Origin of the sequence: Bacillus cereus group sp. MYBKT111-2 (assembly GCF_051915205.1) — a bacterium.
Lineage (GTDB): Bacteria > Bacillota > Bacilli > Bacillales > Bacillaceae_G > Bacillus_A > Bacillus_A paranthracis.
On record NZ_JBQAEG010000009.1, the window covers coordinates 1 to 57671 of the forward strand.

The following is a 57671-nucleotide window of genomic DNA, read 5'->3' on the forward strand; positions in this document are numbered from 1 at the left end:
CCGTTCAAATAACGTAGAACGATTTGTATTTTTTCATCAGCTGTAAATTTAGCCATAGAAAAACTGCACCTCCAATTGTTAGACTGTGTCTAACAATTGGGGTGCAGTTCAATTTAGGACGCTCTTCCATATAAACACTAATAAATGTTAATTATTCTTTATAAAAAACTTATCTCTACTTAGCCATTATCAAACTATAAAAACAATCGAATGGAACCTCCAAAAATCTTTAATGAATAATTTTATCCATCAAAATCCTTTACTAATTGTTTTTATCCTTGTTTATCAGATGGATTCGATTTTGTATATATTCTGCAAAGGCCATTCTACATACATCTGCTTCTGATAATCCTAATTGTTTTCCTATATCGTTCAGTTTCTCTTTCATTTCTTGTTCTACCCGTATGTTAATAGTTACCTTTGACACATTCGACACCTCTAAATTCTATATATATAGAGGGCCAATATGACCCTCAAAAATTTTTAATCATGCTCATAAGCAAACATTCCAAGTGAAACCCCTTTTTCTTTATGTTCCACTTGAAGTAGTTCAATACCTACTGTATTGTAATAACGATTACTCATGACACATTCAAAATGAGAACGAATGTCTTCATTGTTATGAGCTGTTAGACAAAACAGTTGTATTTTGCTATTTCTAGCTAATTCCATTATTGGTTTTACTACGTGTTCTGATGAAGCTTTACCAAAAGGATTATCAGCAATAATGACTTTCCAGGAATCGTCTCTAGCGTTAACTTTTTTACGCAAATATGTTACAAGTATCATAAACATGGACATATAGGAACTGAATTCTTCTCCACCGGACCATTTAGAAACTTCATCCCAAGGTTTCCAGTTTTCTGGACTGGTCGTCATAAGTGATTTCTTTCGTGGTTTATATATACTAACCAAACACTTCTTGATAGGTGCAATTTTATCTAATAATACCACTGTATCAAGTTTTTGTACTAGGTATTCATTCAATTCATTTTCTAGTTTGTTATCTCGCTTCATTCGTTGTAAAGTTTCCAGAATGGTTTGGACATGGTAATGTAAATTACTATGAGTGGTTTCATTATCAAAACGGTCCCATCTCATTTTAATCAATTGCAATTCATAACCAAATACTTTCACTTTAGAGAATTTCGGGATTTCAGTTACGTTCTTATAAATAGCCTCTACTCGCTGAAAACATAAATCTACCAGTTTTACCTTATCCTTTTCACATTCTGTTATCTTTCGCTTTAAATCTTCTTCAAAAGCATTAATAGTGTCAAAGATGCGATTAAACGATTCTAAAATAAACTCTAACTCAAATATTTGATCACTTGTTTTCAATTTTGACAAACCATTCGCAAATTGTTCAGTTTTAGGGTTATTAGATTCTTGAATCTTCTTTAAATAAGTTTCAAATGATAGGTATACACCATTTTTGCTCTCTTCTAACTTTTGTAACTTTGTTAAGTGCTCATTAGTATGAGTTTGTGCATATTTTTGATATGTTTTTGACTTTGAAATAATTTCTTCTTCCGGTATTAAACCGAATCTTTCATTATATAGAGGAAGATTTTCAATTTGCAAATGTACCATTGCTTTTTCAGCATCTGTTATAGAATTTCTTAACAATTCCTTCTTAGTTACAAGTTCTTTATTAGCTTCGCTCCATTGTTCTTTTGACTGCTTGAAACGGTTAAGTTCTTCTTCATGCTCCCATTCATAAAGGAATACTTCTCTTCCGTACTTCTCATCAATCTCCTTCTTAGCTAATTCTAATTGTTCGGTTTTCCCTTTTAGATTTTCTTCTACTTTTCCTTTTTCAACCTCTATATCCTTTGCGGAAATAGAAAGTGTTTTGACTGTCTCTTTTTGTTTTGTAATTAACTCTTCTAGATTAATTTCTTCAGAGTAGAACACTTTAACTTCTTCGAGAGTAAATCCGATATTATTGATTCGATTTTCAGATTTAGCAAGTTCGTTATTTTTATCTGAAAGATTTCTTTCAAGAAAATTTTTCGCTTGATCTTTTTCAGCGTACTTTTTTTGAGCTGCAGTAAAACGGGCTACGTACTCATTCTTTTCTTCACTGGTGTAACTATCAGACGGTTCAAGCTTCTCGTCCAATTGGTGGTGTTTTCTTTCTTTATCTAATCCATCCATAACAGATTGAATATTTCGTTTCTTATCTTTCTGTCTATCTAATGCTTCACGTTGCTCTATTACTTCCTCTTCACACAGATTAACTTTTGTCCCGTATTGGTCATGTTGGTCTTTTAAATATTTTACTTTTCCAACTAACTCTTCGGGATTTGGGTAAAGGTCTATAAAGCTTTGAAGAAGCTTTATATAAGAATTTCTTTTTTCTATTTTTACTTTTTCATCTGAGATAAATTCACTAATTAATTTGTTATCAATCTCTAACATCTTAATATGTTCATTGGCATTATTTATTTGTTGGTGAATCTCTTTTATATCTTCCGATAATTTCTGGATAGCTTGCATGTTGGATTCCGAGAATGTACTCGAATAACTAGTATGGAATGCTTCTAATGCAGTTAATATTTCATTGTAATTATTGAAGGTTGTTTGTGCAAAAGTTAATTGTTCTTTATATTGAGCAAGCTCCATTTTTAAGCTATCAATAATTTCTTGGATTTTAGCTCTAGATGCGAACCACTGAACATCTAATTGATGATAGAGATATAACTCATCATATAGAGGGAAAAGTTCATCTATTTTTGCATCTACTGATTTTGTTTGAATTTGAAGTTTACTCTTTATATAAAACAGTAATGGTACGTTTAACAGTTCTTTATTCAAGCTATTCAAGGATTTTTTGACTTCCGTTAAATTTGGTTCTTCAACCAATAACGTATAAGGAAGCAATGGATAGGAATTAAGGTACTGATTTTTCATTTCTTCACTAGAAAGTTCCGATAACCATTCACTACCTAACATAGTAATAACACCTTTTTGTTCTAGATGTTGTTGAACCTTTAATAAAGTTTCGTCAGGAACAAAGTAATCGTATGATTCCCAAAGATTAAGTTTCTGAGTTAAATCATGAATATACTGTTTAAGTTCATCTATTTTTCGTTCCGTTTCCACTTTTTGATACTGATAATACCGAAGTAACTCCTGCATATCTTCAAATATGTTTATCGTATTTTTCCCATCGTCTGAAAGAAGTGAAAGTAAGTTATGTTTCTCCTTTTCAAATGTGGTATGTTCGTCCTTTAACGAAGTAATTTCATTATTTTTGTTTTGCATAACAATTCTTTGACTTGTTACAAACTCGCGCTTTTCATCTATTTCCTGTTCGTTTAATTGATTTTTCTCTTCTTTTTGGGTAATAGTCACTGAAGATTGTTTTTGTTGTTCACTTAGTGATTTGAACTTGATAGATGGGTAATATCCAGCTTCTTCACCTAATTCATCTATCAGTTTTTGTTTACCTTTTTGGTAGTTACTTAAATCATTTTTTGCATCCTTATACTCGCCATATAAATCTAGTTTCTCCTTCTCTAATCGTTTTCGTTCTGCACCTTTACGATTAATTTCTTCTACTGTAAATTTGATGTTGGTGTTAATATCCTCCAAAGCAAATTGTTGTTCTTCTATGAGAAAATTTAACGCCTCTGTTAAGAGAGTTTTAGATTCATTTCTTCTCTTTTCTAATTCTGGTTCACTTGCTGTTAAAGAAAATATATCTTCATTTAGCTGCAGTACTTTTTTATGAATATCTAGATAATCTCCATATTCTTTTTTTGCTTCTAGTTGTTTTAGTAATGCCTTTGCTTGTTTTAGTTGTTCTGTTTTCATTTTAAGTTCATTTTCAACAGCAGCTAGCTCTATTTCTTTTGCTTCGATTTGTCCATTTAAAATATGAGCCTTATAGCTATCAATCTTCCAATCCGCTTCATGCATCAATGCTTGATTTTTTTCAATATCTCCAATTAAGATATGGGTCTTTTCTTTCTTATCCGCAATTTGAAGTTCAATACTTTTCTTTAACTTAACTACATGCTTTTGCGCTTCCGCAAAGGATTTCTTTTTTACTTGAAAGTCTTCTACCGCTTTTACCATGTCTTCAGCACAATTTTTTATCCTTTGGAAATCATCCAAGTCTCTTTTCATATCCGGAATACTTAATAGATTTTTACTGTATTCTTTAAAGTACGTTTGAATTTCCTTTTTCTTTTCTTCGCTGTCAAATATAGTGTTTTCAACTTCTGGGATAAGAAGTTTCACTAATAAGTCATACGTGCTGGATGCAGTTTTGAAGTAATTATCTACTCCACCTTCGTCTCCATTAATCTTTTGTATCATCTTCCATTCATCTTCAATAAGGTGGAATCGTTTTAATTCCTTTTTATAATCACGATTGACATCAAATATACGAATATCATTTTGTCTTAAAAACTTGCGGTATTCATTTAGTCTTGTTACTTTCCCATCTACTGTGGTAGGAAGGGTATTGATATTTAATGTGTCCCCTCTGTTATAGGTAAACAGATATGTGAAATAATTTAATTCTTCTGTTTTTGTTTCCCCATTCATATAGGTAAACCCTAAACATAAGTATTCATACGGAAGATTTTCTCCATCTAATTTCCATTCTGTCATAATATGACCGGTTGTACCTTTATACACCACTTCTTTTAATAATCGTTTGCTTAAATTTGAGTTAGGACGAACGGTTTGAGTAATTAATTGAATAAAACTGGTTTTTCCTCCACCGTTTTCTAAGATGAATAAGGCATCTTTGGCATTTGGTTCCCACAAGCTGTTTGAAATGATTTTCTTCCCTTCATCTAATTGGATATTGGTCATTCTCACTTTCATTAATCTTGGCATATTATCGTTCCTCCTCCTCTCCCACAGTTCCTTCTTTTGTTACTAGCAATAGATCATGAATTTTGCTCTTGTTCTCGACATTGTGATAATAATGACTAATAATATTTTTCATTTTATTAGTAACAGAAATATTAGTCTGTTCTCTTATTCTGATAAGCTTTTCCTTTTCTAAAAATTTCAACGTTTTTTCAATATACACCCGATGATTATCTTTTGTTCGAATATGGCTTGTAGCACCTTCTTTAAAATCGGCCATTCTGCCCCAGGCTTCTACAATCCCAGCCACGTCCACATCATATTCATCACTTAATTCTTCTAACTTCTCTTCGCCCAGTCGTTCATATTGCTCGATGTATCCATTCATTTTATCCAATAGTTCTTCCATCGGGAGATACATCCGGTCAGCAGACTCCGTATCATATGGTTGTTCTAACTCTGCTATTAAGATGAACAAAATAAAGTAGAATAGATGAATTTCTTTATTGTCCTTAAAGCCTAATTCGTTCTTTAAATCCTCATTTGTATAAGACACCGTTTCATTCTCGATCTCCGGCACCATTTGAATAACGCCATCTTGTTCATCCAGAAAAATCATGACTTTTCCCGTAGGTTCAATTACTTTCCGAATAAAATCTTGAACTCCCCTTTCCTCATACCATTGAAAATATTCATCTTCTTTGCTTGTAATAAATCCTTTTTTACTAAGGGCCACATACAAGGCAAACCCTTTACTTACGATTTCTTCTGTCCACTCCATAAAAGTCACCCCTTGTAATTAACATATCCTTGTATTTCATAGTTCCGATATAGTGAGACCTACCTGTTTCTAATAAACTAAAGGATTCTATCTCTTGTAATGTTACAAATTCACTTGATAGTCTTATTAACATTCTATTAATCTTTTTATCATCCGGGAGGTTCTTCCACACATCTGAAGTTACTTTTTCAAAACGATTGTATTCGGACTGATGTAGTTCTGCAATTAACCCCAACAGTGGATCTGGATTGTAGAGAATATCCTCATAAAGACGTTCATCTTGAGTTTCAATCATTTGGAGAATATCACTTAATAGATACTTGTCCTTCTCAACCAAGTGTTTTAATAAAGCAGTTATATATCGATATTCTTTGTTTTCGATTTCTTCCTTTTTCCTAGCTTCTTCTTCCTCTTGCAACCTCATTTTTTCTTCATCTACTTCAACAATTGCTTCTTCTTTTAGTTGTTTTTTCTTGTATCTCTTTTGAGGAACTAATGCAAGTAGCGGATTAAACGTTTTATGGTGCCTCAAAGGTAGAAATGGTTTAGAAATAGCATTTAATACTTCTTCTGTAGCAGGGGTTTCTATTAGTTCCCTTAGTATTTCTTGTTCAAAATCTAAATGAACTGAAAACGCGTGAATAATGGAAGATTCAAGTGATTCGCTCATAATATTTTGTGTTTTTTGTTTTTCAGTAAATAGGGATTCATGCAAACTAATTGCTTGAAGTAATTTCCCTTCAATTTCTTGGATTATATGGATTCCTTCTTGTTCTTTCTCTGTTAGACTACCTTCATAGAATTCATCAATTTTTTCTTCTACCAATTTTTTTAAATCATCAAATTGTTCGTGTTCTGATTTTAAAGTTTCATCAATTCTTTTTATCATAACTTCAAGTTCAGAACGTTGAGAAACACCAAGAGCATCTTTGATAATAGTATTTTGTAATTTTTTTATTTTCTTTTTTTCATCTTCTATCAAAGTATGCATTTCGTGAACTCTCCTTAAAGCATCGGTGAAAAGCCCCTTTTCAAATTGTCGTTTGAAGAATAATTGAGAAATAGTGATTTGAAGTTCTCCAAATACTTCTTTCGTTTTGAATAGCAGCTCCAATCCCGTTGAAGATAACGTGAAATCGTCTACACGATCTTCTGTATCACTAAAAACGTTCGTTCCTTCTCCATATTCAATTAGATGAAAATAATAAGTTTTTTCTTCTCTTTTATCGAAATTCATAATACGTAAATGTGTGAGCTCTTCCCCTGTTTCGAAGATTTTTAGAAACCAACCAATCTTCGAGCTCGTCTGCTTCTGCTTTGCTAAAATCCTTGTTCCAATATCGCCGGACCACTTCTAAAATGACATATTGTAATTCTTCTTTTGTCGTGTTTTTATTAAATGCTAGTTTGTTTTCGAGCATATAAAGAAGTATATAGAGAGCAACCGTAGGGATAGGTAATTCTTTAAACTTCACTGGTTGTTCTAATCGTAGGATGGGTGAAAACATCGCTACATGCTTTATCCGCTCATTAAAACCTTCTAGCATAGAGTCAATGTTCGTGTTCAAAAAGAACCCTACCTCCTTTCCCCTAATTTACGAAGAATTGCTAAATTCAATCCTTCCTGCGGAATATACGTTTGAATATTCTGATTGATTTTAGTATATTTTTTGAGTTCATCAATATAATCATCTTCAAAAAAATCTGAAAATACTTTTAATGAATTGTCAATAATAGTTTGTTTCAATTTTCTTTCGATGGTTCTCGCCGAAGGTTCATGACCATAACGATTTAAAAGTTCTATATAAAAAGGCGTAAATGGTTTTACTCTGCTATCTATTTTGATTAATTCAGAACAAATATGAATCCCTCTTGCATCTAAATCCCCAAAATAATAGACTTCGTAATCTTCTAGCTTGTATTCTTCTAAGAAATAAAAGCTTCTTTGTATTTTATCCCCTTCCCCGTATATCACCATATCAAAGGTAATTCCGCTCCATGTATCAACGCCATCCATCATTAACTCTTTTACCGAATCAAAGGTATCTCTATTTTCAATAATTAAAATGTTTTTTGGCTTTTTTGAGGGATCTGATTGGTACTCTACAAAAGGTTCATAAGTTCTTCGACAGTTTAAATCCGATAGAGTGAGCCCTAAATTAGCTAAAAACTTTATTCCTTTTTTATCTAAAAGAAACTTTTCGTTTCTAAATAGTTCAAAGGAACGTTCATTTGCTTTTAACATATTCTTTTTGGTGTCACTGTTGTGTGTAAGAAAAGCATGAAGTCGATCTATATAAAACTTCCATTTTTCAAATTCTGCTTCATCATAAAAAGCAGTCATATTGAACAATGGATAATCGGTCATTAACTTTTTAATGTGAGTGGGATTCGTTATTCTTTCTTGTTTTACTAATCTATATACATTAAATACTGGTGGAATCTGATGATTATGCCCTCTTGCTTTTACCGGTCGAATCCTCTCTTCTTCTACCATGTTCTTCAACGTAGTAGAAAATCTAAAATATCCACCATCGTCATCATATTCTTGTTTGAGTAATGTTTTAAGATGATGTTCAATATCTATCGTTTTCACAAAGGTCTTTCTAGATTTATTAATATAATCTATGATAAACGTTTCCCATTTTCTCATTCAAACACCTCCATCAGCTTTTCACATTTATATTACCATTGCATACAATAGTAATCAATATTATCAATTTAAAATTCTGAATATTTATCAAAAAAACATTTACTATTGCAATAAAACACGTAAACTAGACATCTATTCATTTACTATCAAGCTTATTTAGCTTCAAAATTAATAGTACCCAGTTGGTATAGTCACAGCATCTTGGTACAAACCTTTCTTTAAACTCATAGAAAACTAGTTAAAAGCTGGTCGGGATTCTAATCAATAAACTTCACTCTTATAAATTATAACATTTAAATAAAATAATATATAGTACCTTATAAAACCTTGATATAACTTCCACTTGATATTCCCGAAGTATAAAATATATTTGATATAGTTGAACCATTTGTTGTTTCAATTCCGTTGTAAAGGTTCTTCTTCCGCTTTTATTTTTCGTCATAGTAGATTCTGATCAATTATATTAGTTGTCGTTTACCTGACCTTAATTTTTTATATAAAAAACCTCACCACAATTTGATGAGGTTTTCCACACAGAATATTAATGGTTATGCATTAATATTCTCAATCATAAATTACTTATACTATGCAGTCCTGAAAATTACATTTTAAACTTTTACTGTATTCCGGAACATCTAAGACTACATTTAGATCTTCGGCACCTAAATATTTCAGATTCAAATAAACTGAATATAATTCTGCATCCGATTCTGTATCAGTAAAAATTACATGTAAATCAAAAATTGAATTATCTCGTTTAATTTTTACAATAGCGTCCATGGCTTTTGCAATATCAACACTTGTTTCAGACGCAAAAAGATATTCATCATCACAAGTTATTACAAATACACCCGGTAAGTTAGAGTGCTCATCAATAAACTTAAAAATATCTCCATTTAAAACGAACAACTCAAATTTTGAAGAGGAGTGAACATGCTTTTGTAAAGGTAATAAACTGACTCTTAAATTATCGGGATCGATTTTTGCATAATCATCGACCAAATCATTGGCATAATCCAAAAAGCTTTCGATATCAAAGTTTTCTTCCTTTGAATCCGCTTCCCTAAGTTTCCAAGTAAACGTCTCTGAGGGCAATCTAATTCCACATTGTAAAAGAATATCATCATACTTCGCAGTTACAGTATGAATTAGATTAGCGAAATACAAAACTTTCACAGTATGTAACTCATTTATACCTAAAGAACGACATAGTTTATTACAATAATTTGAATAAAAATCCGGATTATCTTTAAAATTCTCATACCAGTAATTACTCATTTGTATACCTCTGTTCTTCATATTTTTTAAAAATATTTTAATATAAAGATATTTAATTGTAAATGAATTATTTATTATTCTTTCTCACTCGTAAAAGCATATAAGGATTGAGCAGAGAGTTGAATCTGTACTACCCCGTAAGTCATTTCCTGCTTCGTAAAAACAAAGGCAAAGATAAAAAGACCTCCCGAAGGAAGTCCATTTTTAATTATATAGTTTTATTGGCGGTTCAAGTATTTGTTCCACCTATTTTTCCTTGATAGCTCTTAAAATTGAACCAGTTACGATTAGCATTGTACCTGCAATAAAGAATGATGCGCTGAGAACAAAGAACCCTGTTAGTATGTTGGAATTGATAATGTAGTTATATGCGTCTCCGCCAACATAAACATGCTTACTTAATTCGCTACTGTATTCATTATTATAATATCCTTCGACTCTATCAATTCCCAAGTAAAGTAATACTGCTGAATGAATATAAAAGATGATTCCCCAAATTGTCCACTTTTTCATTCTGTTCCTCCGCATTTTTAATTTTATTTATACATCCATATAGTTTAATGTTTTGTGGCAACTATATCAATCGACTTCTATGCATTCTCCTTCTCTTTCTTTATTTTTCTTATTCCCCGATAAATTGGTGAGAACTGTTCTCTCAACAAGGTCTAAAAGCTTCCCTGTTCTGAATTTCAATATGATGGTCTTTTTTCCATTTGATCATTTATTTCTCATACACTCCCATTCCTCTTTATCTTTCCCTTCCAGCCCCTAACTCCATCCCGTTCACAATCACGCTTTCTTTCTAACATGTTATAGTATGAGTTTTTTGTCTCTGGAACTGAGTTAGTATGTACAGTAGCATTCATATAAATCATTAACAATACCACCTATACCTACGCTCTCCACAAGTCCTCCTCTAATTGTTGAAATCCCCCCTCTACATCAAAAAAAGAAATGAGTTTCCTCATTCCTCTTACCATTTTACAGGCAGCTAAGTACATCATTTTGTGGTCACAAAATTTACAATAACCATTGCTTTTTAATAGAATTTCATTTATACAAACTTGCAAGATTTCCCCCGTAGCTCTGCAGAGAGCGCGCCACCTTGAACAGATCGAGATCATCATTTAAATTCCACATCCACTTTATTTATAAATAAAAAGAAGAGTATATACCCCATATTCTCTTCTTCCCATAACTAACAATGCACTTTATCCAACTATATGCAACATTCTGTATTAAGTCTCCACCTATTTAATTTAACTCATTGGGTCTCCCTCTACTCCTTGCAAGAATATACCTAAAAAAATAGTAATAAAAATTTTTCATAACTATTTTGGAGGTTCAACGTATTTTTCAAGTATGGTAATCTATTTATATCAGTTGATGGGTTCACGGATATTTCAAACACATATATATCTGGAGGTTATATGAGCTATTTATTGCTTGATAGTATTAAAAATTTATCGAAGCTGTCTGGGGATGAATTAGTTAGTCGAATGCTTCATATTGATGCAAATCATTCGAGACAAGAACAACTATCATGGAAAAATTCTTTATATCAAATGATTCAACAAGTACATTTTGCAGCAATGGATCATCTTTGGTTAGTTGCTGAATATAGTCTTATAGCTGAAAGAAGGATAGATTTACTACTCTTTGGGAAATCCCTAAACGACAAAGAACCTATTGCACTAATTGTTGAACTCAAGCAGTGGGAAAAATTGAAAAAAAATGATGAATCACAAAAAACATATGTAAATGTTGATTTAAGAAATAAGAATGAATATCGAGTTCATCCAGTATTTCAGACAGTTAACTATTGCAATGAATTAAAACTTCATCATGAAAAAGTATCAAGTGGAGAAATTAAAATAAAGGCAATCCAGTATTTGCATAATTTTACGCAGGATAAAACAGTCTTTTTTATTGATGAATACAAAGATTATTACAAGTTCAAGAACTTTTTATTCGTTAAAGGAGAGGAAAAGCAACTACAACGATTTTTAAAAGCAGTGTTTGATCCTTTTGAATCTGGAAAAGAAACTGCTGACTCATTTGTGAATAGTAAATATATAATGAATGAAATCAGTTTTAATGGATTAAAGAATGTATTGGCTGGTAAAGATAATGCAACTATGATTGAAGATCAGCATGAGGTATCTGCACAGATTAGTACAATTTTACGTGAATATAAAAAAAATCCTAGCAATCATGCAATTGTGATTCAAGGAGATGCAGGTACTGGAAAAACTATCATTGGTATTCACTTACTGTACTTGGCACAAAAATTAGGGTTTCAAAGAGATGAACTTGTTTTAACGTTTGCAAAAAGTAAGATGTTAAGAGAAGTTTTGAAGAATGAAGCAGAACTTGATTTTGCCTTTCCATATTTAGACTATATTACAGCGAAAAATTATTCGCTAATTGTAGTTGACGAAGCACACCGAATGTCTAATGTCAAAAATACAATTCGTCGATTGTTTCTCAATGATTCACGACCTAAAATCGTAGTATTTCTACAGGATGATTACCAACGTGTGTTACCTGAAGAGGAAGGTACTAAAGATCGAATTCTTTCTGAGCTTCAAGAAGCAAAAATATTATCCTATTCATATAAACTCACAGTTCAAAAGCGCTCGGGCAATCAAGGAGATTTTGTAGACAGAATCCATAATCTTTTGTATGGGAGAAATAAAATAAAATCCAAGTTCCATTCTGCTTCTTTTTTTGTAGATGGTGATAAATCGTTAAACACCATAGATAGCACCTTACTTTCTTACAAACAAAAGGGAGAAACTGTAAAATGGTTTGCCCCGTATGACTGGGAATGGAAATCGAAAAATAATATTAGTATTCAAGCTGATATTGTAATCGAAGAACAGTCTTTTCAAAAACAATGGAATCCAATGAAAAATCAATATAATTGGTATAAGAGTGTTTATGATCAAGCATTTAATCAAGTTGGTTCAGTGTATACGGCTCAAGGTCTAGATTATGATTATACCGGATTTATCTGGTATGATGATTTATATTGGGACAACAGTACAAAAAATTGGAAATTTAATTTGGATGTCATGAGAGATGCGACCTTTGTAAATCAAGCTCGCTCATACCTAAAGAAAAATAATGCGAATTATAAGCAGGCATATCAGGATATCCTTACTATTGTATTAAATCAATATTATGTACTTTTAACACGTGCTCGCAAAGGAATATATGTCTGGTTTAAAGATTCTGAGACTCAAAAACGTTTTCTAGAAATAATGAAGATAAATAATTTAAATTAATGAAGGTGACAAAATGAAGAATTCTATGGAATTAATTAATAAATTTCGGGACGATCGTGATTGGCGGCAATTTCACAATGAAAAGGATTTAGCTATCTCGATATCTTTAGAAGCAAATGAGCTTTTGGAATTGTTTCAATGGAAAAGTTCTGAAGAAACAAAGAAGAATCCGGAGCGCTTAAAAGAAGAATTGGCAGACGTACTAATTTATTCATATATGATGGCAGATAATCTCGGATTTGATGTAGATCAAATTATTAAAGAAAAACTTAAAAAAAATGAGATGAAGTATCCGGTTGAAAAGAGTAAGGGACATAAAGAAAAATATAATCAATTATAAACAAAAGAAAAGTACACGAGCAGAAACTGAACCGTGTACTTTTTCTTTTATGCATTTATTGTGTCAAGAAAATGCTTTTTCAAATTACTATCTTCAATATAAATCCGAATGCCATCAATTCCTCTAGTCATAAGAGTATAGTAAATGTTTTTGATAAAGGTATTGAATTCTGATTCTGTAAATTCACTTTGAATAGGCTTACCATTTTTATCGAAATAGTTCTCTTTTGGAGCAACGACTTTTCCATTTTTAAAAGTCAAATCTTTCCCTATAATAAGACCTACACAATTGATATCCACTCCTTGAACAGCATGAATTGAGCCAATTTCTTCTTTACTGTTCTTTTTATTCATCCAATCTTCGTGAGTGGAATTCCATTGCCATTGATTGATTCCTTCTCTCCAATCATAGTCAGTCTTATCAGATTTACTAACCCACTCTCTTGCATAACCAGCAATAACACGATTTTGGCTATCTCTAATTAAGTTGTCCATACGATTTACATAAATGAAAAGGTCTTCAATAGAATCTACAAAACCAAAATAAGAATCAGGATCAGGATTTGTAAATAGCGATTTATCAAAAGACGCATCATCGGAAATTTGTAATAAATATCTTATTCCTTTGATATAATCATCTGCTGTATATGTTTTTTCCTTGTCATGGATATCTATTCTGAATTGAGTTTCCAACGAAATTTCTTTGAATCCTTTCTGTTTTACATACTCATCATAGATATAAGTTGGAATATCAGAAGGTCTGATAGACTGATAACGATCATAAAATAAGATTAAGGAAGAAGTAACATTTGATAGTAATTCTAGACTAGTCTTTGTTTTATCCCCATTAAAATATTGTCGTTCAGTAGGGTGTAGCTTCCCATAAAAACGAGGGAGTCTATGTGCCTCATCGACGATGATATAATCGTATTTTTCTTCAGTGCCTAGCAACATCCCCCAAGTTCCAACTTTAACATTTTTACTAATCTCATAGTCAGAAAAAATGTCATTCGCACTTTTTCTCCAATTGGCTTTGACAACTACACCAATTTTCTTCTCTCCATTGTATTTGTCAAATAGTTGTGCAACTGTGTTTGTCATCAAGACCGTTTTACCAGTTCCACTTCCACCTTCAATAAGAAAGTTTCCCCCTTCATCGATAAAGCGATTAATTATTTGTTGTTGCTCTGGTTTCAGATCCATAAACGGTGAATACTTAGCTAAAATTCGACGCTTCAAATAAGAGACGTTTTTATTATTTATACAACCTAAATCAAACAAATCCTCTTGCCAAAAAGGAGTAATGACTAACGCATCAAGTTCTTTACTATCTTGTTGATGATTTGAAAGGTTCCCTCTAGTTTTATTATCAATTTCTATTTTTCTTTTATTTTTCGTATTGTCTGTTATGAAAAGTGTAATCAGTCGTTTTTCAAGATAGTCTAAATTTTTATCCACTAGCTGTCCATAGAGTATAACTAGTTTTTTAAATTTGGACATTATAAACTTTGGCTCTTGGCTACCGCAATGCTGTTTATGACGATTTTTCAAATGCTTTGTTTGTCCGATATAGCAATTTTTATCGCCAATGTATACATAGATGATGTCGCGATTCAGCAGTAGTGTTTCTTCCAACTTAGATAGTATGGTTGTATCAAGAGTACCATCTGGATTGATATCAAATATTTTTGTATTATATTTTTTGCTCATACTTTTCCAACTTTCATTTTTTACCCATAATTATACATCATTAACCAATAATGGTTAAGATTTCGTTTTATAGTTTCTCAACTGTATACTTTAATTTGGTCTCTTATTCATTACTTAATTCCCTTTGTATCCAAGCGCTCTTCCCAATATTCAATACTTCTAAAACTTCCCTAAACAACACCGATCCCCTACTAACAACCAACTCCAAAGAAACTTCCTTAACTCGCCCATCTCTCTCCACCATAACAACCCCATTCTCATAATCAACCCAAATCTGAACATCCTGCACATAATAACTCTTAATAGAAGATGCTTCATCTAAATTACGATGATCCAACTCAACCTTAACCTGCTTCGTAAAACGACGCAGCGTCTTCCAAAGAGTTCGTTCTTCTTTTGATTTCATGAAGAGTTCTGGAAGTTCTTGGACTTCTTTTAATAGTGGCATAGTTGTTATTGTGTATGTTTGAATGCCATATCCTACTGGACGGATGAGGTGATCTAGTTTTTTCCATGGCTCTAGTTCGAAATGCACATACTCATCTTTTTGTTGCATTTGAATGTGTTTAATTTTTGCTACGTATTGAATGCCACCTTTTTCTCCGTGCCATTTTTTCGGTGCATATAATGCAATGTACTTTGCTTCTTGCCATCCTGGTTTTAGCTGTTTGATTAGTAATTGATATACACCATTCTTTCTATACGTTTCATAGTCACCTTCAGTTTTTACGCTGCCTACTAATACTTTTTCTTCTAGTGAGGAGTGCCATTCTTCTTTTGTTCCTCGTGGAAGAATACCTTCTCTTATAATTTCTTCTGGGCTCTTTTCAATAAGGTGATCTAAAAATTGTTCGACCAGTCTTGTTGCGTTTGGTAAAAACGGGAAGCCACCGATATTTACTTTTTCTATACTTTTATAAAACGGATGGTTCTCATATGCTTCCTCTTGGTTCCATGGGAATAATACGTACGCTCCGTAAGCTGTCCGCTCAAAAGGTCCCTCTTGTTCCACAACTAATGCGTCTCTGTAACGGTGCATTGTATTAATGTCTTCTTCCATTGGGCCAGGAGTACCATACTTCTTTTTATAATGAGACCTTTCAGCAAAATCAATTCGGTATTTCGCATCAAAAATGTATTGATATTGATAGTTCTTTCCCTTTTTCTCAATAGCGAGCATCGTATCTGGTTTTTGTGTAACTGTTGGTAGTCTACCGTTTCTTTTCTGGAAATAAAGCTCTATTATTTCATCAGTAACTGGATGCTTAAACGCTCTTTTTGCAGTTTTACTTTCATCAAGCGTTACGTATAACCCGTCTTGCTTAACTTGAATAACATCTTGATGGAGCGGTATGTACTTTTTCGATAGAATTTGTCCGAGTTTTAAATACGTCCAGTATTCGTATAATCTAGCCACATCCTTTACCGACATTTTAAAAATTTGTCCTCGTAATGTTAAACCTCGCGATAGCATTAAGAAAATTTGATACGCATCTCTATAGCCTGCAGCCATTTGGATAACGAGTGAAAAGACTGAGCGATCTAATTTTCCGATTCCTCTCCAAAATGGATCGTTCAATTCATTTTTCATTCGATACTTCATATTTCTTACACGTTCTAACAAATCTTCATCAGTTACACCACGTGTATATCTAGACTTTGGCTCTAGCGCCTTAAGTAAATCATCTATTTTATGTACGACTCTTTGAATCATCCATTTAACAAATCGATTTTCCAGCGTATCATAAGAAACTTCCTTATAAGCTGTAATGCCTTTAGTCGGTATATTATTTTCTCCTTGCAGCAAGTGTGGTCGCTTTCGCAAATAATTCATTCCGACAGAATCCAATTTACGAATTTTTTCTCCTCGTACTAGTTGATGTCTAGTCATAAGCGTATGATGTGGTTGTCTTTTTATATGAGAGATTGATTTCATAAATCGCTCAAAGGAATCATTTAAAATACGATAGAACTCACTCTTCGATGGATTTGTAGCGTAAATTGCAGATGCTCCTAAGTAAGTTCTCTTTAGTAAATGAAACGCTAAATTATAAATTTCATCATTTACTTCATCTAATAAGGCTTTGTAATCATCCTTATAATCCAGTTTTGCCGGGAAAACTTCAAATGTAACAGTTAATAAAGTATCTTTATCATCTTTAATTTCAAACCTTGTATTTCCTACTTCATTTGGAAACGAAAGATTCCCCATTAACACATGAAGTGATCCCATTTGAATAGAACTAACTTGTTTTCGAAATCCTGGATGTTCATGATAAAAAGAGAGCTGCTTGTTATTTTTCGGAACAACAACAAGCTGATAACTTCTATTTTCAAAAAAGATTGGTGGATGTTCATTCCATTCATCCAGCCTCTGCAACCTTGCATCAAATACAGAAACGGATTCCGTCTTCCCATCTACATGAAAATACATCATTTCATCTGCGTTCATAGCATGATATTCTTTTAAACTCTCATATTTTTCATGATAAGGATTTCCTTTAATCGTCAATGATAGCTCCTCTGTTTCAATCTTAACTAGCTCTATCTCATTATTAGATCCAGAAAGAGGTGAAACCATCATACTCGAACCTCCTTAACATATGAGACAGCTTGTTAGCAGAACGAGGATACTTAGCATATGAAGCGTCACTATTGCTACTATCATATTCTTCATTTGCACATAATACATACAACTGCTTTAATACCTCTTCTGTTCTTCCATCACTCCCTGCAAGACGCGGTAAAATCTTTTGATATATTTGATAATCCAGCGCTTCATCAAACGATAATAACTTTCCTTGCTCGTTGTATGCCATATAGAAACAAATTTCATCTCGTATACGATATCCAACTTGAGCTCCAATTGATTCAAGTGTTTTATTTATTTCTATTAAAACGCTCGATATATTTCTCACAAGATCTTCGTTTTCTTTAAAGCATTCTTTTAAATGAAGGTATTCGGTTTCTAAAGAGCGATTTGCAGCAATTTCTGCTTCCTTCTCTTCTACATCCATTAAGAAATTAAAATAATCTAAGTTAACAGTATTAAACTCAATTGTATTGGCACGATCTAATACTTTCTTACTTAACGGATGTGTCGTTTCATCCATATTGACAGTCCCAATAATGTATACATTTGATGGAATCGTAATATGCTTATTCGCAATTGACTCAGGAAGAACAGGTGACGTAACAATTTTTCCATCTTTCCATTTACGACTCTCGATTACACTTAAAAAGTCACTAAAGTAGTATTCCACTCGAGCTAAGTTCATCTCATCCAACACTACAAAGTACGGTCTATTTGGATTTGCATCTGCAGCTTCAAGCACCTTAATTAACGGTCTTTCTTGAAACTCGCCTTGAAGATTCACATAGCCAAGCAAATCAGAACTATCACTCCAATCAGGTCTAACCGGAATAAGCGTAAATTGTCCATTCTCTTCCGTAGCCCCTAAACTCTCCGCAAACCACTGAACAATTTTCGTTTTCCCTGTACCTGAAATACCTGATAAAATTACAAATGGCTTTGTTTTTAATGAAAGGAAGAAATTAATAAGATCCTTTTTCTCATAAAAGAAACCTTTACTTTGAATATAAGAGGACACATGATCGATAATTGATTGTTGATCTAAATACACTTCTTTCCTTTCATAAATCATTTCATATTTCGTTCCTTCCTCTTTATAAGCTATGAATCCCTCATAATAGCGAAGCATTTCTTCTAGGTCCTCTACTAACTCTTTTTCACTTGGCATTTTATTAACATCATACGCAATATAAGCCGCTGTTGAATTCGCATATCCTTTTGCTTTTGGGCTTGTCCCTAGGAAAATCTCATCATCTTTTTTCACCTTTTGGGACATATGTATTTGTTCACGAATCTCTTCTTTAATTTTTTGCATCTCTTCTTTAGTCGTTTCTGTCACACCTTGCGCCAGCGTTAAATATAATCGCTCCATATCTTCACTAAACAAATAAACGATATAATAACCTCTCTGCGTAGATGTCGTAATATCTTTATTCATAATCGCAAGCCATGGAACAGCAGCCCAATTCCCTTGTCCCACTGACCCTGTAACAACATACTGACTATGATCAATAAATGGTAATCTCGTTATTTCCGTTGTCATTTCATTCCTAACAAACGATCCCATTTTATGCCCCGCAAATCTTTCTGTTCTTGCCTGTAAGTACTCATTCATAACTGTTAAAAACTTTTCACGCAAATTACTGTTCATACTACCGCCCTTTTCTCCATCGTCTTTTGCATATTGTTCAACAGGAATCCATTCATCATTAATTAGTCCTACTTGTTCAAGCCAATCTAATAAGTTCCCCGTACGCCTCTTCGCTACCGATTCAACCATCAAATTATCTCCTAATGAATTTCGGACAATTGTCATTCCAAAATCAACTAGAGCTTCTTTCTTTTCACCCTTTGAATATTTCTCTAACAATCCAAGAACAAATAAAGCATGTCGGAAATATTCCTGCTTTAAAACTAACTGTGCAATGTAAGCATTCTTATCTTCCGACTGAACATATTCATTTAATAAAAGCTGATTCATTTCATGAGATTCATTCAAAAATCCCAGTAACCTTAAATCCTGACGCGCGCGGGACTTCCTACTATATAAATTTTCATCCATTTGTTCACTTAACGTACTTGGATTATATGTACCATTTATGATCTCTTCTAAAAAGAGTATGACTTTATCATATTTTTCACTTGGTAGGTTATCGGTTTGGAATTCTTTAAATGCAATAGCTCCTGATTTCATTACATTCACAAATGGCAGCTGTGAAAAGAAAGCTACCAAGAAATTATTCATTTCACTTGCTTGTCCAAAACCCTCCCTCTTTACTGTGCGTATATCAATAAACTTTTGCCAAGCGTTCTTAAGGAGCTCAGAACTCACTTTAAAATAAGATGATGCTTCCTTTTCGTATTGCTCACGTAAAAATTTGATTTCAACGTCTAAGTCTCCATTATCTTTATTTCTAACCAAATAAGTTTTATCACTATTTATATCTTCAACCTGCTTTGTTAATTTAGCCAATTCAATTATGAGTTGCTCTAACATTTTCATCCCCACCGTTACAATAAATTACAATTACTACTATTTTACCAAACTATGTATAAAAGAAAAATCATACAATTTAATGTATGATTTTCTACTCTACTATTTAAAATACTTCTGATAATCCTCTTCATTTTTAAATTCAATCGGCCCAACATCCATTCGGAATTTTCCATTCTCGTACAATAGTGGTGAGGCCTCTGAATGGTCTTTTGAGTAGCTTTCTACATGTGAAATTTTCATCTCATTTGAATTGGTGAAATCAATATGAGCAATGCACACCCAATAAGCGTGGTCATTTATTTCTAATAATGGTGCTGTTACAACGCTTCCCATATGATTATCGACAACAGCTTTAGCCTTCATAGAATAGAAACTACCTATTCCATTTCCGACAGCACTATATGCAGCAAATAAAACATATTTTAAAGCTTCTGGTCGATAAATACGAATTGTTTCTTTTCCTGGTTCTTGCGAATCACCGTCCAATACAATATACGGCGATACTTTAGACGAACCTAGATTTTTATAATAAACCTTTCCTATCTCTCCATTCGTTGTTACGTAAAAACAATATAAGTCTAAATCTTTATTTGTTTCCCACTCTAAAGTAGCTGTTACCATTTTAGATTTTTGTATATTGATAGATTGTTTTTTCTTCAATTCAACCTTCACTGCGTTAATAGTTTTTTGTACTGGAGGCTTAGTAGGAACTATTTTCTTCTCTACAGGAGGAGCAATTTGTTTTTCATCCTCTGCGATTTCTATTCCAAAATTTGTACACAATGCAGCTAATCCACCAAAATAACCAGCTCCAATAGGATTGAACTTCCATCCTCCTCCATGTCGATATAGCTCTCCAACAATAATGGCACTTTCATCTGTAAATGGATATGTAATAGGAAAATGAATAATTTCTAAACCTGATTGTGCGTTACTTATTTTCAATTGAATATGGGAAACATCTCGTAACGCCTGTTTCTTCCCTTCCGCATTATGAATTGTAATCGAAAATACAATCTTTTGTACCTCATCTTTTATATGAGTAAAATCTATCGAAAATCTTTGTTTACTTCCATTTGTTTCATTTTGATTCAATTGAACAGATCGACAACTAGAATAAGGTTGTCCATAGAAAACGAAATCTTCTTCTTTAGTAATTTTCCCGTTAAACCCTACTAAAAAAGCTGATGCATCTACATCCATATTCATCAGGGCATTCCAAGTTAAATCTACCAGTAATCCTTTCATTTCTGGATGATTCTTTGTAACATCTATCTTTTGTCCCCTTACTAAAGTATGTATCATCATAATTCCTCCGTCTTACACCTTTAATATTTTTTATTCATTTTAATTATACTCCTCTTTAGATTTCCCTTTCTATCTTAAATATGAAAACATTATAAAAGAAAAAATCTATATAAAAACTTATTAAACCAGCTAATCTCTATTTAAAATTCTAAATAAATATACTAAGAATGATGTCAATATTTCATGAGTACAGGTGGCTAAAATTACTTATCAACTCTAGCTCCACCAACCATCCCCCCATACCAACCACTACTCTCCTCCAAAAACCCCCTCGCATCCCCACTCCCCTTATAAAAACTCTCCCAACCCCGCTCCCTCAAAATCCCCTTCCAACTATCACTCTCCACCATCTTCTTAATAATGCTATCCCAATAAGCAACCTCTTCCTCCGTCATATCTTTCGGGCCCATAATGCCTTTCCAGTGCTGGAATATGACGTCGATGCCTTGTTCTTTCCATGTTGGGATTTCTGGTAGTCGATCTAGTCGTTTTGGTGCGGATACGGCTAGTATTTTTATTTTGCCGGCTTTGTATTGTTTTTCGGCTTCGGATAGGGTCATGGTTGCGGCACCTATTTGTTTGTTCGTTAGGGCGTTTATGATTTTTTCTTTGTTTTCGTAGACGAAGAATTGTAGTTCGGCAGGGTTTATCCCGAATGCTTTACTTACTTGTACGAAGGATAGGTGATCGTCGTTTCCTAGGCCTGGGGCAACGCCGATTTTGAAGTTATTCTTGTTTTGTTTTAGTTGTTCCATTAGTTGATTTGCGTTTTCTATGTTTGATTCGTTTGATACGACAACAACTTCCCAGTCCGATGCTAATGTTGCGAGCGGTGTGAAGTCTTTATATGTTAGTTTACTGTGGCCTAGTAGGTTGTTCGTTATGAGTAAGCTTGAGTTAATCGCCAGTACGTGACCGCCTTTTTGTTTCGTATATTTCCATCCGACATCACCACTACCACCTACTTTGTTTGTGACAGTAATTGGTTTTGTGAAGATTTTTTCTTCTGTTAGTGTTTTTTGCATTGCTCGCGCTGTTAAGTCCCACCCTGCTCCTTGGACGTTTGGCGCAACGATTTCTACTTTGTTTATGTTTACTGTATTCGTTTGAGTTTTTTCCGAAGAACAACCCGCTATTACTCCTGTCATGATCCATATACATAGTAATAATCGTTTTTTCATAGTCCTCGTCCTATTCGATATTTTCGTTCTGGTCGTCCGATAATACCGTATGTGTACTCTACTGTGCATTCGTTTGTCGCTACTAAGTATTCTAAATATCTTCTTGCGGTTGTTCTGGAGGCCCCCATTTGTTCTCCCATTTCTTCTATTGTAATACCCTCTTCGAATCCTTTTATAATGCCTTTCACTTTTTGCAGTGTTAACGGATCGACACCTGTCGGTAAGTTTTTTATGTCTTGTGTTTGCGAAGTCCCGAAGAAATTATCGATAAGTGCTTGATTTACTTCATTGTTACTATGTAATAGTTGCTTCTTTCTTTTATAGTCTTCAATTGTGCGAACAAATTTTTCTAACGTGACTGGTTTTATAAGGTAGTTACTTACGCCGTTTCGAATTGCTTTTTCTAACATATGGTTTTCATTCGCCGCAGTAACCATAATGACGTCGACGTTTGGAAAGTCTGCATGGATTTTCGGTAATAAGTCTGTTCCGATTCCGTCTGGTAAATAGTTATCTAATAGAAGCAAGTCGATTTCTTCCCTTTGTAGTAGTTCCATCGTTTCTTTCGCATTCAATGCTTTTCCGATTACTTTTACGTCCTTTATTTTTAATAAAAACTCTTCCTGAATTTGCGCGACGCGGAAATCATCTTCTGCAATTGCAACCTTCAACATATGTCCATCCCCCTGTTTGTCATGTACTTTCTCTCAATGTTTTCGGAAGGTAAATTGTAAAAATAGCTCCCCCATTTTTCTCATTCTGAATCTCAATTGTTCCTTCTAGTAGATCTACCATTTCTTTCACGTTTGCTAGTCCGTAACCACGATTGTTTCCTTTCGTTGAAAATCCTTTTTGAAAAATGGTCGTTATTTTTTCTGTCGGTATCCCTATCCCACTATCTATCACTTCAAATACAATATCGTGCCCAATATCCGTCACAAAGAAGGAAACACTCTTTTCCTCTTGCCCACTCACCGCATCAAAAGCATTATCGATTATGTTTCCAAGTATCGTAATAAGGTGCGAAACTTTTATATGGTCTGGTAACGGATGAAGTGCACTATCTCCTTCAATATGAAAATCAATTTTCTTCTCAGACGCTGTTCCGATTTTTCCTAATAAAATAGCTTGTACTTTCGCATCGTGAATTTGATGGAATAAAATATGGTTTTGGCTTTGATGAATATTAGATTCTTGCTGAATAAATTCAATCGCTTCCTTGTAATGTCCTAACTGAAGTAATCCTGATAAGACAAAAAGCTTATTTGTAAATTCATGCGTTTGAGCACGTAAGTCCTCGGAATACTTTCTTACCTCAGATATCGTATTCACTAGGTTTTGCAGTTCTGTTTTATCTCTAAAACTACATACAACGCCTACCGTACTATTATTTTCGAGTATCGGTGTCATGTTTAAAATAAACACTTTATCTTGAAATGCGATTTCTTGATCAGTTTCTAGCACTCTTTCCATATGAAATTCCGGTAAAACTTTTGAAATGTGTTGCTGCATATAATCACCATTTACATGAAGCATTTCTTCTGCTGATGTGTTCATCATCGTAATAAAACCGTTTTGATCAATGGCGATAATCCCTTCTTTTATAGATAGTAGTATCGCGCTTCGCTCCCGGTATAGCGCTGCAATTTCATTCGGCTCTAAACCGAGTGTATCTTTACGAATGCTACGTGCTAAAAGAATGCCACCAACAATGCCCGCTACTAATACAGCTAAGGAAAAGAGGATAATTTCTTTCGTTCTACTCAATATGTTAGATTCAATGCCTTTTATTAAAAACTCTACTGTCACAACGCCTACTACTTGATCGTAATCTCCGTTATGAACAATAATGGGCGCTTTCGCCATTAAAACTGGACCACTTTCACCATTTCCTTCAAGCGTATAATAACCACCAAAAGTGAGTGCTTCATAGTTATATGGATTGTTACTCTTTGTACCAATCAACTCCGAATTAGAATTCGAATACATAATCCCATAGCGATCTTCTATAATGACAGTATCGGCACCAGCTTGCTCACGAACTTGTTCCGCAATGGATTGAATCGTACTTTTATGCTCGTTATTTTGAAAAGCATCTTTTATAGCAGGCATAAAAGAAAGCGACTTCGCTGTTTGCAGTGCTAGTTGCTCCACTTGGCGCTTCGTATCAACGGACTGAATGTAAACAAATATTCCAGCTAATAGGAGAACGACAAATAAAATTAACGCGATAATTAAGCTTACTATTTTCGTTTGTAATGACACTTTGCGTGATTTCTTCATACTTCATATCCTTTGATAAAATATTCAAAACTATCAATCTCCTTTTTCTATTATTATGACAAAACGAATAATGAAGCAACTATTAAAGCTCTCCATGTACATAAAGTACAAAAAGAATAAAATTGTCATAATATTGAGATTCCATTCCGCAAACAGTACAATTCAACTATAATGAACACGCTTTCATAATTATCGTTTTATTTATAAGCACGAGGAGGAATTAGTATGGCTCAAGCAAAATCAAACCGAGTCGCCGGCAATATTTTCAAAGGTTCTGTCGGCAATTTAATTGAATGGTACGACTGGTACGTGTACTCTGCTTTCGCTGTTTATTTTTCAGCAGAGTTCTTTCCTAAAGGCGATCCAACGAGTCAATTATTGAACACAGCAGCTATTTTCGCAGTTGGATTTTTAATGCGCCCTATCGGAAGTTTATTAATGGGCCGCTATGCAGATCGGCACGGACGCCGAGCAGCATTAACGCTTTCGATTACAGTTATGGCCGGCGGTTCTTTCATTATCGCCTGTACACCTAGTTACGAAAGCATCGGGATTATGGCGCCTATTATTTTAGTTCTTGCCCGTTTACTGCAAGGATTATCACTTGGCGGAGAGTACGGAACTTCTGCCACATATTTATCTGAAATGGCTAGTAGTGGTCGCCGTGGTTTTTATTCAAGCTTCCAATATGTAACGCTCGTTGCGGGGCAAATGGTTGCGTTAGGCGTTCAAATTGTTCTTCAGCAATTGCTAAGCGAACCAGATATGAAAGCTTGGGGATGGCGTATTCCATTCATTATTGGAGCGATGGGCGCAGTAGCTGTATTATGGCTTCGCCGCACGATGGATGAATCAGAGCAGTTTTCAAACATAAAATCACAAAAACGCGAAAGCGCAGGAACCGTTCGTGCTCTTATGAAACACCCGAAAGCAGTATTAACAGTAGTCGGCCTAACACTCGGAGGCACTGTTGCATTCTATACGTACACAACATATTTACAAAAATTCATGGTAAACACAGTCGGTCTTCCGAAAGAAATTGTAAGCTGGATTAACTTTGTCGCACTACTTATATTCGTCGTACTTCAACCGATTGCGGGGCTACTATCCGATAAAATTGGACGACGCCCACTATTAATGGCATTCGGTATTCTCGGAACATTGCTAACAGCACCAATCTTCTTCTTTATGGAAAAAACGACAGAACCAATCGTAGCATTCTTGCTTATGATGGTCGGCCTTATTATCGTTACTGGTTACACATCGATTAACGCAATTGTAAAAGCAGAACTCTTCCCAACTGAAATTCGCGCACTTGGCGTAGGTTTACCATATGCACTAACCGTTGCGATATTTGGTGGAACAGCAGAATTCATCGCTTTATGGCTAAAGAGTATCGGAATGGAATCACTATTCTACTTCTACGTAGCTGGATGTATCGCGATCAGCTTTATTACGTATTGGCGTATGGCAGAGTCATCGAAGACTTCGCAGATTGAGGCGGAGCTTGGTGGTGGGGATAGTTTAAAGAATGGTACTAGTTTAAAATAATAAAGTGCGATTGGTCACCTTGAAAGAGGTGGCCTTTTGTATACTTTTTCAAAGAATCTAACATCAAAAAACACTTTCCACTGGCAAATTAAAACCATCTTTTGAACTCGGGAATTATTATTTCAAATTCATCATTAACACGATTATTTTTAAAATTTTTTCCTTCTAATACACATTTTCATTATGGTTTCTAGTTCTCTTTTAACAAAAACATATGAACTAATTTTTATTGTTATTTAATAGTATTTTAGTAGGTTTTAAAATTTTTTCTATGGCTGTCATGTAGGGATTTATAGGTTTTTTGCTCTGCTTTTTGGGCGGACATTATTTCACATGGTGTACTATCTATGTTACCCTTTTATTAGGGTGGTTGTTCCAATACACTAAAAAATTGTAATAAAAGGGGTTTTATGTATGAAGAAGCTACTATCTTATTTATTAATTTTTTCTATGATACTTTTAGCTTCCTTTCCAATGAATTCTTCGTACGCTAAAGCTAATGATGATCAGTTGTCAATCGATGAGTCTATTTTAGCTACTAAAGAGTTCTTCAAAACTACTAAAGTAGTGAAAGAAAATGAAGTTACAGTAGATGATGTTACAAAAGGTCAATTACTAGAGAAAGCTAAAGAATTAATTTCATCAGGAACTGTAAAACCAGTTGGTAGTACAGAAATTGATGTAGATAAACTTTTAGTAAGAGGAATTAAGACACCATTTGGTGTAGAGTATTCTGTTTTTGATTCATCTGTTACTACAGATGATCAAGGAGTTGTGAATTCACTTAAACTCTTTAATATCGTTTTTACTGATAAGGTTGAATTAAAAAATACTTATGAATTAAAGTCTAATAGAAACAAAGATAATCTAGCTACTACTAAGATGTGGATCGATAATAAACTAGCAAGTTCTGCCGAGTTAGATTTAACTATTGTTATTAATGATTCATCCGCTGATGAAAAAGGAACAGATATGCTTACTACAGAACTTGCACCAAAAACTGATAAGGCCGTTCAATATGGATGGACAAAAAGATGGAAATGTACTCAAAGTTGTGTAGCGTCTAAAGGTGTAAATATGCTAGTAATTGCTGGATTACTTGCGGCTTGTGGAGTTTCATGTACCGCTGGTGTACCAGCAACAGCAGGAACGGCTTGCTATGCATGTGTAAACTCTGCCGGTATTGTGGGAGTAAATACAGTCCTTGGTTGTCTCGATGAATGTGATTCATAACAACTTTTATTAATTGAATATTTTGTAATTTAGGGAGGGATGAAAACATTGATGAAACTATTTTTCTTTTTAGCTGCCCTATCAGCAATAATATTCACGGTGCTTGGTAAAGCTATGTTAGGAATTGTATGTACCTCAATATTTTTTGCATCAGCATTATTTTTTAGTAAACCTAGATTTAAAAATGATGAATAATGCTATTATAAACAAATAAAAAACTCAAGTTATTATAACTTGAGTTTTTTATTTGTTTACCAATGGACTAGGAGTGAATGTAGTGAAAGGAAAGTAGAATAGAAGGTTCATTAACAAAGAAAGGCTTTAAGCAATAGTTTCAAAATAATAAGTAGTACATTTCTCTCTTATACATGAGGAATTTATTTGTAACATAAAAAAGAAGTTCAGCAAATACAAAACAATTCGTATAACTAAAAATCCCTTTCTATTACTATTACAAACAAAACTCATTAAAGCAGAAGAATCTTTAAACAGACTATATCATACTTACAGATAATCAAAAAGAATAGTCATTACTATCATCTATATACAGAAAAAAGCACTAGATTTCCTAGTGCTCTCCCCCTAAAACAAATGACAAGCCACCTCATGCCCCTTCGCAATCTCGACCATCTTCGGTACTTCCTGTGCGCATTTTTCAGTGGCGAATTTGCAGCGCGTTCTAAATTTGCAGCCGGATGGTGAGTTGAGTGGACTTGGTACTTCTCCCTCTAGAATGATCCGATCTTTCCCTGTTTTTGTTGGATCAGGTTCTGGCATGGATGAGAGTAGTGCTTGTGTATATGGATGTGCCGGTTTTGTGTATAGGTCTTCGCTATCGGCAATTTCTACTATGTTTCCTAAGTACATGACTCCGATTCGGTCTGATATGTGTCTTACCATAGATAGGTCATGCGCGATGAATAAGTATGTGACGCCTGTTTCTTCTTGTATGTCTTGCAGCATGTTTACGACTTGTGCTTGGACTGAGACATCGAGTGCTGAGATTGGTTCGTCACATAGGATAAAGTCTGGTTTTACAGATAGTGCGCGCGCGATACTAATGCGCTGGCGCTGGCCCCCGCTAAATTCGTGCGGGTAGCGATATAAGTGTTCTTCTTTTAATCCTACCTTTTTCAGAAGGTCTAAAATGATTTCTTTTTGTTCTTCTTTTTCGTAAGAACCGTGAATGTTCATCGGTTCGCTAATAATTTGGAATACATTCATTGCCGGGTTTAATGATGCGTATGGATCTTGGAAAATGATTTGCATTCTTTTTCGATATTCTTTTAGTTCACTTTCCTTTAAACTTGCGATGTCTTTTCCGTCAAATAAAACGTTACCTGAAGTGACATCATGCAAGCGAATGATACTTCTTCCTGTCGTTGATTTTCCGCAGCCCGATTCTCCTACTAATCCGAATGTTTCACCTTTTTTAATTGTGAAACTTAAGTCATCGACTGCTTTTAATTGCTCTGTTTTTCTGCCGAATAGTCCTTTTTTAATAGGAAAATACTTTTTTAAGTTCCGAACTTCAATTAAATTTTCTTCATGCATGGGAATCACCTACCGCCCTATCATTTAACCAGCACATGGAACGCCTTCCGTCTCCGATTTCAAAATACGGTGGACGTTCTTTTTCACAAATGTCCATCGCATGCGGACAACGCTCTGCGAATGGGCAACCTTGTGGCGGGTGTAATAAGTTTGGCGTTACACCTTGAATTGGTGCGAGCCTTTCTTTTACACCGTTCGATATTTTCGGTAAAGAGTTTAATAGCCCCTTCGTATATGGATGATTCGGCGATTGGAAAATATCAAGTACAGGTCCCTCTTCCATAATAAGACCGCCATACATAACGATAACGCGTGTACAGTTTTGCGCGACTATTCCTAAGTCATGTGTAATAAGAAGTAACGCCATATTCGTTTCATTTTTTAAGTTTTTCATTAAATCTAGTATTTGTGCTTGTATCGTTACATCAAGCGCTGTCGTCGGTTCATCCGCAATGAGAAGATCTGGATTACAAGACATTGCCATCGCAATCATAACCCGCTGCTTCATACCACCGCTTAGTTCGTGCGGATATTGTTTTACCCTTTCTTCTGGCGACGAAAGACCGACTTGTTTTAGCAAGTTAACCGCAATCTGCTCTGCTTCTTTCTTTTTTACTTTTTGATGCCGTATAATTACTTCCGTCATTTGCTTCCCAATTTTCACAACTGGATTTAGCGCAGACATTGGATCTTGCGAGATAAGTGAAATTTGATTTCCTCTAATAGAACGTAATTCTCTTTCAGATTTAGAAAGGATGTTTTCATTATGAAAAAGAATCTCCCCTTCTTTCACTTTCCCTGGTGACGCAACGAGAGACATCACGGACTTCGCCATTACACTCTTTCCGCTTCCAGATTCCCCAACGATACCAACTACTTCTCCTTTATTTAAACGAAATGTAACGCCGCGAACAGCTTCCACTTCTCCACTTTCTATGAAAAAAGAAGTCTTTAAATTTTTCACTTCTAGTAGTTTTTCAGACACGCTTCTCACTCCTTTCACGTAACACTTTAGTTTTCATTTCCAGCTCCTTTTGGTGCGAAAGCTTTCTTCAACGCTTCACCAATTACGTTAAAACTTAGGACTGTTAAAAGAATAAGGAATCCTGGGAAGAGTGTTAAATACCAAGCTTCACCGATATATCCTTGCGCATTGTTTAGCATACTGCCCCAAGAAGAATCTGGTTCTCTAATACCTAAACCTAAGAAGCTAAGTGATGATTCCATTAAAATTGATGTCGCAATCGTTAATGTCGCGGCGATAATAATGGTTGATAAAATGTTAGGAATGATATGTCTTACAATAATCGTGAGTGATTTTTGTCCTGACACCTTTGCATATAAAACGTACTCACGCTCTTTTACAGATAAAGTCTCTGCCCTTACGATACGAGCGGTGTCCATCCATGTTAGTAATCCGATAATAAGAACTAACGTTGTAATTCCTGGTTTTAAATAAGCATTTAATAGTAACATTAAGAAGAATGATGGAATTGACATGAGCACTTCAACAACTCGCATTAAGAAGTTGTCTAACTTTCCGCCAAAATATCCGCTAATTGTTCCAACTGCGGTACCGATTGTAACAGATACAACCATTGCAAGGAAACCAACCGCAAGTGAAACGCGTCCACCATATAACGCCCTAGTTAAGTAATCTCTTCCGTAATCATCCGTTCCGAAAGGATGACTCACACTTGGTTCTTGTAAGCGATCTGGAATCGACATTTTACTAGGATCATACGGTGATACAAATGCGAATATCGATGCAATCGTTAAAACCGCCAGTATAATAACTCCCATTAGTACAAACTTATTTTTCGTAAAACTACTTTTTATCGTTTGAAATCTCCTATTATTCATTCCAAATCACCCCCTCATTCGAATGCGCGGATCTACTACGCCATATAAAATATCAGCAATTAAGTTACCGAGAATTAACATGAAGGATGATAGTAATGTAATTGCCATAATAATTGGATAATCAAATCTAAAAATAGCATTTACCCCAAGTGAGCCAAGACCTGGCCATGAAAATACTGTTTCCGTAATAAACGCTCCGCCCACTAAACTTGGAATAGATAATCCGAAAATTGTAATGATTGGTATTAATACATTTCGAAGTACGTGGTTAAATAAAACTGTTTTCTTCGAAGCACCGTACGCATATTGAATTTGTACATAGTCTTCTTCTAATTGTTGAATTGTACTGGAACGAATATATCTCATATAAACAGAAACGTTTTGGAACGCAAGCACCATACAAGGTAAAATACCGTGCTGCACAATATCCAAGAAGGAATCTTGACCGACTGTACGCATACCCATACTTGGAAGAAGGTTCAACTTTAAAGAGAATAAATAGATTAATAGTAAAGCGAACCAAAAGACTGGCATTGAGATTCCCACATAAGAAATAAAGTTTACAATGCGATCAAAGATAGAATTCTTTTTCACACCTGTAAGTAGTCCAAGCGGGATTGCAATTACAAATGAGACGAGTAAAGACGATCCCATTAAGCCGATTGTCGCAGGTAACCTTTCTACAATAAGATCTAAAACAGGACGGTGATTTTGCAGTGAGTAACCAAAGTTCCCTGTTAAAATATTTTTCAGCCATAAAATATACTGCATATAAATTGGTTGATCGAGCCCTAAACTTTTACGAATACGCTCAACATCAATTGGGCTCATATTCGGCGTGACAAAGTTTCGAACAGGATCGCCCGGTGCTAGTTTTATTAATAAAAAAGAGATAATAGAAATAACAAATAAAAGCGGAATTGCATTTAAAAGCCTCTTCGCAATTACTTTATACACAAACTTCCCCCCTCAAGCTAAAGAAGCTGATTTTCACCAGCTTCTTTACTGTTTGTTTCTTATTTCACTTCATAAATCTTAGATACATCTTCAAACATTGTGACAGGAATTGCTTTTGCTTCTTTTAATCCATCAAACTTTTTATCTACTGCAATAACTGCTTTCGGATATGCGATTGGTAGATAAGGTAAGTCTTCTCTAGCTGTCTCTTGAATTTTATGATATAGTTCTGCGCGTTTTGTTTTATCTGTTTCAACTGCAGCTTCTTCCCATAACTTATCGAAATCAGCGTTTTTATAACGTGCATAGTTGTATTCAGCATTACTTAAGAATAAGCTCTTATATGAATCTGGCTCAGGTCCCATTATGTAACCACCGAATGTAATATCGAATTCTTTATTCTCTTTATCTAAGCTTTTGTCACTTGCTGCACTAGCATCTAATGCATTCAGTTCAACTTCTAAGCCAACTTCTTGTAATTTTTGCTGTGTATAAAGTGCTAAGCTTTCCATAATTTTATTATTCGTTACATACATAACGCGTACTTTTTCTTTATCTTTCACGCCAGCTTTCGCTAATAAATCTTTCGCTTCTTTTTTATCATACTTATAATCTTTAATGTCTTTTGCATAATACATAGCGTCTGGCGTTAAAATTGAATTTGCCGGTTCTGCAAATTGACTAGAAACGAATGCTGAGTTAATCATTTCTTTCTTATCTAATGCATGCGCAATTGCTTGGCGCACTTCTTTTTTCTTCATCAGATCTGTATTCATGTTATAAGATAAGTAGAATAATCTACCTTCTGGGAATGTCACCATTGAGAAGTTCCCAGTGCTATCTAATTTCTTAAAGTCTTGTGGCTCAATCATCTTCATGTTGATTTGACCATTTTGTAGTGAAACATTTGCTGTATTACGGTCTTTTACAACGCGATATACGATAGAATCTAATTTAGCTTTACCACCTACATAATCATCGAATCGATCTAATGCAACGTACTCATCTGATTTATACTCTTTAAACTTAAATGGACCTGATCCGACAGGTTGTAAGTTTTTCTTACTCTTCGCTAAATCTGCTTCCCCTTCAAATACATGTTTCGGAATTGGGAAGAAATCATTCATCACACCTTCAAAAGATGCACTTACTTGTGGTAAAACGAATTGAGTTGTTAACTCATCTACCTTTTTCACCTCAAGCGGTTTTCCTTTAAAAACAAAGTTTTCACGACTTGAGCTATTTTGCTTCTCATCTAAAATAGATTGGAATGTAAATGCAATATCGTCTGATGTAATCTTCTTACCATCATGCCATTTCAAATTATCTTTTAGTTTTAACGTCCATGTTAATTGATCCTCTGAAGGCGTAAAGCTCTCAGCAAGAACAAACTTTTTCTTACCGTCTTCCATATGATACAGCGGTGCATATAAAGCTTGCTGCACCGTTAACGACACACGATCATTCGCATAAAGCGGATTCATCGTCTCTGGGTTATCGCTAACACCAATCGTTAACGTTCCTCCATCTTTCGGAGTCCCTGATTTACTAGTGCCTGCTTGCTTCGAAGAATCTTTTCCTCCAGAACAAGCCGCTAATGCAATAAGTAGTATTAGGACAAATGGTAATGCAAATAATTTCCGTTTCATCTTTCGGCCCCCTCAAACTAGTTATACCCATAAGAAAACTCGGAATTAATCCCGAGTTTTCTTATAAGTTTTAAATTACCACTACCCGTATATAAAGTCAAACTTTTTCGTAAAACTAGAAAGTTTTTACATATCTATCAAAAATAAATTATAATATCATTATATAAAGGAAAAATAAAATGGAGTGATAATGCATGCAATCAAAAATATTAAAAATCAAACTAAACACAGAAAATAAAAACCCTATATATGCAGTAAAACTAGCATGTCCTGAAGGAAAAGAACTTTATATTAAATTCGATTATACATATTGCAATGAAGCCTTTATGCCCTTAGAAGTAGGCTACGATGGGCACGATAAGGGCGCAAAACTAGCATGGTATACGAGAGAAATAGAGAAAATGACCGTACAAGATTTTTTAGAAACCATTGCAAACAAAATAAATAAGAAATATGAATTCACATTGCATGCATAATAAATAAGGGGAGAATTCCTCTCCCCTTATTTATTACCCCTCAACCCAAGCAAAAAAGACCACCAAAAGGCAGCCTCTCAAAACTCAATCCTATTCCCCACTCCCTGCTCCACCGCTCTCTCATACAAATACTTCGCAACGATAATATCCACTACTGCCAAACCAACCGATTTAAAAACAGTAATCTCTTCATCGTTCTCCCTACCTGCTTTTTCCCCGCTTATAATTTGTCCAAGTTCAGCATGGATGTCGCTAGCTTTAAATAAACCTTCTCGCACTGGAACTTGAAGGTCACCCGTTTCTTCTAGTGCTGCTTCTTTTGATTCGACTACTACTTTGTTTGCATTAGCGATGGCGTGAGATGGTAGTTCTTGCATGTTCGGCCTAAATGAGCCGACGGCGTTTACGTGGACGCCTTTTTGTAGTTTTTCTGAGAAGACTGGTGTGGATGCGTTCGTAGTTGTGACGATGATGTCTGCTTCGCTTACTGCTTCATTTGCAGTGGCATGAACATAAGCAGGTTTATTAAATTTCTCTTGTATATATTGCGCAAATGCATACGCTTTTTCTTCTGTTCGATTGTATAACATAACTTTTTCAATATCTCTAACCGCAAATACTGCTTCGGCAATCCCTTTCGCTTGTTCGCCTGTCCCGATAATACATAAAGTTTTTGCGTTATGACGAGCTAAATATTTTGTCGCTACTCCTGATAAGGCTCCTGTTCGAATCATCGTTAAGTACGATCCTTCTAAAATCGCGAGCGGTTCTCCTGTTTGAAAGTCGGATAGCATCACAATCCCGTTTATCGTTTTCTTTCCAATCTTTTTGTTCTCGGGGACTACTGTTACTACCTTTAAACCAAGTGCTTCAAGTCCTTCCGCTACGGAAGGCATAATTAATGCCGTATTTTTCTCATTCGCAAATGGTAATGAAGTACGTATTGGTGTGATCGTTCTTTCTGCGGAAAACTCTTGTAAAGCAAGCGCCGCGTATTCAATGACTTCGTTCATATTTACTAAATTTCGTTGTTCGTTCGCGCTTAGGACTAACATATCTTTCCACCTCCTTCTTCTATCCTAACAAAAATCCCCGATTCAAATCATCTCTCGGGTCTACAACGAACTGATGAAATCCTATAATAAATGCATTCCCCGTTACTTTCGGAACGACAGCTTCATATGTATGTACCGCTGTTACCGACAATACTTCCCCCTCAAATTTCCCGTCAGTAATGCATTCGTGGATGAATATTTCTCCCTTTTGTAAAATACCTTTTTCAAAAAGGGTTGCGATTCTCGCGGAAGTTCCTGTCCCACAAGGAGAACGATCTACTTGCCCGTCAGCAAAAATCGTTACATTTCGTAACGTTGCGCCTTCCCCTTTCGGTTCATCTGAGAAAATAACGCCGTATATTCCTTTTAACCCTTCTTCAAGTGGGTGCTTCACTTCCATCTGACTCTCAATGTAGCGCTTAATTTTACCGCCCCACGTTTGAATAGCAGCTAAGTCTTTAAAATCAACTTTCAAACCAAATTCTTTACTATCCACAACAGCGTAAAAAGCTCCGCCAAATGCGATATCTACTTGAAACTCATAGTTATCTATTTGAATAGGAACGTCTTTTTTGTATACAAATGAAGGAACATTTTCAAATGATACGGAATCTACTTCACTCCCCCTATATGTTGCGTACGCAATGACTTCCCCAGCAGGGCTATCAATAATAAACTTTTGTTTTGTTTCAAACATACCAGTTTCAATTCCTACTGTAATAACAGCAATAATGCCGTGTCCACACATCGTACTCCATCCTTCATTGTGCATAAATAACACACCAAAATCAGCGTGAGCACTCGCAGGCGGAGTAATAATACAACCGTACATACCGTGATGTCCTCTCGGTTCATACATAAGAACTTCGCGAAGATGATCCAAATGTTCCATGCAATATGCACGTCTTTCTAGCTGCGTTTCTCCCTTTATTTCTGGCACGCCTCCTGTAATAATTCGAAGTGGTTCCCCAGCTACGTGAGCATCAATTGTCGTATACACTTTACTAACCTTCATTTCCATCTCTCCCCTATATGTTGATACTCTTTTTATTGCAAATATCATGCCAACGCATAGGGTATAAATTTGTATACATTGTTTAAAAAAGCATACACTACTGTCTATTTTTTTATACACGATCCAGAAGCTATTTTATGGAACACCTTGATACAACCGGTCTTATTATTTTCAATGGAAAGTTACTTCCACCCCCAACATATACTGTTCAAAAGCAAAAAGGAAGTGATCCAATGTACTATGGAACAAAAGGCTGGTACGTAGCTGAACTAAAAAAATTAGGCGTGCGTTATCATGAAGGACGCAAACTAGAAAGTTACCGCGGACACATCTTGCGCAATTTACTACTTGCACAACAAGAGAAATTAAAAGAACAGTAATATACTAATGTAACGATATCGACGATTCTCGGAATATATCAGCGATTTCACACAATATATCGGCGATTCGACATGGAATATCGACTTACCGACAAATTTCGCCAAATCACTCCTCCATTCCACCAACCAATCACACATCAAACCACCATAAAAAAGGTCACCCAAACGGGTGACCTTTCTTCCTTATTCACAAACAAGAATTTGTCTAGAAAATGTTCCTTTTTTTGTAGTGCAGCGATCTGTAATTTCAAATCCTGCTTCATGGATCATGTCATCCATTGTTTCCATCGTGACAACGACTACTTTTTTTGCGATGCGGCGCGCGCTTGAAAGAATGGAGAGTTGATCTTCTGGTGTTGCGTGAGTAAATAAATCATACGGCATATCGATAATTGCAACGTCGTAGTTCTCAGTAATCTCCTCGATTGGGCCTTTGGTTACTGTTCCTTCAAATCCGAAATGTGCTATGTTCTTTCTCGTTCCAAGAACTACAAGTGGATTTATATCTCTACCAACGATGTTAATCCCCATAGAAAGTGCTTCTACGACTACTGTTCCAATACCGCAGCATGGGTCAATTGCTCGTACTCCCTCTGGATTTGGCACCGCAATATTTGCAACCGATCTCGCAACGCGTGTACTAAGAGATGTCGAATAGCTATGCGGTTTTTTTATGTGGTGATACCAAACTGGTTCACTTTCTACATAGTGCCCGAAGTACCAGCGTCCTCCAAGAGGAACAATCCCGAATACACGCTCTGGATTACGAACATCCGCTTCTCCTTCAATATGCATGCCGAGGTCTCGCTCTATCAGACGTCTTTCTCCATATTCAATTTTATTCTCTCCAACAAGGTCATTAATTTTAACGAAGATAACTTTGAACGTCGCCCCCGCCAAATCAATTTGTTCTACTTGTTCCAAAATACTTTCTAAGTCGTCTCCTTCATACATAACCTCAACGCGCTCTTTCATAAAAGGACTTCTACTCGGGTCAATTTTGACATCACTTTTCAAAATATTAACGTGGGACTCCATTCCAAAGAACGAGCGCATTTCCAAGTAACATAAAGCACGCTCCTCCTCACGAAATGCATACGTATATATACATGCAGGTGTTTTCCTATGATTATTCAATCTATGATCATCCTCTATATCGTTATAATTACAATACTTTCTTATGTAAAATTAAATGATATCACATGCCTGAAATAAAGAGAAACGTTAATAAATAAAAGAGACTGCCTATTGACAATCTCTTTTAATGTATTAACGGAAAGAAGATACGTTATTACCCTTTGCTTCGTAATAATCTAAAATACCTTGATAAATCGCTTCTGCTGCACTTTGCTTCTGTGCTGGTGTAGCGAGTTTATTTGCATCATCCTTATTATCTACAAATGCTAATTCTGCTAATACAGCTGGCATTGTATTATATTTTACTACGTACCAATTATCCTTTTTCACACCACGATCTTTTGTTCCAAGAGCTGCTACAAGGCGTTTTTGAATTTTTTCTGCTAATAAGCGACTGTCTTCCGTATGTGGATTCGTTGATCTTGTCGGTGCTGCTGCATAATAGAATGTTTCTGTACCGTGTCCATTTTTTTCATCCGAACCGTTACCGTGAATACTTACGAAAATATCACCCTTATTTTCATTAGCAAATTCTACTCTTTTTCTTAAAGAATCACTAGCATCTACTCCTGGGCGTGTATCGTTCGTACGTGTTAACTTAACAGTAAATGGTGTCTTTTTCTCAAATAGTTTTTGTAATCGTAAAGATGTATCTAATACGATTTGACTTTCTTTCTCGTAATAACCAACATTACCCGAGTCAATTCCACCGTGACCTGGATCAATAATAATTGCTTTGCCTTCTAAGAAGTTCTCTTGTTTTACTGGGTTTAATTGATTTTTATCAACCCATTGGAAACCAGCGCCTACGCGGATACGAATCCAGCTTCCACTCTCTTCCATAACCGTTACTGTTTGTGCATTATATGTACCTAGCACTTTAGAACTATGTGAAGCTGTTTCATAAGTAGTAAATCCTTCATTAATCGTTTCTGTTTTTTCTGTTAGAGGTGTCCACTTCTCACCTTTACTTGTTACAATTTTTAACCAGCCGTCTGCTCTTTGTTCTTTCACTACAACCATTTGTGGCTTATGCTGAACATCAGTAATACCAGATGATAATGATGGTTGATGATATGTAATAAAGTTTCTGTTCATATACATTCTTTTTGATGTATCTGTTTTATTTTGATCAGCCATCGCAATAAACTGAGCTGCTTCTGCACGAGTTACAGTTCCTTCAGGCTCCCAGCCATTTCCCGTACCTTTAGAAATCTCTAAAGCTACTAAAATATTAGCTTGTTTCTTACCCCAATGAGGTTCCAAATCTTTAAACTGTGTTGGAAGTTCTCCAATAATTTTCTTATCTAATGAGTATGCTTGTACTAACATAGATGCCATAGATGCACGGTTAATTTGGCTTGATGGATTAAATTTACCAGTACCATCTCCACTAATTACACCTGCTTTTTCCACTGCAGCAATGTACGGAGCTGCCCAATGGTTTTGTGCATCTTTAAAAGATGGCTTTGCTTTTGGATCAATTGGTAAACCAAGAACGACTGCTAAAATTTTTGCAGCTGACCCTCTATCTACTGCTTCAGATGGAGAAAACGTTCCATCTGGCTTTCCATCAAGCGCCTTTTTTCCTACTAAATAATCAACTGATTGTTGCGCCCATGAAGGAACATCCGAAAACTTCTTCGCTGCTGCGAAACTACTTACTGGAGACGATAATAAACTTGCGGCTAAAATACCTGCCGCGACTGCACGATACTTCATAAAAAATAATACTCCTCTCGACAATCATCTTTTAATAACGCGTAATCTTAATATATAAATCTCTGCAAATTCGAACAAAAAAAATTAGTGCGCCTCTATTATTTTATAATACTCGAATTATGTAGTAAACCTAATTTCTTAATATTGTAAAATAAATTACAATTAATTTACTCTTTGTTAAATAAAGTCGATTTCTCTGCACACAAAAAATAGGCTACTAGAGGTAGCCTATTTCTTTTCTTATTCTGCAATCATCTCTGATAATACATATGCATAAACAAGTGCTTCTGTATGAGCAATCGAACTTTCATGTGTACGCTCAAATGCATGAGAAGAATCAATACCTGCTCCAATTAATGCATGTTTCACATCAAATCCAGCGCGAATTGCAGCTGATGCATCCGATCCATAGTACGGATAAATATCTACTTTATATTCAATATTGTTCGTTTTCGCAAGCTCTACTAAATGTTTACGTAGTGCATAATGATACGGACCACTAGAGTCTTTTGCACAAATAGATACTGTATACTCGTCAGATGCTTGTCCATCACCTAGCGCTCCCATATCAACCGCTAAATATTCAACCGTTTCTTCTGGAATGTTAGAGTTACCACCGTATCCAATCTCTTCATTGTTAGAAATTAAGAAATGAGTTGTATATGGTAATGTTACGTTTTCATCTTGTAATCGCTTAATTAATTTTAATAGAATCGCAACACTTACTTTGTCATCTAAATGACGTGATTTTATGTATCCACTCTCTGTAATTTGAACGCGCGGATCAAATGAAACGAAGTCTCCTACTTCAATTCCTAATTCACGTACTTCATCAGCTGAAAATACGCGCTCATCAATGCGAACCTCAATATTTTTCTCATCGCGTTTCGCCTCACCTGCATCTTTATATACATGTACAGACGTTTGATGCATTAAAATCGTTCCTGTATACGTCTTACCACTTGATGTTTCAATTTCACAATATTCCCCTTCTACAGAGTTCCAGCGAAATCCGCCAATCATAGAAAGACTCAGACGACCATCTGGCTTAATTTCTTTTACCATCGCACCTAACGTATCAACGTGTGCTGTTAATAAACGGTGCTGTGCATCATTTTTCCCTTTTACCGTTAAAATAAGAGCGCCTTTATTGTTACGCTTCGTTTCTACATTCCACTCACTTACATAGTTTTCAATAAAACGAATGATTTTCTCTGTATTTCCAGACGGACTTGGAATAGAGACAAGCTCCTTAATCAATTCCATCGTTTCTTTCGTATGATGTGCCATTGTCATTTCCTCCTCATTTTTCCTATTATTTAGTATACCGAATTTACTATAAATCCTCTACTCATATAGCTTAATTTTCTAAATTATAGTAAAATTCATTTTAGTATATAAAAGGAGTTATACAATATGAATATATCAAAAAAATATGTACACATTGCACTCATTTGGTTTCTAGCATCATTACTTTGTTTACAATTTTCTTATGCAGTTCATACTACTACTTCTATTACAACTGGCTGGGTATTAACAGCTATCTTCTTCATTATTAGCTTAATTGCAACAAAAAAGCATAGCGTTAATGAGTAACGCTATGCTTTTCCTACAAATCTATTCTTCTGAAACATCCAACAAGTAAATACCTCTTTCAAACCCACCGCGCTCTATTTCTTTTTGCTTACGAAGACGTTCTACATCTTCAATTGTCGCACCTTCTGCACGCGCTAATGAGATGATTACTTCCAGTGCATCCGCAAGAGAATCAAGCGCATGTTCACGCTCTTTCATAGAAGCAAATTCACGAATTTCTTCTGTCCCAATTTTCGCCAAAGCTTGTATGTATGCTTGTCCTGTTAATTTTTGTGCTGTATATGTTTTTCCAGACATTAAAATCTTCTCTGGAACACGATCTCTTACTAACTTGTTATATACTGACATCATCCACCCTCCTATGTTTAATAGCAGCCGAGCTCTGCCTTATAAAATAACCACTCTTTTTTCACACAAGCACTTAACATATCAATTCCTGATCCGTGTGCCCTTACTGCCGGAAAGAAATAATGCTCTGGTTCTTCTTTCTTATCGCCATATAAGGTTTGGTACTCATCAGGAATCGCCTCTTTTTTCACATCCCGTTCTTTCTCCACTTCACCTGAGAAAGCAACAATTGGATGCCCTTCAAAGAATAGTGCAGTTTGTACCGCAAGAGATGGTGTACTATGCAAAGCATAATATGTAAGTAAAATAATAAAGATAACACCAATAATTTTCTTCATATATTACTCCTAAAAAAAGTGCTAACACAATTATACTAAAATGTGTTAGCACTTTCTCCCCTTTACCTTAAATTAACCGTTAGTAAAACTATTACTACACTTTATTCTCCTTTAAATGCCGGCAAACGTTTTTCTAAAAATGCAGCAATACCTTCTTTATGATCCGCAGTTTGTCTCATCGCATATTGACCGCGTTTTTCAAGCTGCAATGTTTGTTCTAAATTGGAGCGATTTACTTCACATAAAATTTGTTTCGTTTGAATCATCGCTTTAATCGGTTTTTGTGACCATTCACTAATCTTTTGCTTCACAGCTGTTTGGAAATCCTCGCCAATTACTTCATCAATTAAGCCGATATCAAGCGCTTCGCTCGCTGATAATTTCTTTCCTTCCCAAATAATTTGCTTCGTCATATTTTCACCAACGCGCTTTTGAAGGAAGAAATGGCCGCCGCCATCTGGAATTAAAGCGATTCCAATAAAGTTCATCGCAATAATGGATGAAATATCTGCCATCACATAGTCAGCTGTTAGCGCAATACTTAATCCAAGACCAGCAGTTGGTCCATGAATCGCACTAATAACGAGCTTTGGCATCGTATATAAAGTCACAACGACCTCAGAGATAGTATTCATAATACCATCAAACTTGCTTTCATCATTACTTGAAAGCATCGATTTAATATCTCCACCCGCAGAAAAACCACGGCCGTTCCCGCATAACACAACAATGTGTGCAGAACTCTCCGCTACTTCTTTCAGTTTTTGTAATAACTCTTTTAACGTTGGCTCATCTAATGCATTTAACACCTCTGGGCGATTGACCATAACCGTTGCAACGTGCCCTTCATATTTCACAATGACAGATTCTGTTTTACTTGTTACTTCCATTATATATACCCCTCTTTTCTACACAAAGATTATACTTATATAATTATAGAAAGGATGTGAAAAACCCTTCTTTTTTCTTAATTTTCTGTCTAATAATCTCGTAATTTGTATATCACCTTGCATAAAACATACAATTTCGTTGAAAAATATAGAAATTAAAGTCGGTTTATCCCGGCTCTTCATCTATTTACCATTACAATGAAATGGTGTATTCTTAAGTCTGATATAAAAATTAAATATAGAAATTCATTCCCCTTCCTATTATATAGAGGGGTGCTGAAATAAAGGAATGAAGAAATGGAGGAACATATGGTTACTAAGTTAAAACAGACGGATAACTACTTCCCGCATTTCCTACTGCTATTCATCGTGTTTCAACCAATTTTAGATTTATTAACGTCTTTTTCAATCTATATATTACACATGAGCGCAACAGTCGGAATCGTAGTCCGTTTCGCCTTTATGCTTCTTGCATTAGGTTATCTACTTCTTCATCATAAACAACAAGACGCGAAAAAGTACATTCTCTATTTATGTTTACTCGGCATTGCACTGGCAATCGGTCTTGTAAATAATATGATGGTTAAATCTCCAGTTTCATTTGGAGAAGAAGTTAAATTTATTTTAAAGAGCATATATCCAATTGTGCTACTGTTTGGATATATTATCGTCTTTAAAGAGCTAAAAAATAAAGAATATGTGTTTCATAAAATCATTACATATTTCTTATATGCAACTTTAATTTTAAGCATCACAATGATTATCGCAATGCAAACTGGCACTGATTTCCCAAGCTATCCTCACTCAAAAATTGGCTCGAGAGGTTGGTTCTTTGCTGGAAATGATTTAAGTGCTCTCTTCGCGATTATGTTCCCAATCGTTGTCTTATATTCGATTTATAAAACAACTTCTTTCTCGAAAATATATTACTGGATTCCAACAATCCTTGCGATGTATGCAAGTATTATGGTCGGAACAAAAGTTGGATATGGTGCAATTGTGCTAACATTAGGCGTAGCACTTTTCTTCTCGTTCATTGAATATATAATAAACCGTAAAAAAGAAAAAAAAGGATTCACATATCTTGTAAACACCATCGTTGCAGCAGTTGTACTAGGAGGTTTAATTGTTCTTACACCGCATACTCCTATCGCAAAAAATATGGGAATCCACATGCAAATATACGAATACAAAAAATCAGTACAAGAAGAACAAGATAAAAAAGAAGGAAAAGTAATTAAAGAAAATCCAGAGGATGCAAAAAAACACGCAAAAGGTGAACTAACAGACTCTGAAGTGAAGAGTTTAATTTATAGTGATCGGGACAAATTCTTAAAAGTATACAAACAATACTATAAAGAAGCACCGCTCTCACAAAAACTTTTTGGAATGGGTTACGCTGGTAACTACACAGTTAAAATTAAATTAATTGAAATGGACTTCCATGACCTATTTTTCGCCTTTGGAATTATCGGTTTCCTTATTTACTTAATACCACTTCTATACTTCGGTATTAAACTATTCATCCGTATGATCACAAACTTTAAGAAAATTATAACTGTAAAATATATGCTATTATCTAGTACACTCATCCTATCACTTGGCATTGGCTTTATGTCTGGTCACGTATTAACAGCGCCATCTGTTAGCATTTTTTTCATCGTTATACTTGCCTACTTAATTGTTGATTTAGAAATAGAATAGAAAGAAGCAGCATCTATTTGGATGCTGCTTCTTTCTACTCCAGTCATCATTGCTTTTTCTCGCTTAATTAAATTTTTTGTGGACTACTAAAAAAGATCGAATCACATGAAGATTCGATCTTTGAAACAAAACTATTTCTTTCTATTGAAACGATGCATGAATCTGCTCCAGCACCTCATCAATATTATCCTTCGTAATAACAATCCCAAAATCTTTCGGCACATTACGATCTTCTTCATTTACAACTTTATGTGCAATTATCTTCCCGACTTCTGGCCTGAAATGATGTCCATCCATATAATTATCTAAGTTCTTTGTTACTGAATTTAAATACATGAAATGATGCACTTCTCCAAATACATCGACAGCATCATGGAGCCACCTTTTATAATCTTCCCAACGCCCTGATTGAATCATCGCACGGAACAATGGCTCTGAAACAGGAGTTGTAAAAATGTAAAACTTTGTATTCGGATTATGAGATTTTACAGTTCCTAATATTTCCTTCATATTTTGATACTCATAATTCCCGCCATAAATCTCTCTACTAAATTTATCTACTTGCGCGGCAATTTGTGTGTCACGCTCTTCTTTCGTATACTCACGCATCGATTTTATGTTATCGCGATTATATACATCAATAGTCTTATTGTGATGAATGGAGTTTTGAATTGTATTTCGGGAATATGTAATCCCATCCATACTCACATACGATTTAATTGGATATAGTAAGCTTTGTGCCTCATTAATATATACTTCTGGCTTTTCAAAACCGATTTCTCTATTTTTGTTCGTTCCAAGGAAATCTAAACCAATCACAATAGAAGATAATTCACTACCTTTTCTCTCTTTTGCATATTCAATGTACGCATCGTACTCACGCGGATCTGTACTACTTACCGCATAATTAAATGCGTTTAATCCAGTAAAATCATTCTCATTGATAAACGTTGTTCTACTACTTCCAAGTATAACGCCATCATAAGTAAACGGACGATATGTTATATAATTCGTTTTTTGTTGTCTCTCATTAAACCCAAACTGAACATTATTCCACTTATTTTTATGCGAGAATAACCAAAGTGAATCTGCATAGCCATTAAATATTCCAACACCTGCAAGTGGAACAAAAACACATACAAAAACGAAAATAAGCCACTGTTTGTTTTTCATATTCTCCACCTAGAAATTAAAGTATAAAAACTCACTAATACTCGTTAAATGCAATACACTATACACAAGTAATATTGCAGTAAATAACGCCGTCCATACTGTCGGACGGAATGAGTCTTTTAACTGAATTGAATTTTTTAAGAAGAAACTAATACATAATGCTCCGAAAATATACGCTACTATTTCCGTATTTAATAATGAAACATGGTATGCTTCAGTAAATGAAACACCGTACCCTTTTAAAAATTGTAGCTTCTCAATAACAAATACCGGGAATACGCTATTGGCTAGTTCGAATCCATTAAATCCAAACATTCCTTTTAACACTTTCACCGCATCATGCATCGATGTTGCTCTAAAGAATACCCACGTTATATTAATGAAGAAAAACGTCACGAGCCATCCCGCCCAGGCCGGCATGCACCCTCCTGCTTTGTTCCACAAACGATGAACGACCGAAGCTAATCCGTGCAGAAATCCCCAGAAAATAAATGTCCAACCAGCCCCATGCCAAATTCCACTTATTAAGAAGACAATCATAATATTGACGTATGTACGCGTAATACCTTTTCGATTTCCTCCAAGAGAAATATACACATATTTCGTTAAAAACTGGCTTAATGTCATATGCCAACGATGCCAAAAATCTTGTATACTCACCGCTTTATAAGGTGAGTTAAAGTTTTGAGGCAATTTAATGTTGAACATTAACGCAATTCCAATTGCCATATCGCTATATCCACTGAAATCAAAGTATAACTGAAATGTAAACGCTAATGATGAAAGCCAAGCTTCAACAAAGGTTAGCGACTGCTGTACATCAAACCCTTCCCGTACGACAGGAGATAAAACGTCTGCAATCCCTACTTTCTTGAAAATACCGATGGCAAATACAAAAATACCGAGAACGATATAATTTGATTGCCAACGCTTTTTACTACGATCCGCAAATTGCGGCATAATTTGCGCATGGTGTACAATTGGTCCTGCAATAAGTTGCGGGAAAAATGTTACAAACAGAGCGTAATCAAGAAAATGACATGCCTCCGTTTCCCCGCGATATGTATCTACTAAAAACGCAATCTTTTGGAATGTATAGAAACTAATCGCAAGCGGTAACGTTAATGATAATAATGTAAAATGAGTTCCAAATAACGAATTTACATTTTGCAAAAAGAAATCATAGTACTTGAAATAACTAAGCATTCCTATATTAAATAGTAAGCCTACTGTTAAAAGAAGTTTACTCTTATGCTTCACGAGCCTCATTCCGATAAAGTAGTTCACAATGAGCGATACTAACATAAGCGGCAAATACTTTATGTTCCAATAACTATAGAAAAATAAAGATGCTGCCACAAGCCAAGCTTTTGCTAAAGTAGTTTGTCCAAATTTATTTAATAAAAAATATAAAAGAAATGCTATCGGTAAAAATAAAAAAATAAACTCAAACGAGTTAAATAACACACCATCTCTTCCCTTCTAAACAAATCACACCTTATTCATCTTATCTTATCCAGATAGTGGGTGTCAAAAGGATTCCATACCGCTTTTCTTCTATTATATAGAATAATTATTTTAATCGAATTATTAACATGCTAAAATATTAAAGGCACTATTATAAAAAAGAATATATAATAGATATGTCGTTTTTTTACGAAATGTATTTCGAAAAAGTGAGGAGAGTCCTTTGGTATTTAGTAGTTCGATTTTCTTGTTTATCTTTTTACCTCTCGTATTATTTCTCTATTTTATAGTGCGTGCCGAGCTACGTAATTTCGTATTACTTGCATTTAGTTTAATTTTCTATGCATGGGGCGAACCACGTTTCGTTCTTTTAATGCTCTTTTCCATCGTATTAAACTACTGCTTCGGCCTACTCGTGCATCATTATGATAAACGAAAAAATATGAAAGTCACATTTTTAATTATGGCTGTAGTCGGAAATATACTATTACTTTCTTATTTTAAGTATATTTCATTTTTCACAGACATTTTAAACAACGCATTGCACTTATCTATTCATGTGGAACCTATTCCACTACCAATTGGAATTTCATTTTATACATTCCAAGCGATGTCCTATGTCATCGATATATACCGTAAAGATGGGGATGTTCAAAAAAATCCACTTAACTTAGCGCTATATATATCTATTTTCCCTCAGCTTATTGCTGGACCAATTGTTCGTTACAATATCGTCGCTGAGCAAATTAAAACGCGCATCCATTCTTTTGAACGATTCACAGAAGGTATTCAAATTTTCGTTCTCGGACTAGCAAAAAAGATATTAATCGCTAACCAAGTTGGATTCGTCGCTGATAAAATCTTTGCCTTACCACCATCTGAAATGAGTGTTGGAACGGCATGGATTGGTATTATCGCCTATACCCTGCAAATTTATTTCGATTTCTCAGGGTACTCTGATATGGCAATCGGACTTGGAAAAATGTTCGGCTTTGATTTCCCGAAAAACTTCAACTATCCGTACATCTCTAAATCTATTTCAGAGTTTTGGAGAAGATGGCATATTACACTCGGCTCTTGGTTCCGCGATTACATATATATCCCGCTCGGCGGAAACCGCGTTTCAAAACTAGCGAATTATCGTAACCTCTTCATCGTATGGGGGTTAACTGGTTTATGGCACGGGGCGAGCTGGACATTTATCGCCTGGGGCTTATATTACGGCTTTATTATTTCAATTGAAAAAGCTGGATTCGAAAAAATATTAAACAAACTATGGAAGCCACTGCAACATGCATACGTATTACTAATCGTTATGATCGGTTGGGTCTTCTTCCGAGCTGACAATTTCGCTTACTCGTTCCAATATTTAAAAGCGATGTTCGGCATAAGCGGCCAATCTTTCATCGATGACAATACGATGTTATACGTACATGAATACATTATCGTATTTCTCATTGCCTTTATCGCAGCGACACCAATTTTAAAAAGAATGAAAAACATACTAGAACTTGCGCCAAAAACGTATATGTTCACAATGCAATTTGTACGTCCTATATTATTACTAACATTATTTATGATTTCGGTTATGTACTTGATTAACTCAACATATAATCCATTTATTTATTTCAGGTTTTAACTGATGTAGGAAGGAAACGTTATTATGAAAAAATTGGGGAACCTCATCCTGTTTATCGGTTTTCTCACCATTATCTTTTCATTTGGCATATTATCGTTACTCAAAACAGACCGAGACATTTCACCAGTTGAAAATCGGCCGCTCGCTCAAAAACCAGCACTTACGAAAGAAGCTCTCCTAACTGGTAGCTTCTTTAAAGATGTCGAAACATACACAAATGATCAACTAATCGGACGAGATGAGCTTATTAAAAACTATACAATTGCTCAAATTAATATGGGCAAATCTCTCATTAACGACATTATTTTAACTGATGATAAATGGCTCCTGAAAAACCCGGCGTGGACAAAAAAATATAATGAAATTGACCAATCCATGCCTGCTATAAACGATTTGTCGCAGTTTTTAAAAGAACAAAACGTTGAGTTTTACTTTGCTTTACCACCGTCAAAAACGAATGCATTATCATTTAAATTACCTTCTCATATTCATACATATGCACAGGAAAATTTAAATTACTTTCTAAAGAAGCTTCCAGCAGACGTAAAGCCAATAAAACTGATGGAACACTTTAAACAGAACTATACAAACGAAGAAATACAGGACATGTATTTCAAAACAGATCATCATTGGAATATGGACGGTGCCTTCCTAGGCTACCAATATATAATGAACACAATTGGGCAACAATCTTCTATATATAAAGGAAAAGAAATAAAAAAAGAAGATTATATTCGTACATGTGCGCAAAACAAACATTTAGTTGGAAGCTTCAACAACCAACTATACCAACTCATAGATGCAAATGGTGAAAAATTGTGCTACTACACACCGAAAGACGGTTTCAACTTCACAAGCGTAACCGCAAAAGATGTGCAAGGTACCGTTCACCAAAACTTAGATGAAATATACGGCGTAGAAAAACAAAAAGATACAACATCATACGCAGGTTATTACACAGATGACTATTCAGAAATCGTCATCGAAAATAACAACGCACAAAATGAAGTACGCGCCTTAGTCCTAAAAGACTCATTCGCAAACGCAATCGTGCCACACTTAGCACAAAGTTTCAAACACACATCTATCCTCGACCTGCGTCACTATCACGAAAAAGATGTATATCAATACATTCAAGACAACAACATTAACATGGTATTGTTCGTGTATAGTGATTCAAATTTGAGCGGGGATATGTTTAAGTTTAAGAAATAGAAAGAAGGCTCTTGTACATGTACAAGAGCCTTCTTTCTATTAAAAAATCAGTGGGAATTCATCCCACTGATTTTTCTTTATCTATAATCGACTTATAGATTTGGGTTATTAAGAACGTTCACGTGTACAGCTTGTGAACCGATTTCGCTTGTTAGAACATCTTTCTCACCTAATACTTTGAATACTAATGTACCTTTGTCAGTGTACTTAGTAGTTAAAGTATTGTAAATGTCTGGATTGAAGTTTGGAAGTACAGAATCACTTGTTTGAGACACTGTTACATGACCAAGCTCTTGATCGAATAAATCGAAGTGAGCATTACCATTTGTATCAAGGTAAAGTTTACCTTGGTTTTCACCAGACTTCACAACGCGTACTTTATGTTGTGTTTCTTTCGTTAAGTTAATACCTTTTACGATATCATCAAGGTTACTCTTCTCAAGCTCTAATACAGTACCAATGTTGATTTTCTTCTCAACGAAGTTTTCTGTTTGAACTGGTTTGAAGTTTACAGATTTAATAGCGATTTTCTCTTGAACGATTTCAATTGTCGCTTTACCAGCAGTTGCACCATTTTTCGTTAAGTGGATATCAACTTTACCTGGTTTTAAGCCTTTAACAACAACTTTATTTCCAACAATCTTAGCTTCAGCTACAGCTGGATTTTTAGATTCAACTACATAACCTTCTAAGTTTTCAGGATCAGAGTATACGCGATCTGAAGTGTACTTAGATAATTGATATGCAACTGTGTTAGAAACATTTAGGTCAAGTTTTGTATCAGGTGACGCACCGTATTGACCTACTTTAGATACAAGTTCGAAGTTTTTAAATGCAACGTTACCTTCTGTTACGTTCACATATAATGAACCTAAAGTTTCACCGTTAGCATTTTGGAAGTGAACTGTTCCTTCACCCACGTCATTACCTGTAACACCAATTGTTTTTGTGCCGATTGAACCAGAGTCAGTCGTTACTACATCTAATCCACCTTCTGCAACTACACCTGTTTTCGGAAGAACTTCTTTAATTGCAGTTGTGTTAGCACCAAATGGATCGCCATATTGGTCAGTTGTTACGAATGTAACAGGTAATGTTTTGTTTTGAACAACTTGTAATTTATCTGGGTTAGCTTTTACTGATACTAATTTACGAGAATCAGTCGTTACTTTAAATTTAACATCTTTTGTAACGTCGCCTACTTTAATAGTAAGTGTGGCTTCACCAGCAGCTTCAGCTGTAATGTAGTTGTTTACTACAGAGATAATGCCGTGATTTGAAGATTTAATGCTAATTGAGTTTGGATCAACTACTTTATCTTCTCCAGCAATTGTAGCAACTACGTTATGGATTTGTGCTTTTTCACCAACAACTAATGTTTGGCTGTTTAGTTTGAAGTCTTTTCCAGTCAATTTATTACCGTATACTACACCGTTTTTATCTGCATCTACCGCAAATGCAGTACTCTTAATTGCAGAAGCTGGTGTATCAAGGTTTTTCACTGAAATAATACCAGTGTTAGAAACGGTTAAACCACCGCGTTTTGTAACTTGTACTTCTACTTTGTAGTCACCGTGTGAAAGACCAACACCAAGTTTACCTGTAGCAGAAGTTGCCTCTCCATTCTCAAAGATGTACGCTGGTGAACCATCTAAATTATTTGCTACAAATTTGACGTCATGATCTGCTAAGTTTAAGTATTCAACATCAGCGTTACCTTTTTCATCGTTTAATTTGAAAGCAACTGCTTGACCAGCACGATCATCATCAAATGTAAGTTTTTCTACTGCTAATTTTTTAACTTCGTATACAAATTTCGTTACGAATGATTGATTTTTCACTTTTACAGTAAGGTTTTTATTTGGAGCTACTTTACCACCAAGTGTTACAGTTGCAGAAGTACCTTCAGCACTTGCTTCGATTGCAACAGCTTTATCTCCTTCAAGAGTTACATCTTCAGCAGAAAGTTTGTCTAAGCCAGTACCTGTTAATGTTAATTTCGTTGGCTCAGAAACTTTCACATCAGTTACATATGCTTGTTCATTATCTTTTTTGCCATATTTTTTATCTGTTAATGCGATAAATTGAGCTGCTTCTGCACGAGATACAGATTTATTTGGCTCCCATTTACCACCAGTACCTACAGAAATTCCAAGGTTAATTAGGATGTTTGCTTTTTCTTCACCCCAATGATCTAATAAATCTTCAAATGTCGTAACTAACTCGCCATTAACTTTATCTTTTAAGTTATAAGCACTTACTAACATAGAAGCAAATGAAGCACGATCAATCTTTCCATTTGGATAGAAGTTTTCTTTGCCGTCACCTTTAACGATACCAGCTTTTTCAACTGCTGCGATATATTTAGCAGCCCATGTATTTTTAGCATCTTTGAAAGAAGGTTGAGCATTTTCATCAACTGGTAAATTTAAAATTTTAGTGAAGATTACAGCTGCAGAAGCACGATCGATTGATTCGGTTGGACCATATGTACCGTCTGGCTTACCTACAATTGCACCTTTATCTACTAAGTAGTTAATAGATTCTTCTGCCCAATGTCCAGCTGGAACGTCTGGGAATGATTTACCTGCTGCTGCTACTGGAGATACAACACCTGCTACCATTGCTGCTGTCATTGTACCTGCGATTACTTTTTTGTAAGAGTTAGTCTTTGCCATTTTATAAATTTCCTCCTTCAGGAATATGCTACTAGTTTCACATCATATTAAATTTGAAAACTAGCTAGTTAGAAAAGCCATAAAACAATAAAAACATAAACAAAAATACTATAATGAAAAGTAGTTCACATAAAAAATGATACAAACCGTTAGATGTAAATATAAGGTTTAAATACCATTTTCTGAAACAAGTTCATCATACTATACAAAACCATTCGTTATCAAGAACTTTCTCAAAAGAAGATTCGACACATTCTGATAATTCAGTCTTTTAATCGTACTATTAGGATATTGATAATAATTAAATATAGAAATGAATAAACTGTTTTCCTATAAACCACTCTCAATGCGCTTCGTATATTTTTCATATCGAATACACAATTGGAATTATAGCACATATTTCCACTTCATCACCTAAATATTTTTTACAATAAATACAATTTTCAGACTATATTCGACTGAAACTATTTCATTTCGACATCATTTTCTTCTTTTCGAATGATTTTTTAACAAAAAAAGGTGTTAATTTACAAAAATTTTACATATCAATGAGGTATTCTTCTATTTTTGAAAGCGCTTTTTATTTGTTTCTCAATAAAATGAACTACTAATCTGCAAAATATGATTTATTTTTTAGAAATCGTTTTATATAAAAATTAATCACAAAAAAAGAGCCCACATAATGTGGACTCTTTCTATTGAAATAAATTTCAATTAGCGAGTTACTGTTACTGGTTTGAAAGCAACAAGTTTGTTATTTTCTGTGTCAACTGTATTTAAAGTTGCATTATCTTTAAGTTCTTTAGCTTTAAGAGTTAATGTACCAGTTGCAAAGTTAACATTCTCTGTAGTTTCTAACTTAAGTACTACTTCTTTAGAAGCAGTTTCTTTTGCTGCTTTAGCAGAGTCTGCCGCTACCGTAAATGGCACACCATTTAAGTCAAACACAAGATCAGTTGCATCAACTTTTACAGCTTCAGAGAATGTAAGAGTTACTTCTTTCTTCTCTACATTTGAAACTTTAGCTGATTTGAATTCAGGAGCTTTTGTATCTTTAACTTCTAGTAATAGGTTCGCTGTACCCATTTTTACTCCATCTTTGTTTGCAACATTAGCTACTGTAAATTTAACTGTTTCTGATTTTTCGAAAGTAAATGTAGATGGTAATTCAATAATTGCATTTGTACCGTCTAATACAATTAAAGTGCCTTCTGGTAATTTAGCACCAGCTAATGTGTAATTATTTACATTAGAAGCTGATTCAGCAACCTGACCACCTTTTACTTCTTTCTCAAAGTTTACTGTAATTTTATTTGTAGCTTTATCATAAGCTACAGCTTTTACTACTGGAGCTACTTTATCTGTTTCTTTTTCAGCTTCTTTTTCTACAACTTTTACTTCTTTAGTAAATGCTACAGACTCGTTACCAGCTGCATCTTTTACAAGACCTTTTGCAGCAGCTACTTTGTAGTTGCCTTTTTCTAGGAATGTTAATGTGATACCCTTTTTATTATCTTTAGCTGGTGCAACAGTCACATCAGCAGTTACATCTTTACTTGTATCTAAGTTAATCACACGAAGTTTTCCGTTTTGTGCAGTTACTTCTTTGTCAAAAGTGAATGTTGCTGCTTTATCTTGATCAGCTACAACTTTTACGAAGTTAGGAGCTACAACGTCTTTTGAAACTTTTACTGCTTTAGATACTTTAGAACCTACGTTGTTAGCTAAATCTTTGTAGCCAACAAATTCAACTGTAAGATCTGCAGCAGTTTCTTTATCTTTAAGAGCACCTGTTACTTCAATAACTGCCTTTGTTTTGTCTTGAGTATCACGAGCAATTGCAGATTTTAATTCTTCTTTACCTTTTTTAACTACAACTGTTCCTTGACCGTTCTCAGCAAGTTCTTCTGAGAAAGTAACTTCTAATGTTGCTTTTCCTTCAGCAGTAATTTCTTTAACTTTTACATCTTTAACTTCTGGAGCTGTAGTATCTTTTTCTACTTTATAAGTAGCTTTACCTTCGTACATTTCCATAGCGTTATTAGATAAATCTGTAGCACCAGTTACGATGATTGAGAATTCTTTACCACTTTCAAGATTTAGAGCATTAGTAGAAGTGAAAGTATTGTTTTCAACTTTACCCTCAACTTTTTGACCATTAACTACAACCGTTGCACCTTTTGTTGCATCTAATTTCTCGCTGAACACAACTTTAAGTTTTCCGTCTGGAGTAGATACTGTAGATACAGTTGGAGCTACTTCATCGTTAAAGAAGATAACTTCTAATGCTTTTGGAATTTCTTTTCCATCAGTAGCTTTTAAGCCTTCAACAGTTAGAACATAAGCTTCTTTATTTTTAAGTTTCGCATCTCCATCTAATGTTAAGATTACAGATTTTTTATCTTCACCAATTTTTGCAGTTACTGCTGTTGCATTAGTTCCTTGAGAAAGAGTGAATTTTGCGTTCTTCACATCTTCTTCTTTCACTGTAGCGCCAAGTTTAATTTCGATTTCTTTAGCATTGATTGCTTTAATAGACTCAACTTTAGCTTCTTCTTTTTGTCCGAACTGCTTGTCAGTTTTAGCAATAAATTGAGCTGCTTCTGCTTTCGTTACAGATTTATTTGGTTCCCATTTGTCGCCAGTACCTACAGAGATTCCTAATTTAACTAGGATGTTAGCTTTATCTTTACCCCAGCTATCTTTTAAATCATCGAATTTAGTTTCTAAAGGACCGTTTACTTTAGTATCTAATTTATAAGCTTCTACAAGAAGAGATGCCATAGAAACGCGGTCGATTTTTCCGTCTGGATCGAATGTGCCGTCGCCTTTACCTTGAACAACGCCAGCTTTTTCAACTGCTGCGATGATTGCAGAAGCCCAGTGGTTTTGAGAATCAGCGTAAGATGGTTTAGCACCTTTTTCGATTGGTAAGTTTAAAATTTTAGCCATCATTGTAGCTGCTTCTGCACGAGTGATTTCACGATCAGGAGCGAATGTACCATCGTCATTACCTGCGATAGCGCCTTTTTCTACTAGGTAGTAAACTGATTCTTTAGACCAGTGACCATCTACGTCTGGGAATGTTTTACCTGCTGCTGCTACTGGAGATACAACACCTGCTACCATTGCTGCTGTCATTGTACCTGCGATTACTTTTTTGTAAGAGTTAGTCTTTGCCATTTTATATATTTCCTCCTTAGGAATGTAATACTAGTTACATAATGTTTTAAATAGATATTCTATTTATTTTTGAAACTAGTAGATATAAATGTGGTTAAAGTATTCCTTGTACGGAATAATAGAATATCCCGTATTAGAGATATCATAAAGAAATCATACACTCTTTTCATCTAATTTAAAACCTTAAATTCGACAAAAAAGTGAATTTTCACAATTCGAAACGATCGTTTTTTCGACTTTTGTTTCAAAGAATCCAGATTTAGAAATCTGAATATTTTAAATGAATAGAAAAACGCGTCTGAATTACATTTATAACAATCTTCTTATAACCATTTACAACTATAACAGAAAAACGTTTCCAATTTCAATATTTAACTATAAAGATATTACGACATTAATCGACAACTTATTTTTTCTATGATTCGACATTTTTATTACCATCAGATTCCCCAAAATTACCATACCTATTTTTTATCATTTACTAAATAAAACGTTAAATCCTAACATTCAATATATATTAATGTTAGGATTTTTAAACATACATCTTATCTCTCAAACTTCTTTCTTTATGAGCATACATTTACAATCACTTACGTAATTCGACATTTTTCTACAAATTTATTTTTTATTTCGACATTTTCTTTTTCAAAAAATAAAAAAGAGGATGTCCTCTTAAATTAAGATCCCATTCCTCTTTTTTTGAACTCTTTTGAATTCAAGTCACTTATGATGTATCGAGACGCTGTTGAAATTTGCTCTCGTAATTCTTCTACTCTTTGTTCCAATGTTTCTTGTACATATTCTTTTTGTTCTAATTGCTTCGTTGCGACATTATACAAAGTTTCAGACGTCCAATCACCATCTACGTTTCCGATAATCGGCTGATTTACTTGTTGTAAAAATGAATCGATCTTTGGATCATATGAAATACCGACCATAGGAATATTGGCAACCGCAGATAGTATGAGTGCATGCAGTCTCATACCGATTAGAAGCGAACATTCCGACAAAATTGAAATTTTCTCATGAATATCGAGCTTATACGGAAGCATATGAGCTTCTTCTCCCATTAAATTAATAATATCGCGTGATGCATTTTGATCAAATGGTCCATGCATTGGTACGAATAAAATATGGTATCCATCACGCTTAAATTTTTTCAGCGTATCTGCTAGCTTCTTCATATAATCTTCTTTCGCGTCCCAATACCTCACACTAACTGCAATTACTTTCCCTTGAATCGCATGTTTTTGCAACCACTCCGACTTCATTCCTTCTGGTTGACATGCCAATACTGGATCTGGAACTAGTTCGATATCCTTCTTAATACCAATTTCTTTTAAATACAAAAATGAATCTTCATCACGAACTGATATATATTCCGCTTTTGATACTTGCCATTTCACTAATAAACGATTTTGTCTTTTCGTAATTGGACCAATTCCTTGCGCATAAATATAATACGGCTTCTTCAAAAAACGAGCAATTCGCATAATACCCGTATAGTACAAAATACTTTTAATACTCGTTTTATCTTGAAGGAGGCTTCCTCCTCCGCTAATTAAGCCATTACTTCTCTTTATTTCCTTATAAATTGCTCTTATATCCCAGCGATTTACTGCCTCTACACCGTACATTTTTCTTGTATAGTCGGGGTCATTCGAAAGTACAACAAGCTCAAGAGTAGGATCCTCTTCATGTAGCGCTTTAATAATTGATTGCAAAATTGCTTCGTCCCCAACATTATAAAAACCATAATATCCTGATAAAACTAACCGCACTCTTAATCTCCTCCAACATTTCGCAATCAACTTTTTGTCATTCAACAAATCGCTATCAACTCTTTAATAAGAAAAGTTGGATAACTTTAAATTGATTTCTTTCCCAAACATATAAATAGCCATACTCATTTATGGATAAATTTACTTACGTAAAAATGGAATTTGCTTTTTGGATATCCAGTTCAACTTTAATGCGCATATGCCATATATAAACAAGGCCACACAAAACGCTACACCGCTATATATTATTGCAATAAGTCTAGAATCTACCACATTTATGAACGTAGATGTGCAATATAATCCTATACCTACTATACTCGA

General features: G+C 34.8%; 43 protein-coding genes and 1 pseudogene (1 of these 44 running past the window's edge). 11 read left to right on the forward strand and 33 right to left on the reverse strand.

What is annotated here, in order from left to right; genetic code table 11:
- Positions 1 to 483: 483 nt before the first annotated feature.
- The 7 genes from ACTFNE_RS21480 to ACTFNE_RS21510 all read right to left on the reverse strand — a co-directional run bounded on the left by ACTFNE_RS21480 (position 484) and on the right by ACTFNE_RS21510 (position 10058).
- Positions 484 to 4857 carry a hypothetical protein gene (locus tag ACTFNE_RS21480; protein ID WP_270705294.1) on the reverse strand — a complete coding sequence of 1458 codons (4374 nt, stop codon included), beginning with the start codon at positions 4855 to 4857 and terminating at the stop codon, positions 484 to 486.
- 1 nt (position 4858) lies between these two features.
- Positions 4859 to 5614, reverse strand: a complete 756-nt coding sequence (locus tag ACTFNE_RS21485) for a DUF6063 family protein (protein WP_270704122.1) — start codon at positions 5612 to 5614, stop codon at positions 4859 to 4861.
- Positions 5586 to 6851, reverse strand: a complete 1266-nt coding sequence (locus ACTFNE_RS21490; RefSeq protein ID WP_270705296.1) for a hypothetical protein — start codon at positions 6849 to 6851, stop codon at positions 5586 to 5588. Before ACTFNE_RS21490 ends, ACTFNE_RS21485 begins: the two co-directional genes overlap by 29 nt.
- The gene (locus tag ACTFNE_RS21495) at positions 6838 to 7182 is read right to left on the reverse strand and encodes a hypothetical protein (protein ID WP_270705298.1); all 345 of its coding nucleotides are present in this window, start codon (positions 7180 to 7182) and stop codon (positions 6838 to 6840) included. Before ACTFNE_RS21495 ends, ACTFNE_RS21490 begins: the two co-directional genes overlap by 14 nt.
- A gap of 8 nt (positions 7183 to 7190) precedes the next feature.
- Positions 7191 to 8267, reverse strand: coding sequence for a Wadjet anti-phage system protein JetD domain-containing protein (locus tag ACTFNE_RS21500; protein ID WP_270705300.1), 1077 nt, complete (start codon positions 8265 to 8267; stop codon positions 7191 to 7193).
- Positions 8268 to 8846: 579 nt separating this feature from the next.
- Entirely contained in the window at positions 8847 to 9545 is a 699-nt protein-coding gene (locus tag ACTFNE_RS21505; RefSeq protein WP_270705302.1) for a hypothetical protein, read from the reverse strand.
- Positions 9546 to 9791: 246 nt separating this feature from the next.
- A complete protein-coding gene (locus ACTFNE_RS21510) occupies positions 9792 to 10058 on the reverse strand; it encodes a hypothetical protein (protein WP_270705303.1) in 267 nt (88 codons plus the stop codon).
- A 917-nt stretch (positions 10059 to 10975) separates the two neighbouring features.
- On the opposite strand from ACTFNE_RS21510, the gene ACTFNE_RS21515 reads away from it, so the two are divergent.
- Both ACTFNE_RS21515 and ACTFNE_RS21520 read left to right on the forward strand, forming a co-directional pair.
- Entirely contained in the window at positions 10976 to 12835 is a 1860-nt protein-coding gene (locus ACTFNE_RS21515) for a DNA/RNA helicase domain-containing protein (protein WP_270705304.1), read from the forward strand.
- Between the two features lie 13 nt (positions 12836 to 12848).
- Positions 12849 to 13175: a nucleotide pyrophosphohydrolase gene (locus tag ACTFNE_RS21520; protein ID WP_044792505.1), complete on the forward strand. Its 327-nt coding sequence runs from the start codon at positions 12849 to 12851 to the stop codon at positions 13173 to 13175.
- A gap of 47 nt (positions 13176 to 13222) precedes the next feature.
- On the opposite strand, the gene ACTFNE_RS21525 is transcribed toward ACTFNE_RS21520, so the two are convergent.
- The 7 genes from ACTFNE_RS21525 to ACTFNE_RS21555 all read right to left on the reverse strand — a co-directional run bounded on the left by ACTFNE_RS21525 (position 13223) and on the right by ACTFNE_RS21555 (position 24746).
- Positions 13223 to 14884: a DNA/RNA helicase domain-containing protein gene (locus ACTFNE_RS21525; RefSeq protein WP_270705305.1), complete on the reverse strand. Its 1662-nt coding sequence runs from the start codon at positions 14882 to 14884 to the stop codon at positions 13223 to 13225.
- A gap of 103 nt (positions 14885 to 14987) precedes the next feature.
- Complete coding sequence (locus ACTFNE_RS21530) at positions 14988 to 17465, reverse strand: restriction endonuclease-like protein (protein ID WP_270705358.1); 2478 nt, start codon at positions 17463 to 17465, stop codon at positions 14988 to 14990.
- Complete coding sequence (locus tag ACTFNE_RS21535; protein WP_270705307.1) at positions 17440 to 19974, reverse strand: MrcB family domain-containing protein; 2535 nt, start codon at positions 19972 to 19974, stop codon at positions 17440 to 17442. Before ACTFNE_RS21535 ends, ACTFNE_RS21530 begins: the two co-directional genes overlap by 26 nt.
- A gap of 99 nt (positions 19975 to 20073) precedes the next feature.
- A complete protein-coding gene (locus tag ACTFNE_RS21540; RefSeq protein WP_270705359.1) occupies positions 20074 to 21279 on the reverse strand; it encodes a TerD family protein in 1206 nt (401 codons plus the stop codon).
- A gap of 206 nt (positions 21280 to 21485) precedes the next feature.
- Complete coding sequence (locus ACTFNE_RS21545; RefSeq protein WP_270705308.1) at positions 21486 to 22463, reverse strand: tripartite tricarboxylate transporter substrate-binding protein; 978 nt, start codon at positions 22461 to 22463, stop codon at positions 21486 to 21488.
- Positions 22460 to 23137 carry a response regulator gene (locus ACTFNE_RS21550; protein WP_098320908.1) on the reverse strand — a complete coding sequence of 226 codons (678 nt, stop codon included), beginning with the start codon at positions 23135 to 23137 and terminating at the stop codon, positions 22460 to 22462. The genes ACTFNE_RS21545 and ACTFNE_RS21550 overlap by 4 nt, the downstream gene beginning before the upstream one ends.
- 19 nt (positions 23138 to 23156) lie before the next feature.
- The gene (locus ACTFNE_RS21555) at positions 23157 to 24746 is read right to left on the reverse strand and encodes a sensor histidine kinase (RefSeq protein ID WP_270705310.1); all 1590 of its coding nucleotides are present in this window, start codon (positions 24744 to 24746) and stop codon (positions 23157 to 23159) included.
- A gap of 225 nt (positions 24747 to 24971) precedes the next feature.
- Between ACTFNE_RS21555 and ACTFNE_RS21560 the strand changes: the two genes are divergently transcribed.
- From ACTFNE_RS21560 to ACTFNE_RS21570, 3 genes are all read left to right on the forward strand, one after another.
- A complete protein-coding gene (locus ACTFNE_RS21560; protein ID WP_270705311.1) occupies positions 24972 to 26297 on the forward strand; it encodes an MFS transporter in 1326 nt (441 codons plus the stop codon).
- A gap of 474 nt (positions 26298 to 26771) precedes the next feature.
- On the forward strand, positions 26772 to 27530 hold the full coding sequence (locus ACTFNE_RS21565) for a hypothetical protein (protein ID WP_439998328.1): 759 nt from the start codon (positions 26772 to 26774) through the stop codon (positions 27528 to 27530).
- A gap of 39 nt (positions 27531 to 27569) precedes the next feature.
- Positions 27570 to 27725: a hypothetical protein gene (locus ACTFNE_RS21570; RefSeq protein ID WP_002035825.1), complete on the forward strand. Its 156-nt coding sequence runs from the start codon at positions 27570 to 27572 to the stop codon at positions 27723 to 27725.
- Positions 27726 to 28112: 387 nt separating this feature from the next.
- Here the strand turns inward: ACTFNE_RS21570 and ACTFNE_RS21575 are convergent, their stop codons facing one another.
- Genes ACTFNE_RS21575 through ACTFNE_RS21595 form a run of 5 tightly spaced genes read right to left on the reverse strand, consistent with a single transcriptional unit; the run spans position 28113 to position 33553 of the window.
- Complete coding sequence (locus ACTFNE_RS21575) at positions 28113 to 29084, reverse strand: ABC transporter ATP-binding protein (RefSeq protein WP_000544125.1); 972 nt, start codon at positions 29082 to 29084, stop codon at positions 28113 to 28115.
- Positions 29077 to 30069, reverse strand: coding sequence for an ABC transporter ATP-binding protein (locus tag ACTFNE_RS21580; RefSeq protein ID WP_270705314.1), 993 nt, complete (start codon positions 30067 to 30069; stop codon positions 29077 to 29079). Before ACTFNE_RS21580 ends, ACTFNE_RS21575 begins: the two co-directional genes overlap by 8 nt.
- Positions 30070 to 30095: 26 nt before the next feature.
- Complete coding sequence (locus ACTFNE_RS21585) at positions 30096 to 30947, reverse strand: ABC transporter permease (RefSeq protein ID WP_214328632.1); 852 nt, start codon at positions 30945 to 30947, stop codon at positions 30096 to 30098.
- Between the two features lie 6 nt (positions 30948 to 30953).
- Positions 30954 to 31904 (reverse strand): ABC transporter permease, encoded by a 951-nt coding sequence (locus tag ACTFNE_RS21590; RefSeq protein ID WP_046198798.1) that lies wholly within the window; start codon positions 31902 to 31904, stop codon positions 30954 to 30956.
- Between the two features lie 59 nt (positions 31905 to 31963).
- The gene (locus tag ACTFNE_RS21595; protein ID WP_000823586.1) at positions 31964 to 33553 is read right to left on the reverse strand and encodes an ABC transporter substrate-binding protein; all 1590 of its coding nucleotides are present in this window, start codon (positions 33551 to 33553) and stop codon (positions 31964 to 31966) included.
- Positions 33554 to 33747: 194 nt separating this feature from the next.
- On the opposite strand from ACTFNE_RS21595, the gene ACTFNE_RS21600 reads away from it, so the two are divergent.
- On the forward strand, positions 33748 to 34029 hold the full coding sequence (locus tag ACTFNE_RS21600) for a hypothetical protein (protein WP_046198800.1): 282 nt from the start codon (positions 33748 to 33750) through the stop codon (positions 34027 to 34029).
- A gap of 77 nt (positions 34030 to 34106) precedes the next feature.
- On the opposite strand, the gene ACTFNE_RS21605 is transcribed toward ACTFNE_RS21600, so the two are convergent.
- Together ACTFNE_RS21605 and ACTFNE_RS21610 are read right to left on the reverse strand one after the other, a co-directional pair.
- Positions 34107 to 35084: an ornithine cyclodeaminase family protein gene (locus tag ACTFNE_RS21605; RefSeq protein WP_270705315.1), complete on the reverse strand. Its 978-nt coding sequence runs from the start codon at positions 35082 to 35084 to the stop codon at positions 34107 to 34109.
- Positions 35085 to 35103: 19 nt separating this feature from the next.
- Entirely contained in the window at positions 35104 to 36147 is a 1044-nt protein-coding gene (locus ACTFNE_RS21610) for a proline racemase family protein (protein WP_333563689.1), read from the reverse strand.
- A gap of 89 nt (positions 36148 to 36236) precedes the next feature.
- Between ACTFNE_RS21610 and ACTFNE_RS21615 the strand changes: the two genes are divergently transcribed.
- Positions 36237 to 36479, forward strand: coding sequence for a YflJ family protein (locus ACTFNE_RS21615; RefSeq protein ID WP_046198802.1), 243 nt, complete (start codon positions 36237 to 36239; stop codon positions 36477 to 36479).
- Between the two features lie 183 nt (positions 36480 to 36662).
- On the opposite strand, the gene ACTFNE_RS21620 is transcribed toward ACTFNE_RS21615, so the two are convergent.
- The 3 genes from ACTFNE_RS21620 to ACTFNE_RS21630 all read right to left on the reverse strand — a co-directional run bounded on the left by ACTFNE_RS21620 (position 36663) and on the right by ACTFNE_RS21630 (position 40628).
- The gene (locus ACTFNE_RS21620; RefSeq protein ID WP_046198803.1) at positions 36663 to 37616 is read right to left on the reverse strand and encodes a TRM11 family SAM-dependent methyltransferase; all 954 of its coding nucleotides are present in this window, start codon (positions 37614 to 37616) and stop codon (positions 36663 to 36665) included.
- Between the two features lie 132 nt (positions 37617 to 37748).
- A complete protein-coding gene (locus tag ACTFNE_RS21625; RefSeq protein ID WP_270705317.1) occupies positions 37749 to 39338 on the reverse strand; it encodes an N-acetylmuramoyl-L-alanine amidase in 1590 nt (529 codons plus the stop codon).
- A 240-nt stretch (positions 39339 to 39578) separates the two neighbouring features.
- Positions 39579 to 40628, reverse strand: coding sequence for a M42 family metallopeptidase (locus ACTFNE_RS21630; RefSeq protein ID WP_000930097.1), 1050 nt, complete (start codon positions 40626 to 40628; stop codon positions 39579 to 39581).
- A 126-nt stretch (positions 40629 to 40754) separates the two neighbouring features.
- Here ACTFNE_RS21630 and ACTFNE_RS21635 point away from each other — a divergent pair, with 126 nt between their 5' ends.
- A complete protein-coding gene (locus tag ACTFNE_RS21635; RefSeq protein WP_001027091.1) occupies positions 40755 to 40934 on the forward strand; it encodes a hypothetical protein in 180 nt (59 codons plus the stop codon).
- A gap of 21 nt (positions 40935 to 40955) precedes the next feature.
- Here ACTFNE_RS21635 and ACTFNE_RS21640 read toward each other — a convergent pair whose 3' ends face one another.
- The 3 genes from ACTFNE_RS21640 to ACTFNE_RS21650 form a co-directional block, all read right to left on the reverse strand.
- Complete coding sequence (locus tag ACTFNE_RS21640) at positions 40956 to 41282, reverse strand: nucleoside triphosphate pyrophosphohydrolase (protein WP_000118158.1); 327 nt, start codon at positions 41280 to 41282, stop codon at positions 40956 to 40958.
- Positions 41283 to 41299: 17 nt separating this feature from the next.
- A complete protein-coding gene (locus tag ACTFNE_RS21645) occupies positions 41300 to 41620 on the reverse strand; it encodes a hypothetical protein (protein ID WP_270705318.1) in 321 nt (106 codons plus the stop codon).
- Between the two features lie 101 nt (positions 41621 to 41721).
- Positions 41722 to 42510 (reverse strand): enoyl-CoA hydratase, encoded by a 789-nt coding sequence (locus ACTFNE_RS21650; RefSeq protein WP_000454170.1) that lies wholly within the window; start codon positions 42508 to 42510, stop codon positions 41722 to 41724.
- 309 nt (positions 42511 to 42819) lie between these two features.
- On the opposite strand from ACTFNE_RS21650, the gene ACTFNE_RS21655 reads away from it, so the two are divergent.
- Entirely contained in the window at positions 42820 to 44214 is a 1395-nt protein-coding gene (locus ACTFNE_RS21655; RefSeq protein ID WP_270705360.1) for an O-antigen ligase family protein, read from the forward strand.
- A gap of 141 nt (positions 44215 to 44355) precedes the next feature.
- Here the strand turns inward: ACTFNE_RS21655 and ACTFNE_RS21660 are convergent, their stop codons facing one another.
- Positions 44356 to 45387, reverse strand: coding sequence for a hypothetical protein (locus ACTFNE_RS21660; protein WP_000792077.1), 1032 nt, complete (start codon positions 45385 to 45387; stop codon positions 44356 to 44358).
- A gap of 9 nt (positions 45388 to 45396) precedes the next feature.
- Complete coding sequence (locus ACTFNE_RS21665; RefSeq protein WP_270705320.1) at positions 45397 to 46854, reverse strand: MBOAT family O-acyltransferase; 1458 nt, start codon at positions 46852 to 46854, stop codon at positions 45397 to 45399.
- 223 nt (positions 46855 to 47077) lie between these two features.
- On the opposite strand from ACTFNE_RS21665, the gene ACTFNE_RS21670 reads away from it, so the two are divergent.
- Together ACTFNE_RS21670 and patB1 are read left to right on the forward strand one after the other, a co-directional pair.
- Complete coding sequence (locus ACTFNE_RS21670) at positions 47078 to 48493, forward strand: MBOAT family O-acyltransferase (protein ID WP_046198809.1); 1416 nt, start codon at positions 47078 to 47080, stop codon at positions 48491 to 48493.
- A 24-nt stretch (positions 48494 to 48517) separates the two neighbouring features.
- Complete coding sequence (gene patB1, locus ACTFNE_RS21675) at positions 48518 to 49708, forward strand: secondary cell wall polysaccharide O-acetyltransferase PatB1 (RefSeq protein WP_270705321.1); 1191 nt, start codon at positions 48518 to 48520, stop codon at positions 49706 to 49708.
- A 92-nt stretch (positions 49709 to 49800) separates the two neighbouring features.
- Here the strand turns inward: patB1 and ACTFNE_RS21680 are convergent, their stop codons facing one another.
- The 4 genes and pseudogenes from ACTFNE_RS21680 to ACTFNE_RS21695 all read right to left on the reverse strand — a co-directional run.
- Positions 49801 to 52386, reverse strand: coding sequence for an S-layer homology domain-containing protein (locus tag ACTFNE_RS21680; protein ID WP_270705322.1), 2586 nt, complete (start codon positions 52384 to 52386; stop codon positions 49801 to 49803).
- Between the two features lie 2153 nt (positions 52387 to 54539).
- Positions 54540 to 55569: pseudogene (locus ACTFNE_RS21685) on the reverse strand (S-layer homology domain-containing protein); the annotation flags it as partial.
- Between the two features lie 677 nt (positions 55570 to 56246).
- Entirely contained in the window at positions 56247 to 57350 is a 1104-nt protein-coding gene (csaB, locus tag ACTFNE_RS21690; protein WP_001241608.1) for a polysaccharide pyruvyl transferase CsaB, read from the reverse strand.
- A gap of 141 nt (positions 57351 to 57491) precedes the next feature.
- A protein-coding gene (locus ACTFNE_RS21695) for a putative polysaccharide biosynthesis protein (protein WP_270705323.1) crosses the window boundary here: on the reverse strand, positions 57492 to 57671 show its 3' end. Its footprint extends 1341 nt past the window's final position; only the last 180 of its 1521 coding nucleotides appear in the window; the start codon falls outside the window, past its right edge — the gene reads right to left on this strand; the stop codon is at positions 57492 to 57494.

Excerpts from the sequence above, each read along its gene's own strand:
- ACTFNE_RS21480 (WP_270705294.1), bottom strand. The coding sequence starts at position 4,857 with ATGCCAAGATTAATGAAAGTGAGAATGACCAATATCCAATTAGATGAA.
- ACTFNE_RS21485 (WP_270704122.1), bottom strand. The coding sequence starts at position 5,614 with ATGGAGTGGACAGAAGAAATCGTAAGTAAAGGGTTTGCCTTGTATGTG.
- ACTFNE_RS21490 (WP_270705296.1), bottom strand. The coding sequence starts at position 6,851 with ATGAATTTCGATAAAAGAGAAGAAAAAACTTATTATTTTCATCTAATT.
- ACTFNE_RS21500 (WP_270705300.1), bottom strand. The coding sequence starts at position 8,267 with ATGAGAAAATGGGAAACGTTTATCATAGATTATATTAATAAATCTAGA.
- ACTFNE_RS21505 (WP_270705302.1), bottom strand. The coding sequence starts at position 9,545 with ATGAGTAATTACTGGTATGAGAATTTTAAAGATAATCCGGATTTTTAT.
- ACTFNE_RS21510 (WP_270705303.1), bottom strand. The coding sequence starts at position 10,058 with ATGAAAAAGTGGACAATTTGGGGAATCATCTTTTATATTCATTCAGCA.
- ACTFNE_RS21515 (WP_270705304.1), top strand. The coding sequence starts at position 10,976 with ATGAGCTATTTATTGCTTGATAGTATTAAAAATTTATCGAAGCTGTCT.
- ACTFNE_RS21520 (WP_044792505.1), top strand. The coding sequence starts at position 12,849 with ATGAAGAATTCTATGGAATTAATTAATAAATTTCGGGACGATCGTGAT.
- ACTFNE_RS21525 (WP_270705305.1), bottom strand. The coding sequence starts at position 14,884 with ATGAGCAAAAAATATAATACAAAAATATTTGATATCAATCCAGATGGT.
- ACTFNE_RS21530 (WP_270705358.1), bottom strand. The coding sequence starts at position 17,465 with ATGGTTTCACCTCTTTCTGGATCTAATAATGAGATAGAGCTAGTTAAG.
- ACTFNE_RS21535 (WP_270705307.1), bottom strand. The coding sequence starts at position 19,974 with ATGTTAGAGCAACTCATAATTGAATTGGCTAAATTAACAAAGCAGGTT.
- ACTFNE_RS21540 (WP_270705359.1), bottom strand. The coding sequence starts at position 21,279 with ATGATACATACTTTAGTAAGGGGACAAAAGATAGATGTTACAAAGAAT.
- ACTFNE_RS21545 (WP_270705308.1), bottom strand. The coding sequence starts at position 22,463 with ATGAAAAAACGATTATTACTATGTATATGGATCATGACAGGAGTAATA.
- ACTFNE_RS21550 (WP_098320908.1), bottom strand. The coding sequence starts at position 23,137 with ATGTTGAAGGTTGCAATTGCAGAAGATGATTTCCGCGTCGCGCAAATT.
- ACTFNE_RS21555 (WP_270705310.1), bottom strand. The coding sequence starts at position 24,746 with ATGAAGAAATCACGCAAAGTGTCATTACAAACGAAAATAGTAAGCTTA.
- ACTFNE_RS21560 (WP_270705311.1), top strand. The coding sequence starts at position 24,972 with ATGGCTCAAGCAAAATCAAACCGAGTCGCCGGCAATATTTTCAAAGGT.
- ACTFNE_RS21565 (WP_439998328.1), top strand. The coding sequence starts at position 26,772 with ATGAATTCTTCGTACGCTAAAGCTAATGATGATCAGTTGTCAATCGAT.
- ACTFNE_RS21570 (WP_002035825.1), top strand. The coding sequence starts at position 27,570 with ATGAAAACATTGATGAAACTATTTTTCTTTTTAGCTGCCCTATCAGCA.
- ACTFNE_RS21575 (WP_000544125.1), bottom strand. The coding sequence starts at position 29,084 with ATGCATGAAGAAAATTTAATTGAAGTTCGGAACTTAAAAAAGTATTTT.
- ACTFNE_RS21585 (WP_214328632.1), bottom strand. The coding sequence starts at position 30,947 with ATGAATAATAGGAGATTTCAAACGATAAAAAGTAGTTTTACGAAAAAT.
- ACTFNE_RS21595 (WP_000823586.1), bottom strand. The coding sequence starts at position 33,553 with ATGAAACGGAAATTATTTGCATTACCATTTGTCCTAATACTACTTATT.
- ACTFNE_RS21600 (WP_046198800.1), top strand. The coding sequence starts at position 33,748 with ATGCAATCAAAAATATTAAAAATCAAACTAAACACAGAAAATAAAAAC.
- ACTFNE_RS21605 (WP_270705315.1), bottom strand. The coding sequence starts at position 35,084 with ATGTTAGTCCTAAGCGCGAACGAACAACGAAATTTAGTAAATATGAAC.
- ACTFNE_RS21610 (WP_333563689.1), bottom strand. The coding sequence starts at position 36,147 with ATGATATTTGCAATAAAAAGAGTATCAACATATAGGGGAGAGATGGAA.
- ACTFNE_RS21615 (WP_046198802.1), top strand. The coding sequence starts at position 36,237 with ATGGAACACCTTGATACAACCGGTCTTATTATTTTCAATGGAAAGTTA.
- ACTFNE_RS21625 (WP_270705317.1), bottom strand. The coding sequence starts at position 39,338 with ATGAAGTATCGTGCAGTCGCGGCAGGTATTTTAGCCGCAAGTTTATTA.
- ACTFNE_RS21630 (WP_000930097.1), bottom strand. The coding sequence starts at position 40,628 with ATGGCACATCATACGAAAGAAACGATGGAATTGATTAAGGAGCTTGTC.
- ACTFNE_RS21635 (WP_001027091.1), top strand. The coding sequence starts at position 40,755 with ATGAATATATCAAAAAAATATGTACACATTGCACTCATTTGGTTTCTA.
- ACTFNE_RS21640 (WP_000118158.1), bottom strand. The coding sequence starts at position 41,282 with ATGTCAGTATATAACAAGTTAGTAAGAGATCGTGTTCCAGAGAAGATT.
- ACTFNE_RS21645 (WP_270705318.1), bottom strand. The coding sequence starts at position 41,620 with ATGAAGAAAATTATTGGTGTTATCTTTATTATTTTACTTACATATTAT.
- ACTFNE_RS21650 (WP_000454170.1), bottom strand. The coding sequence starts at position 42,510 with ATGGAAGTAACAAGTAAAACAGAATCTGTCATTGTGAAATATGAAGGG.
- ACTFNE_RS21655 (WP_270705360.1), top strand. The coding sequence starts at position 42,820 with ATGGTTACTAAGTTAAAACAGACGGATAACTACTTCCCGCATTTCCTA.
- ACTFNE_RS21660 (WP_000792077.1), bottom strand. The coding sequence starts at position 45,387 with ATGAAAAACAAACAGTGGCTTATTTTCGTTTTTGTATGTGTTTTTGTT.
- patB1 (WP_270705321.1), top strand. The coding sequence starts at position 48,518 with ATGAAAAAATTGGGGAACCTCATCCTGTTTATCGGTTTTCTCACCATT.
- ACTFNE_RS21680 (WP_270705322.1), bottom strand. The coding sequence starts at position 52,386 with ATGGCAAAGACTAACTCTTACAAAAAAGTAATCGCAGGTACAATGACA.